The following is a 41,510-nucleotide window of genomic DNA, read 5'->3' on the forward strand; positions in this document are numbered from 1 at the left end:
CATCAACTTGTTGCAAATTTTTGGCAAAGCAAAGTTTTTGATAGTGCACTTGTGAAAGAAAGCCTTTCATTACCATTTCCCCAAAAAACTGCTGTAATAAATCATAATATCCATCCTCATTATATAAAATGCAAGGATTCGGATTATCACCAACACGAGCCCAAGAATAAGCTTCTGAAATTTCTTCAAGCGTTCCAGCTCCACCAGGTAAAGCTAAGCAAACATCAGCAGCAGCCATCATTTTTTGTTTACGGATAGCCATATTTTCAACAATCGTCAGCTCCGTTAGCTTTTGAGAAGCAGCTCCTCGCCGATAAAGATTTTCAGGCATGTAGCCATAAGCTTTGCCGCCATCAGTCAAAACGGTTTTAGCCAAGACGCCCATTAAACCAACACCACCACCGCCAAAAACCAAATCATAATTATTTTTTACTAGCCAGTGGCCAATTTTTATCGCAATTCGCTGGTAAGTTGAATTACCAACTGAAGCTCCACAATAAACAGCAACTTTTTTCATTCAATAATCACCTTGATTTTGTAATAGTAACTATCATTTATTGTAGCAAGTTAGAGTTTTAAAACAAAGTATAATCTTAATTTTGTCGAGTCAAGGCATGTTTATTTTGCGAAAGCTGTAACTAGTCTTTAATGCATGCTTCAATATATCTTTAATTAGTAACAAATTTTAGCTACTGTTTTGAGATTAGTGTAAAATTGCTTGGCCAACGTTGCTTGCCAAAATTGCGAAATACGAAAGAAAATTTATATTCTGTTCGAATGTTAGCAACAACATTTTCCAAGAATTCCAAGCGATAAAACGTAATTCGCCGTAAGGGAATTGAATGCGGCAGTTTGAGCGGACGGTAAATATTAAAAAAGAAATTATAAGAATGTGCAAAAATATCATTAACAACTAAAATTTCATATCGAGCTTTAATATACGGTGTGAAATATAATTTCAAGCGTTGTTTAATGATTTGAGCTTCAAAATCACTATTATTCAAATGAGTTGCCTCCATTATGGCCTCCCACTAAACCAATTCGCTGACGGAAAGTTCCCCCATGCCCCAGACTGTTAGCATACATGATGGCACTGGTACCAAAACGGTCACGAATTTGATCAATTACTTGATTAAACATCACTTTTTTAATTTGTTTTTCAGGCGGTGTAAATAAGCTAAGCTGATCACCAGTTTTAGGTGATAATTGGCTTAAGCCTATTCTAATCTGACGGAGAGGTTCATACTGCCAATAACGACGAAAAATGAAAAGCAGCTGACGATTGATTTCAAAAGTGTCATCAGTAGCCGAGACTTTAAGTTCATGAGCAAAACCCGGATGATCAGTTTTAGCTGTTAGTGAGAAACCAATTCCTAAATGGAGACAACTAGTTACTAGGTGGCGATGACGCAAGCGGGAAGCCACCTGCTGGCCGATTTCTCGAATCACAATTTCAATTTCTGCTTGATCAGTATAGTCACGTGGTAAAACCTGGGAATTTTCTAAACTATGATGTTTAATAGGCAAACTTTCTTGTAGTTGACTGCGATCAATTCCCCAAGCTAGGGCAAAGAGTTGAGTGCCAATAATTCCAAACTCTTTTTGCAACTCAAATGGATCAGCTAAAGCTAAACTTTTGATTTGATGAATTCCTAAATGATTCAAACGTGCTGCTGTTTGTTTCCCAATACTCCAAACTGAGGTTAAATCAGTGATTGGCCAAACATGCTTGGTGAAAGTTTGATAAGTTAATGTGCCAATCAGTTCAGGTGAATGCTTAGCAAATAAATCCAAGGCCAGTTTAGCCTGGAGAGGATTTTCTCCAATGCCGACGGTTGTATAAAGGCCTAATTGTTGGCGAACAGCTAATTGAATGCAACGAGCAGCTTGTTGCGGGGTTTGACCAAAAAGCTGCCAAGAATGAGTCATATCTAAAATTGACTCGTCAATTGAGTAAGGGTAAATATCATTTTCAGCAGCAAAATGCGTGAAGATTTGGTTAATTGCTAAGCTTTTTCGAATGTATAGATTCATTCTTGGCGGAACAATTAGTAATCGTTGATCGTGTGGCAAATCACGCCAGCGATCAACGTTACGAATGCCAAAGAGCTTTTTAGCTTGGGGGGAGGTTGCTAAGACTAATCCGCCGTTAGTATTAGCTTGCTCAGACATAACAACTAAAATTGATTGTAGAGGGTTTAGACCACGTTCGATGCTTTCAACACTGGCATAAAATGATTTATTGTCAATTAAGAAAAAAATTCCATGTGGTTCGTCTGTATAGTTCATCATATTCACCTCGCAATGTGATGCTTTAATTAAATTATACAAACATGTGTTCGCTTTTTCAAGCGGTGACAATTTAAATACTGCAAGAAACTGTCCAAAAAAGTTATAATAAAAGAAGATTTGTAACTTATAAACATATAATATGAGGGGGATTAATCATGAGAGCAATTGCAATGACGAAACCAGGAGATATTGAAGTTTTGCAGACTATATCGCTTGCTCGACCAATACCAAAAGCCAAACAAGTTTTGCTACAAAATTTGGCAATTGCCATTGAACCTTATGATTGTCATGTTCGGTCAGGGAAAATTAAAGTCAATAATCCACTGCCGTTAGTTTTGGGTTCATCGTTGGCCGGAAGAATTCATGCAGTTGGTGAGAAGGTAACAGACTTAAAAGTCGGCCAGCGAGTAGCTGCTAGTCCGCATTTTCGGAGTTATGCAGAATATACAGCGGTCGGTCGTTCGCAGATTGCACTTATTCCAGATAATGTAACTGACATTCAAGCTGCCGCAGTTGCTCTTAGTGGACAAACTGCTTGGCAATTGGCCGAAGAGATTTTAGGAAGCTCGTTATCGGTCGGAGCTTTATTGATCAATGGAGCCAGCGGCAACGTAGGACAAATCTTAATTCAGTTGTTAGCAGATCATTTTTCAAAGATCTATGTAACAACTGGCTCAACTTCAGCCGCTAAGCTAAAACGGCAATTTCCACAAGTTGAAATTGTCAATTCAACAACTCGGCTTAGTCCAATAGTCGCAATTATTGATTTAGTTGGCAATCAAGCAGTTTCGAATTACCTTAAATATTTAACAAGCAACGGATTACTGTGGTCAACAGTTAAGCAATATTCAGATAGACGTTGTAATTTATTTTCAATGAAATCAAATGGTCAGAGTTTAGAAAAATTGTTGACTGCCGTTGCACAAAGTCAAGTTAAGGTTCAAATTGCGCGCGTTGCACCATTTAATTTAAAAAATTTGCGGCATTTTCAAATTTTGCAGCATCAATTTGGGAAATTGGTGCTTAAATTTTAGCGAAATAAAAGTGACAGCGAATGATTCATTAAAAAAACCAAGTAAAAATTTTTTGCTTTCAAAATAGTTTTATTGCTAGATGCAATTTTCTCTTTAGCAATAATTTGCAAATAGAAAAAATTCGAAAGAAGGAACTCATTATGGCTTATGAAGTAAGATCTATCCTAAAACAGGTCGGTTATCAGGTCCGGTCTCAAACTGGGGAGTATACTGTTTTAGCAGATGAACCAGTGCGGGCTGGGGGGACAGCAGCTGCGCCAAATCCAGTGCAATATTTATTAGTGGCACTCAATAGTTGTTTAGCAATTACAGCTGAGAGCATTGCCAAAAATCATCCAGAAATTAAGTTAGAGAAGTTTGAGATCGTCACGACAGGAAAGGTCAAACGATTTGCCGATAAGACTTCCAAAATTGCAGCAATCAACGTCCATTTTAATTTGCACACAGTTTTGGCTCCTAAAGAAGTGAAAACTTTTATCAATTCAGTAATTAAGTACTGTACAATCCATTCATCATTAGATCCGGATATTCAATTTAATTTTGAAATTGAATATCTTTAAAAATCATTGCCAGCTTATATTGTTTTAACGTAAATAATATTAATTGCGATAATTTTATAAAATAAGATTTTTAAAGAATTAGCTAGTTTTGTCTTAAACTGAAGCATGGTTTTGTTATGGTTTTTTTAAGTTTCATGGTAGACTGTACTTAAACTGTTTAGATGCTGCTAAACTTATTTAAGTAGTTAGGCAATTTCAAAGGAGTTTATTAAATATGGGAGATATTTTAACTGTTACCAATTTGAATAAATCTTTCGGGAAAAAACATGTGCTCAAAAATGTTTCTTTCAATGTTCAACCCGGGGAAGTAGTTGGTTAGTAGGGCCAAATGGCGCAGGGAAAACAACGATTATGAAAGCAATTTTAGGCCTATTTTCATGGGAAAGCGGTCAAGTCGTGATTCAAGGCCAGCCAGTAACTATGACTAGCCATCGAGTGTTAGATGAAGTTGGAGCCTTGATCGAATATCCAGGATTATATCCATTTTTGACTGGCTATCAACATCTGGAACTTTTTGCCAATGATGGTCCACAAAAACAAGCACGAATACAACAAATCATTGAAACATTAAAAATTGATAGTTACATCAATCAAAAAGCTAAGAATTATTCATTAGGAATGAAGCAAAAGCTGGGGATTGCCTTAGCTTTGTTGAATGACCCGCAATTAGTAATTTTGGATGAACCGATGAATGGATTAGATCCACAAGCAACTAAAGATTTGCGTGATTTGATCATTTCACAAGCTAAAAAGGGCACGACCTTTTTGATTTCCAGCCATATTTTGAGTGAATTAGAAAAAATTGTTGATGAAGTAGTAGTGCTTGATCAAGGTAAAATTATCAAACAAGCAAAAATGGCTGATTTGTCAATTGCCGGTCAAAAATTCATTCTTTTAAAAACTGATGATAATGTCAAAGCTGCTGAAGCTTTACAAGCGGCTGGTTATCAGCTAGAAGTAATTAAAGATCAACTAAAAATTGAACAGAGTGAATCCAATGAATTGGCTAAATTAATTAAGCTTTTAAGCGCTCAACAAATTAATTTGGTTGATGTAGCTCATCAGCAAAATGACTTGGAAACATCATTATTGAATATTTTAGGCAAACATGAACAAGATTCACAAGTAAAGGAGTAAATTTGATGATTACATTAGTCAAACAGGAGATTTATAAACTACTTCATAAAAAAAGTACATTGATTTTAACCGTGATCCAGTTAATTATTATGATTGGCACAGCTATTTTAATCAAAAGCAAATCAAATTTATTTGATCCTACATCTGCGATTCTAGATGGCTTTGGTGGATTGATGTGGAGTTTGTTTGTTTTAATTGCTGCGGCCGCTTCAATTATTGCCATGGAATTTCAACATGGTACAATTAAAGAATTATTATATCGGCGTTATTATCGAGGACAAATTTTAATTAGTAAATGGTTAACGATTTTTTTGTATTCGTTATACTATTACGTAATGACTTTCGTGGTCGCTTTGCTTTTAAAAATTGCTTTATTTAATTCCGCTTTTAAATTTACGGCGATTTATGCTAACAATATGTCGTATTTGAAGATCATGTTCTTAGGCTTTTTAGGAAGCTTTTTGACACTTTGGCTCCTTTTGAGCTTGGTATTTCTCTTAGCTAATATTTTCAAGAGCAACGGAGCTGCAATTACAGTTGGAATCGTCGGTTATTTTGCCACTAATTTGATTTCAGGTGTTATGTTCTTACTGATGAATAAATGGGAATGGTTGAAATGGAACCCATTTAACATGATGAATTTATCAACACAATTGTTGGAGCCAACTGCTAAAACTATGACTTTACTTTCAACTCAACAGATGGTCATTGGAAACTTGGTATATTTAGTAATTTTTCTAGCATTAGGCTATTTTGTTTTCCAGCGCCGGAATGTTTAACAGGTGTTGAAACATTATTTCAAAATTAAATTTTCATTATGTGAAAGGTTTGCTAGACTGAAAAAATTTTCTCAGTCTTCTTTTTTAAGGCGGTACTATGAAAAAATTTGTTACCATAATTATAGCAGTAACAGCTTTTATTATTTTAGGCGTACTGATCAGTAGACGACAGTTACTAATTATTCAAAATGATTTAATGATCAGTAATTTTTTTAGAAACATGGTCAATAGTCATTTGACGGTTTTCTTTGTTGTAATTGCCAAGATTTTTAATCCAATTTTGGTAATTATTTATAGTTGGGGATTTTTCTATATTTTAAGAAAAGATAATTTTTATCCATTTAAATCTTTTTGCTGGACAGTCATTGGAGGCTATGTTTTCATGAAATTAATCAAGTTGATCTTTCACCGATCACGGCCCGCTGATCCTTTAAAAACAGTTGCTGGTTATAGTTTTCCGAGTGCTCATACTTTTGAAATTATGATTGTAGCCTTAATGCTGATTTATTGGCTGGAGCATAGTCAGATAAGACTTTACAGACTTTTTGAGTTATTGGCAGTTCTAACGGTTTTTTTGGTCATTTTATCACGCTTATATTTACAGGCGCATTATTTTTCCGATATTCTGGGTGGAATTTTACTGGCAATCGCTTGGTTTGCAATTAATTTAAGTGTTTTTCCACCCAATATACTGAGAAGAGATATTTAAACAAACAATTTCAAATAATTTTATCAGCTGTGATGTCTTGCAAAAAAGTAAAATTTAGTAGACAATTAAATTTAACTTGTAATTTGGAGGAACTTAATTTGTCTTCAATTCAGAAATTGTATTCGATTTTGATTATCATTGCGTTAAGCTTGATGGTAATTATTTTTTTAGGGCTTTCTTGGGGTTTCCCGTTACAAATGGTGATTTTTGGAGATATTGCTTGTTTTGGATTTGCGTTTATTATGACGATTATTTTATTGATTTCAACATTTACTGATGATCATAAATAAATTTATTATTTGATAGGAGGAAGGCTTTCGTGAAGGTTAGTAAATGGATCAAGTTTCTGGGTGCTAATGATTCGCTGTATACCCTATTGCTGATGGCAATAGCAGGAATCGTTATCTGGATCTTTTACAAGATAAAATTTATTTTTGATCCAATAATGGTAATCTTAAGCGATCTGCTTCCCCCACTAATTTTAGGGATCGTCTTATATTATTTATTAAATCCATTAGTTGATCGTTTAGGAAAATATTTGACACGCAAATGGACAGTAACGGTTATTTATTGTGTGATCTTAGGCATCCTGGCTTTATTGGGAGTTGAAATTGTCCTCATGGTTCAAAATCAGATGGAGGACTTTTTACGACAGTTTCCTAAAATGATTAGTGAGTTTCAAAAGAAGAGTGAGATTTTTATATCAAACTTGCCTTTTTCAAGGGAAATCAGCCAATCAATTGATTCAATCAACATTTCTGGTTCCAAGATCAATAACTACATCGAACAATATTTGCAGCAAGGAATTAATAGCTTTAGCAGTTTCTTTTCAACGATTTCGACAATTTTAATTACAGTTTTTACCGGCCCAATTATTGCTTTTTTCTTATTAAAAGATAAAGAAAAATTTTTAAAATATGTTAAAAGTCTGATGCCTCCAGTTTTTCGTGATGATTTTCAAGAGATTGGCAAAATAGCTGATCAACAAATTGGTGGTTACTTAAAGGGACAAATTGTTGCTTCTTTGATTTTAGGGATTATTTACTTTCCGACGTTTTTACTGATTGGTTTAAATTATTCTGGTGTTGTTGCTTTAGCAGCTGGCATTTTCAGCATTATCCCTTATATAGGTTCATTTATAGCGTTTTTACCAGGAATTATTATTGCATTTCAGATGTCGACGTGGATGGTTGTTAAATTTGTCATCGTTTGGTTTGTGGTTCAATTTTTACATGGTCAATTCATTGTTCCGCGTGTCATGGGCGATAATCTTCAGTTGCACCCGGTAACTGTGTTGTTGGTTTTGTTAGTCATGGGGGATCTTTTGGGGATCGTCGGAGTTATTTTTGGCATTCCATTTTATTGTTTGTTAAAGGTGATGGTAATTTACTTATTTCGACGGTTTAAACGACGCTATAATCGATTTTTCGGAGAAAGTGGTCATTATGAAGAAACCGATTTTAGTAAGGATAAATATTTGAAGAAGTGATTTTAAGTTGGAAAGAAGCGTAGATTAGTTGAAGAACCAAGGTAAACTAATTATTGATCAAGAAAAATTAAAGGAACTTAATTTAAAAGACGGGACACAATTAAAAATTGATTTTAGTCCTAATCATCCAGCCAATTTAGCGGTTATTCGAAAATATTTTTTTACCGATAGTTCAACTTGGCGGTGGTTTTTATTACCTTCATTAATCATGTCCTTGTTGTTTAGTGGCTATTTTTATAGTAAACATAAATACTTAATTGCTTTGTCAGGTATTAATTCAATTGCCAGTTGGACGATTATTGTTGGAACGGGCTGTGGCTCTGTGTTATTTTGTGTACTTTATTTGAAAAATCGCCAGCAAATTCAGCAATGGTTAGGAAAGAAACTTTATTGGCGGAGCCTATTAACGATTAACATTTCATTTGCAGTTATTTTGGGAATTGCTTTATTAGCTTTTTTTTGGTTATTAGGAATAATTTTTAAAGGTACCTCTTTTGATCTTGGGACTGCTTCATTTATTTTTCTGCTATTTAATATTGTGACGAACTTTGCGATGTTTTACGCAGTTGAAACGCTTTCGCCAGATTCAATTTTCAAGCTGCTGATTACGGTAATTATTAGTGGTGCTTTGGTTTCAATGATTACTAATAGTAATAAGCATTGGTGGCTATACAATATAAGCTATTTGGGAACAAAATATGCTAGTAATAGCTGGCAATTTAATTTGACTTTGATTGTGTCAAGCTTGTTGTTTTTGGCGCTAACAGATTTCTTATTTTCTTCTTTAGAGGAGAGATACCCCCATGATCATCGTTTACTAGTTTTGCGAATTCTTTTGACACTATTTGCTGTCAGTTTGGGCGGGGTAGGAATTTTTGCTAATAACGCTGGTTTGTTACATCGTCTACATACAGATGCCGCCGCTTTAATGATTCGAGTGCTGATTATTATTGTTCTGTCAGTTAATTTTCTACTGCCTGAGAGTCCCAAGCGTTTTCGTCAACTTTCTTACATAACGGCTGGAATATTAGTTATTAGTACACTTCTCTTTCAAGTGGTCGGTTATTTATCATTAACGGCTTATGAACTGATTGATTTTATTTTAGTTTTTGGTTGGCTGATTTTATTGCTGCAACAATTGCAACAACTGACTGGAACAACTGATAATTCATTACAAGTTAGAGTATTCAGTCGTAAATACTAGATTTGTGCTGCTAAATGCGCATAATGTTTGTATAATAAGGCAAATTTAGAACGATAGTCTTTTTTCCACGGTTTGTCACGTCCGCAAAAGTGCAAAAAAACTGTATGCTTAATTACCCAGTCGAGGTCCCAATCTCCTGAACTGATCATTTCATAAATCAATGATTTTCTAGCGTCATAATTATAAATTTGATCAGGAATTGAATAAATCTTACTTGCATATAAAGAATTTAAAATATCTTGATCTGGCAACAACAGAGTAGCACTATTTTTTTCAACAAATTTTTCTAGCTCATTAGATTTGATTTCTTGACGAGCTTTAGGAACGTTGATCAGTAATACTCCTGAATTGTAATATTCTTCTGCTTCATACATCTTCAAGCGAACTTTGTTGACAACATTAGTAAAATTAGTTAATTGAGAATGACTCGCGGCAGCATAGAGATAATCATCAATCTCAAGCTGAAACAGCTTGCTTAGATCGTTAATACATAAAATATCAGCATCTAAATAAATTATTTTTTCAACTTCTTTGGGTAAGTAATTTTGAGCTAACAAACGATAATAGATTGTTTCTGGATAACGTTTTGTTTTAGGTGCATGGTGAAATTTTTCTTTGTTGATCATTAGCCAACTACATTTGATACCCAAAAGGTTGCAAAATTGTTGAATTTCATTTTTATTTTGTTGATGCATTTTTTTTTGCAAAATGAAAATATGAAATTCTTTATCTGGGGTATTTAATTTAATTGAAAATAGAAGTGTTTTTAATTGTTTAGCGAATCGATCGTCAATTGAAAAAAGTAAATTAATTGTTTCCATGACTACCTCCCCAATTTTGAATTATTTACTTTAATTTTAGCATAGAATGGGGCGCAAAAATGCTACTTTTAAATTTAGCTTTACCTAACTTAATTTTTAGGCAGAATTATGATAAACTAAACTTAAAAGGAGGAAATAATAAATGACGCTTAAAGAATTAGATGAAATTGATTGCCGGATTGATGATATCAAAAGTGTGTTATTGGAAAAAAGTGAATATCTTAGTCCAGGGGATTTAGTAAATATTCTAAATGCTTTAAAGGAAGATTTGCGGACTGTCGGTGTAAATAAATAAATTAATATCTAGATGCCTAGATGCAGCGGCATGTAAATGTTAATTTGTGGATTTAGATTTGGTACAGATCACACAGATTTATAGAATATTAAAAAAACAGTGGGAGAAAATTTTTCCCGCTGTTTTTTTATAATTGGTATAGTTGAAGCTAACAGTATTATAATATATACCAATTGTTGAAATGATTTTGTAATAAAGTGTTGACATGTTTATATTAAAGGACTATATTACAATAGAAGTCTAATTAAAATGTACTTTTGATATAGACCAATTATAGAATGATTTTAGAATACTAATAATTTTGAAAGGTTGGTATTGGTTTTATGTGTGGAATAGTTGGAGTTACCGGCAATCAAAATGCGGTTCAAATTCTATTAACTGGATTAAAACGGTTGGAGTATCGTGGATATGATTCAGCTGGAATTTATGTTAATGCTCAGGATGGTAAGGAGTATTTAGTCAAAGAAAAGGGACAAATTAGTGATCTTGAAGCCGAAATTACGCCAGAAGTCCATGGCTCAACTGGGATTGGTCATACACGCTGGGCAACTCATGGAGAACCTAGCAAAGCTAATGCTCATCCTCATGTTTCTGCTGATGGAAGATATTATCTTGTTCATAATGGCGTTATTAGCAATTTTGCTCAATTGAAAGCCGAATACTTAAGTGATGTTGAATTCAAGAGTGAAACGGACACTGAAGTTGTTGTGCAATTGGTTGCCAAATTTGCTCAGACTGGTCTGACGACTAAAGCAGCTTTTAAAAAAACTTTGAACTTAATTGATGAAAGTTCATCATATTCATTCCTGTTGATGGATAACCAAAAACCAGATACGTTGTACGTTGCTAAGAATAAGAGTCCATTATTGTTGGGAATTGCTGATGGTTTTAATGTTGTCTGTAGTGATGCAGTTGCGATGCTTAATTACACACATGATTTTATTGAATTGTTAGATGGGGAAATTGTGATTGTCAAACCAGACAGCATTGCAATTGAAGATGCTACAGGAAATAAAATTGAACGTCAGTCATTTCATGTAGCAACTGATGCTTCAGCGGCTGAAAAGGGCGCTTATCCATATTACATGTTAAAAGAAATTGACGAGCAGCCAGCAGTTATGCGTAAATTAATTGAGCATTATGTAGCCCATGATGGTTCAGTCAAAATTGATACCCAGATATTACAAAGCTTACAGCAAGCAGATCGCATTTACATCGTAGCTGCTGGTACCAGTTATCATGCTGGCTTAGTTGGCAAAGAATTATTTGAGAAAATTGCTCAAATTCCGACTGAAGTTCACTTGGCATCTGAGTTTGGTTACAATCCGCCACTGCTATCGAAGAAGCCATTCTTTATTTTATTATCCCAAAGTGGTGAAACAGCCGATAGCCGCCAAGTATTGACGCAAATTAACGCTCATCATTATCCAAGTTTAACAATTACTAATGTTGAAAACTCTACGCTTTCTCGTGAAGCAACATATACACTCTTACTTTACGCCGGACCAGAAATTGCGGTAGCCTCGACCAAAGCTTATACTGCTCAAATTGCGGTTGAAGCTTTGGTAGCAAAAGCTTTAGGTGAGCTTCGCGGCTTCACTACAGCACGGAATTTTGCTGTGGCAAAGGAACTAACCACTGTTGCAAATGGAATGCAAGCTTTAGTTGATGGTAAAAAGAAAATTGAAAAGATTGCCGCTGAAATTTTAAAAACAACTCGCAATGCTTTCTACATCGGCAGAGCAATTGATTATGATATTGTTCAAGAAGCTGCTTTAAAATTAAAAGAAGTTTCTTATATTCAAACTGAAGGCTTTGCTTCTGGCGAATTGAAACATGGGACAATTGCTTTGATCGAAGAAGGAACGCCGGTCGTTGCTGTAATCACTGATGCTAATACTGCTAAACATACTCGCAGCAATGCTCAGGAAGTTATTGCCCGAGGAGCAAGGGTTATCTATATTGCTAGCCATTCTTTAGCTGCTGTTGGTGATCAAATTATTTTACCAGATGTTCATCCATTATTGACGCCACTGGTTGCGATTGTTCCTTGTCAATTACTGGCATATTATGCAAGCTTACAGCGAGGATATGATGTCGACAAACCACGAAACTTAGCTAAAAGTGTAACAGTTGAATAATTCTTTAAAACTGGCTTTTATTAGTTGAAAAGCCAGTTTTTTGAACAACTGATTTGTTAAGACCTATTTAAGATGATAAACTTGTTTTAATGATTTTAATTAGTTGTTTAAAAAATGGAGGTTAGTAAATTGACCTTAATTGGTTCCTTAGTCATTATTTTAATTGTCACAACACTTTTTGATCATTTCTTTGCTCGTAATGGCCTTCCAGGCGTTTTAGGCCAGCTAATTGCAGGAATTTTACTTGGACCAGCGGTTTTAAATTGGCTGCAGCCAAATGAATTATTGACAAACTTTGCGGAAATTGGTGTAATTTTGTTAATGTTTATGGCTGGGATCGAAAGTAATCTTAGTCAGTTACGCAAATATTTGCGGCCAGCATTAGCTGTAGCAGTTAGTGGTGTAATTTTGCCAGTGCTGATTATGGGGGGGATCAGTTTTTTATTTGGTTATCATTTTCAAGAAGCACTTTTTATTGGGGTGGTCTTTTCAGCTACATCAGTTAGTATTTCCGTGGTTGTGTTACGAGAATTCAAGCAGTTAGAAAGTCGAGAAGGGGCAACAATTCTAGGGGCAGCAGTTGCTGATGATATTATTGGTGTTTTATTATTAAGCTTAATGATCTCTTTGATTGGTGCCGGTGAAAATGATGCTCATCAAAATGCTAGTAATAGCTTAGCAGCTCAGCTATTATTTCAAGGATTGTTTTTTGTAGGAGTCTACCTTTTGGTTAAATGGGGCGCCCCGGCAATTATGAAATTAAGTCAAAATCTGCTGGTACCGACCAGCCAGACTCTTGCGGCGGTAATTATTTGCTTATCAATGGGCTTCTTAGCTGAAAAAGTTGGTCTTTCAGGAGCAATTGGTGCCTTCTTTGCTGGGATCGCAGTGGGGCAAACACCTGCCCGGCAAGTTGTTGACCAGCATATTGAGCCAATTGGCAATGCAATGTTTATTCCCGTTTTTTTTGTAAACATTGGTTTAGAACTATCATTTAATAATCTTTTAAGTTCGCTTCCTTTTATTTTGATCATGACTTGTTTGGCAATTTTAACTAAATGGTTTGGGGGTGAATTTGGAGCCATGCTAACTGGTTTTGATCGTCTCAGTGGTCGAATTGTTGGAACCGGGATGGTTGCGCGCGGTGAAATGGCACTGATCACTGCCCAAATTGGCTTTGAAGCTCATTTGTTGGCTAGACCATTATATGTTGATTTGATTTTAGTAATTGTTTTAGCAACCTTAATTGCTCCTTTGTTGTTACGTTGGGCGTTACATGAAAAACATCTGCAGAGGGAAGACTAGCTTTAAAAAAATAAATAAATTTTAAAAAAATCTAATTTGACCTTTAACAAATATTCAACTTTGGCTGATATAATTTAATTAAATGGTAAAAAGTTTCTGTAAAGGAGCCAAAAATTATGCGAAAAGGCTTTAATAAGCAAAGCAGTATTGTTTCAGCAAAAATTATTGGATTTAATCGGTCACAAGTGATTTGTAAAACTGAAAATAATGAAATAATAACTATTAAGCAACCTAAAAATGTTCTGAATGATCGTTATTTTACTAAAATCATGCTAGATTTGCTCCAAACAGGTTTATGGATTCCCATCAATCGCAAGTTAAAAAAATTGTTGCGTTATGACTGGTTAGATGAAGGAGTGCAACTATTAACGGATTAAAATTTGAGGCTGGGGAAAATGACTATTTCCCAGTTTTTTTATATTTATAGTTGTAATCATAGAAAGCAGGGCTGAGATGAAAATTCTAGTAACTGGTGATAGCTTAATAGCGCGGCATGAACAACTTGATCAACCAATGATTAATCATTGTCTCCAACAGCAGTTGACATGGCTTGAAATTGTAAACACAGCCATTTCAGGTAGTAATAGTCAGGATCTTTTACAAAATTGGCGTAATTTTTTTCCTAATAATGAATTCTCAGCGGTTTTCTTATTAATTGGAACTAATGATTTGGCACTTCATAAACAACTCCCATTAAAAACATTCAAAACAAATTTATTGCAAATTGTTAAACGGTTGAAGCATTATTATCCAACAGCTAGTTTATGTTTAATAACCCCACCAGCAGTTGATGAAAACAAACAAAAATGGCGTAACAATCAGTTGATTGCTCAATATTCGGAAATAATGCTGCAAATTGCCGCTCAAAATTTAATTAAGGGAATTAATTTACAAGAAGCCATGTTTGCTGAAGAAAGCTTTCCAGCAATAACACAGGGGTGTTTAAATGATGGATTGCATTTTGGACTGGCTGGATATCAGTTACTAGCAAGTTTGATCAAACAGCAGCTTTTAACAACGTCATCATTGATATCGGTAAGCATTGCAAGTTATCGGCCACAAACTGATAATGATTTTCAATTATTATTAGCAGCTGATCCAGATTTAAGTCAGATTAAATACTATGTCGCTAATGGAAATTGCTTTGCTGCTAGAAATCAACAAAATCAATTAGTTGGCATGATTGTTATAAATAAATTGACTAAAAGCCAAGCAGAAATTTTGAATTTATCAGTTATACCATCGCAAAGAAGCCGAGGTATTGGGCGACAATTAATTAAGTATTGATTGATTGGGCGAATGAACATCAGTTGCAACAATTATTTCTAGGGACTGGCTCAACTAGCTACTCAGCGTTAGCATTATATCTGCAATGTGGTTTTCGGTTAAATGCAATCCAGACCGATTATTTTATTAAGCATTACCAACAACCGATTTGGGAAAATGGCTGCTGGTTAAAAGATCGTTTATGGCTAGTTTATGATGTAAAATAAAAAATTTATTTGTGGTGGCAATTCTCAGCACGCTTTTATTAAAATGTTTGAGTAAAGAGATTAGCTGATTCTTTGAAAAGCTGATTAAACTATTATAAAATGAAAACGAAAACATGTTTGCTAAAGGGGCTGAATTCATGAAGAAAATTATTAACGATCCAAAAAATGTCGTAGCTGAAATGGTTGACGGAATGGTAAGGGCTTATCCACAATATGTTCAGCAAATTCCAGAAACTTTTGCGCTTATCCGGAGTAATCAAGATTCAATGAAGGGAAAAGTTGGTGTAGTTAGTGGCGGTGGCAGTGGCCATGAGCCGACACACGCTGGCTTTGTTGGTCAGGGAATGCTAAGTGCGGCAGTTGCTGGCCAAGTTTTTACTTCACCGACACCCGATCAAATTTATCGGGCAATTAAAGCTGTTGATCAAGGAAAAGGCGTCTTTTTGGTAGTTAAGAACTATTCTGGTGACGTAATGAATTTTGATATGGCAAAAGATTTAGCAGAAATGGATGGCATCAAGGTTAAATCAGTAGTTGTTGACGATGATATTGCTGTCGAAAATAGCTTGTATACGCAAGGGCGTCGTGGAGTGGCTGGAACGGTTCTGATGCATAAAATTCTTGGGGCAGCCGCTGATCAGGGAGCTTCTTTAACTGAATTAAAGAAAATTGCTCAAGCAGTTTTACCAAAATTAAAAACAATCGCTGTTGCGCTCTCGGCGGCAACAGTTCCCGAGGTTGGCAAACCTGGTTTTGAATTAGCAGATGATCAGATCGAATATGGTGTCGGAATTCATAGTGAGCCAGGTTACCGGCGTGAAAAAATCAAGCCAGCCAAAGCATTGGCCACCGAATTGCTAACCAAGATCGATCACGAATTGAAACTGGATTCTAATAAACAATATGCCTTACTGGTCAATGGGATGGGTGCCACGCCGCTGATGGAGCAATATATATTTACGCATAATGTTTTAGATCTTTTAGCTGAAGAAAATATAAAGCCGGCATTTGTTAAGGTTGGCAACTTCATGACTTCCCTTGATATGGCCGGTATTTCGATTACTTTATTGGAGTTAGCTGATGCTGCTTGGTTGAAGGCTTTAAATTATCCAGTTGAGACAATTGCATGGTAAAGTTATAGTGCCAAAGCGTTTAAATTTTTTAGGATAAGGAGAATTGAAATGAAATTAACCTTGGAAAAGTATCTAAGCTGGATCAATGAGTTCTCACAAAAAGTTATTGACAAAAAAGATTATCTAAGTGATCTAGACTCAAAAATTGGCGATGGCGATCACGGGAATAACTTAGCCCGCGGAGTAACTGCTGTTCAACAAATGCTAACCGCTAAACAGCCCCAAGATTTAACAGCTGCTTTAAAATTAACGGCAATGGCCTTGATTAGTAAAGTCGGTGGTGCTGCCGGTCCATTATATGGCACGGCTTTTTTGGAAATGGCTAAAACAAGCAGTCAGACGACTGAGCTAGCCGAATTATTGACAGCAGCTACAGCAGGGCTACAGAAAAGAGGTCAAGCTAAGGCTGGCGATAAAACGATGGTTGATGTTTGGCTGCCAGTAACTGCCGCCCTCAAAAATGCTGACTTGACTTCAACAGTAATTGAAAAGGCCGTTGCCAGTACTAAACCTTTAGTAGCTAAAAGAGGGCGCGCTTCTTATCTGGGTGAACGTTCAATTGGACATCTTGATCCAGGAGCCGTTTCAAGTGGTTATTTGTTTGAAGCATTATTGGTTGCGGAGGATGAAAAATGAAATATGGAATCTTAATTGTTTCACACGTTCCAGAAATTGCGGCTGGTGTCCCACGACTTATACAGCAAGTTGCCAAAGATGTGGCTATTACTAGTGCTGGAGGAACCGATGAAAACGAAATTGGGACCAGCTTAGAGAAAATTCAACAGGCAGTTGAACAAAATGCTGGGAGTGAAATTTTGGCGTTTTATGATTTAGGCAGTGCGCGGATGAATTTAGAAATGGCAGCTGAATTAGCAACCAAGAAACTTCGAATTTATGATGTTGCTTTAATTGAGGGGGCCTATGTGGCAGCCTCATTATTGCAAGCCCAAGTAGGTTTACCAGCTATTGAAAAACAGCTAGCACCTTTAAAAATCAAAAACCAGGAATAAAAGAAAACAGCTCTTGAGACAACAGGTTGATTAATGCCTGTTGTTTTCTTGTCCTTGACAGTTGTCAGCCATTAACGCTAAATTATAGGTAGAGGTAGAAAAAATGAATAAGAAGAATCTGCTTTATTTTTTGGCGGCAGTTTTGTTAATAATTGGTTTGGTATTAGTTTTTAATCAACAGCTGACTTCGATGATGGTCAGCCAAATGACTAGTCAAGCTTTAAAAAAACCAATTAGGAAAACTCAGCCCTCAAAAGGGAAATTTAATTTTAAAAAAATTAAGTCTGCTAGTCCGCTTGCAGTTGCCAAGACGAAATTCTCACAAAGTTCAGCTAGTTCGATTGGCCGGATTGCTATTCCAGCTGTTAAGTTAAAATTGCCGATTTTTTATGGAATTACCAATGACAATCTCTTGCGGGGAGCAGGAACTTTAAAAGCTGATCAAAAAATGGGCCAGGGAAATTATGCTTTAGCCGGACATCATATGAACGATCCTAATATCTTATTTTCACCGTTAGCTAAGGCCAAAGTGGGTGAACTGGTTTATTTAACCGATGGGCAGAAGGTCTATCAATATCGCTTGACTCTTAGAAAAACAATTAGCAAATATCAGATTAACGTTATCAATGACGTTCCTGGGCAAAAACTGCTGACCTTGATCACTTGTGATCCAATTAAGGGAGTTGCCCATACACCTTTACGAATTTTTCTGCAAGGAAAACTGATAGCCACTCAAAACGCGACTGCCGCAAACCTGAAAGTTTTTGAATAGTTAGTGAATTGATAGTTGGTGAAAGCTGGTTTTTTCGTGGAAACTGAAATTTATGTTGTAAGTCATAAAAGAATTCTACTGCCTAATAATGATTTGTATTATCCAATTCAAGTTGGACCAAAAAATGAACGATTTCCTGGTTTTTTGCAAGATGATCAAGGCCAAAATATTGCCAATAAAAATCTGCACTATTGTGAATTGACTGCGCAGTATTGGGCTTGGAAAAATCGGCAAGCCCAAATTCAGGGAATCGTTCATTATCGACGATTTTTTGCCAATCATTTTGGTAAAAATAAAGTAATCAAAAATCAATCTTTTGACCAGATCATTACTAATCATTTCATCAATCAATTATTAACAAACCATCAAATGATTTTGCCACCAACTAGTCATTTCTTTGAACGCAATCTTTGGGCACATTATCGTTTCCAACATCAGCTTGTCGGTTTAAGTACCACTAAAAGGATTATTCAACAGGAATTCCCAACCTATTGGCCAGCCTTTGAGCAAGTCATGTTTCATCAGCGGCAAGCGCATATGTACAATATGCTGATTACTTATCATAAAATTTTTAATAACTATAGTCGATGGCTTTTTTCAGTATTAGAAAAAGTTGAAAAACAAGTTGATATTAGTAATTTTTCAGCTTATGAACAGCGAATCTTTGGATTTTTAAGTGAATTTTTATTAAATGTTTGGATCAAACGGAATCAAATTGATTTTGTTGAAGTACCACTAATTTTAACCGAACCGCGCAATTATCTAACCGAGGCTTGTCAATTTGTTGCCAGAAAATGCAAACTTTCTAGTAATAATATAAAGCAAAGATTCGTGCATTTTTGAAAGTTTCAAAAAAAGCCTTGCAAAAGTTCTATGTTCGTTATAGTATATAGTTATTGAAGGATTGTTACCGCTATCATTAGTGGGCAAGACCTGGACAAGATTGAAATAACAGTCGAATGATTGGTATTTTGGTGTTGTGCAGGTCTTTTTATTTGAATTTGTTGTGGACTGGGGAAGTGATCAATGAAAATCATTAAAGTGTTTAATAACAATGTTTTGTTAGCCGAGAAAAATGGTCATCAATTAATTTTAGTTGGTAAGGGAATCGGTTTTCAGCAAAAATCTGGTATGCCAGTTGATCGTCAAAAAATTGAACAGGTTTTTGCCCCGACTGAAAATAAGTGGTTCAATCTTTTTAATGATTTGTTGAATGACGTGTCGCCTGAATATCTTGAATTAGCTGCGCAAATTATTCAGTTAGCTGAAAAAAAATTACATGTCAAATTTAATGAGTATCTGCTGATTTCTTTAATGGATCATTTACATTTTGCAATTGTTCGCTGCCGCCAAGGAATTGAGATTCATAATGAGATTTTGTGGGAAATAAAGCATTATTATCCGGCGGAATTTCAGTTGGGGCAAGCATCACTGAACTTGGTTAAGCAACGTTTTAGAGTGCAACTTCCTGAAGATGAAGCTGGATTTATTGCATTAAAATTTGTTGAAAGTAATTTAGACCATCCTAAGGATTATGATGATACGTTAAAGCTAACCAAAATTATTGCTGATATTATTCAAATCGTTCAATTTCAGTTGCAAGTTATTTTAGATCCTGATTCGATCAGTTACCGGCGCTTTTTAGTCCATTTACGCTTTTTAGCTGAACGGATTACTGATTCAAGCAAGTACGTAGAACAAAAAGATGATGATAAGTTTCTTTTTGATCATATCAAGCAAAAGTATCCAACTGCTTATGCTGGTACGCAGAAGGTCGTGGCTTTTGTGTCAACTTCATTGCACCGTCAGTTATCACTAAACGAGCAAATTTATTTAACGATCCATATTCAAAGAATTTTAAATGATCTGACGAAATAATTATTTTGAGGTTGTAACTATTAAATTAGGCAAAACTCAGTAAAAGCATGAATTCTCTTTAGAATTTGAATTGACTTTTGACTGAGTTTTTATTTTACAAAAAATTATGAGGTGAGGAAAAATGAATTACGAAGAGATTGCTGCAAAAATCTTAAAGAATATTGGTGGTAAAGAAAATATTAATACTGCTTGGCATTGCGCAACACGTCTAAGATTCAAGTTGCTTGATGAAAACAAGGCCAAGACTGAAACAATTGAAAACATTCCAGGAGTTATTACGGTAGTTAAATCTGCCGGTCAGTATCAAATTGTAATTGGAAATTCAGTCGGTAAAGTTTTTGATTCATTAGCTGATCAAGCTGGTTTGGAAAATAAAGAAAATCAAGCAGCTTCAACAAATGAAAAGAAGGATTCACTGGTAAATCGTTTCATTGCCTTTATTTCGGGAACTTTTACACCATTTCTTGGAGCAATGGCTGGAGCAGGTATCTTGAAAGGTTTATTGGCCTTGTTAGTTGCTTTAGGTTGGTTAAAAACGACGAGCGGCACTTATGAAATCTGGTATGCAGCTGGCGATGCACTATTTAATTTCTTGCCAATTTTCTTAGCTTTTACGGCGGCTAAACGTCTAAGAGTTAATCAATTTGTTGCAGTTGCTTTAGCAGCGGCCTTAGTTTATCCAACCTTGGTTACAGTTGCTACTAAATCGCAGACTTTACATTTCTTAGGAGTACCAGTTGTTCCAACAACCTATACATCGTCGGTAATTCCCATTCTATTAGCTGTTTGGGTTTTATCATATTTGCAACCGATCTTAGATAGAATTTTTCCTGATGCCATTCGTAATATTTTTACTCCTTTGTTTTCTTTGATTATTATGGTTCCGTTAACCTTGATCGTTGTTGGACCAATTGGCTCGGGAATTAGTAATTTGTTAGCCAATGCTGTCAGCGGGGTCTATAATTTTGCACCAATCATCGCTGGTATAATTATGGGAGCATTTTGGCAAGTATTTGTTATTTTTGGTGTTCATTGGACTTTTGTACCGGTGATGATGAACAATATTGCTAAAATGGGTTATGATCCCTTACTGCCAATTTTAGCAGCTGCAGTTTTATCGCAAGCCGGAGCGGCTTTGGGTGTTTTCCTTAAAACTAAAGATGAAAAGCAAAAAACGCTGGCTGGTTCAGGCGTTGTTACCGGTATTTTTGGAATTACTGAACCAATTATTTATGGGATTACCTTGAAAATGAAGCGGCCCTTTGTTTGTGCCGTAATCGCTGGTGGTTTAGGTGGTGCAATTATCGGTGCTTTCAAGGCTAAAGCCAGTTCGTTCACTTTACCGAGCTTATTAGCTTTACCAACCTATTTAGGAAAGGGGTTTATCGGTGTCATTATCGGAATCAGCGTTGCTTTTGTACTGGCTGCAATTTTGACATATTTCTTTGGTTTTGAAAAGTCAAGTAGTCAAGCAACCGTTAGCGATCAAAATTTATCGCAAACTGGTGAACTTGTTACGGCACCGGTCACCGGGACAATCATCCCTTTAACTAGTGTTCATGATCAAGTTTTTGCTTCTGAGGCAATGGGTAAAGGAATTGCGATCGTTCCAACCGATGGAACTTTGAAATCTCCAGTAGCTGGAACAGTCAGTGCGGTTTATCCAACTGGTCATGCGATTGGTCTGATTTCTGATTCAGGAATCGAAGTTCTGTTACACATTGGAATTGATACAGTGAAATTAAATGGTAAATATTTTAAAACATTAGTAAAAAAAGAACAACATGTAACCGTAAATCAGGAATTAATTAAATTTGATTTAGAAAAAATTAAACAGGCCGGTTATGATCCAACTATTATGTTGGTAATCACCAATAGTAAGCAATATCAAATTACTGCAACTCAGGAAACTGTTGCAAAGAATAATTGGCTGTTGCAATTAGACACAAAGCATGACCATTAAAGAGAAGCTTTGTAACTCATAAACACATAATACGAGGAGGAGTTTTGATGTATCAAGAAAATTATCCGCAAAATTTCCCAACAGGATTTCTTTGGGGTGGAGCAACTGCTGCTAATCAAGTTGAAGGGGCTTGGAACTTGGACGGCAAAGGATTAACAACTGCTGAGGTCGTCAAAAAGGCAACCAATCGAAAAAAAATGTCAATGGATGCGGTCGATCAAGTAACTCTGCACCAGGCCATTAATGATCATACAACGATGCTTTATCCTAAAAGACGCGGTGTAGATTTTTACCATCACTATGCTGAAGATATTAAGTTGTTTGCCGAAATGGGTTTTAAAGTTTATCGTTTTTCGATCGCTTGGGCGAGGATTTTACCCCATGGGGATGATAAACAACCTAATCAAGCAGGTTTGGACTTTTATGATCGTGTACTGACTGAATTAGAAAAATATCAAATTCAGCCATTAATCACTTTATCGCATTATGAAATGCCATTAGATTTGACTCTCAAATATAATGGCTGGTCAGATCGTCGTACAATTGCGGCGTTTAATCATTATACCCAGATTGTTTTTGAACATTTTGGACAAAGAGTTAAATATTGGCTGACTTTTAATGAAATTAATACCGGAACGTGGGGCTTCCATGCCACCGGAGCAATTGATCAGGGCTTATCAAAACAACAACAACTGCAATTGCGGTATCAGTCTTTGCATCATCAGCTTGTGGCCAGCGCTTTGGCTACTAAACAACTACATGAGCTGTATCCAACAGATAAAATTGGTTGTATGTTGGCTAGAATGCAAACCTATCCTGCTAGTCCAAAGCCGGAAGATGTTCGTGCCGCCCAGTTAGCAGATCAAAAAAATTTATTTTTTTCTGATGTTCAAGTTCGTGGTGAATATCCAGCTTTTATGAATCGCTATTTTGCTGAAAATAAGTTAATAATCAAAATGGGAACTGATGATCAAGCAATTTTAGCAAATAATCCAGTTGACTTTATTAGCTTTAGCTACTACATGACAACTGTAACAAAAGCTGACCAAGATGGTACTGCAGTTGGCAATATGGCAACTGGTGGTCGCAATCCTTACTTGAAAGAATCCGCCTGGGGTTGGCAAATTGATCCAATTGGTTTGCGGATAACTTTAAATGAGCTGTGGGATCGTTATCAAAAACCGTTATTTGTAGTTGAAAATGGATTAGGAGCCCAAGATAAACTGGTTAATGATCAAATTCATGACAGCTATCGAATTAGCTATCTGCGTCAGCATATTATTCAGATGAAAGAAGCAATCAAAGATGGTGTCAAGCTGCTAGGATACACTATGTGGGGACCCATTGATTTAATCAGTTTTTCAACTTCTGAAATGTCAAAACGCTATGGTTTGATTTACGTTGATCAAGATGATCTAGGGAGAGGAACTTTAACAAGAATTCGTAAGGATTCATTTTACTGGTATCAAAAAGTTATCGCAACTAATGGAACTGATTTGAGTGATAATCAGTAAAAAGTAATTAAATCGGGGAAATGGCACGTTTAGAGTGTTATTTCCCCGATTTTGTTGATAAAAAATCAAAATTTATTTGACAACTAGAACATCACAAGCGGAATTTCTAACTACATAACTCGTATGCGATCCAACAACTACTTTTTCAATACTATTCATGCCAGTTTGTCCAATGACAATCAAATCAATTTGATGTTCTTTCGGATAGGTATCTGATAATACTTCTTTAACATTGCCAATCAAAACCTCAGCTTTGACTTCAACACCTTTTTCTTTGGCTGCATCTTGGTATGGCTTGATCTTTTCTTTGGCCTGATCAGCAACATCTTGATAAAATTCGGCACCAACGCCAAATGAAACATCCATACTGCGATCACGATTGACAACCCACAAAAGACTTACTTTAGCACTTAAGACTTTAGCTAAATTGCAACCAACTTCAAATGCCTGTTTGGCTTGTTTTGAACCATCAATTCCAATTAAAATATTCTTATACATAACCAAGACTCCTTTCAATGTGAACAGTCATTTATTACAATTTAATTATAACATAAATGTTGACATTCCAGCGATCACTCTTCTTTGTTATTTTTAAAAATTTTCATTGATAACTTTTGATAACAACCTGCTTGACAAATCTAATTTTAAAGTTTTAATTTAAGGTTAAGATCAGAAAGGGAAGGGTTTAAAATGAAAATTGCTCTAATTGCTCATGACCGCAAGAAAAAAACCATGATTTTATTGGCAACTGCTTATAAGCAAATTCTAGCTCAAAATGAACTATTTGCTACCGGGACAACTGGCAAAAAAGTTATGGCAGCAACTGGTTTGTCAATTCATTGTTTTAATTCTGGACCTTACGGTGGGGATCAGCAGATTGGTGCTTTAGTTTCAGAAGATCAAATGGATTTGATTATTTTTTTGCGTGATCCATTGGAAGCGCAACCGCATGAACCAGATATCAATGCTTTGATTAGATTAGCTGATGTTCATGAAATACCAATTGCTACTAACATCAGCACAGCAGAGGTGTTACTGCGTGGCTTGCAAGCCGGGATGTTTGACTATCGCCGTTGGAGTCATAAAAATCCAACAATTTAACAGCATAAGCTTTGATCCTAAGTTCTTAAAATATTGGTTTCATCAACAGCAGTTGGGAAAAGTGAATCGATTTTTCTAACTGCTGTTTGATTTTCTTAATGAAAGCTTTTGAGTTTTGGAGAAATTAAGTGCTAAAATAGGTTTTGCAAAATGAAGGGTGGAGAAATGATGTATTTATTAGCGATGGGATTATTGATTGGAATCGGGGCGCCACTGCAAACAGCAATTAATTCACAGTTGAGAAAAGCAGTTTCCTCCTCATTGGTTTCTTCAATGATTTCATTTTCAATTGGAACAATTTTTTTAACCTTGATTTTATTAATCTTACGGCAAGACTTATTGATTCCAGCAAATTTGATCAGAGTACAACCATGGTGGATCTGGTTAGGTGGGTTTTTAGGAGTTATTTATTTAACTGGAAATATTATCTTATTTCCTTATTTAGGAAGCGTCCAAACGGTGATCATGCCAGTAGTTGGGCAACTGATTATGAGCATGTTGATTGACAATTTTGGCTGGTTTGAAGCTACTAAGCATCCACTGACTTTGATTCGATTAATTGGAGCACTTTTAGTTGCTATCGGAGTAATCATGGCGGTTGCCATTAAAAGCTGGCTGGATCAGCATAAAAATCAGCTTGATTCACCAGCTTTAAAATCGACTAAAAAATTGCCTTGGCAGCTGTTAGGGATTGGTACGGGGATGCTAAGTGCTATGCAAACAGCCATTAATGGTCATCTAGGGGTTATTTTACATTCGGCGCCGAAAGCTGCCTTAATTTCATTTTTAATTGGAACAATGACACTTTGGCTGATTGTCTGGGTGAAAGAGCATCGTGTTCATTTAAATCAGCAAATCATAAGCAATTATCCATGGTGGATTTGGCTAGGCGGAATTTTGGGAGCTTTGTTTGTTTTGGGTAATGCTTATTTAGCACCGGTTATTGGTACCGGGTTAACCGTTGTGGCTGTTTTAATTGGTATGATTTCTGGCAGTTTATTGGTTGATCAATTTGGCTGGCTGCGAGCTCCAAAAATTCCAGTTGTTCCAGTACAGCTATTAGGAATCATCGTAATGCTTTTAGGTGTTGGATTGATTAAATTGTTTTAAAAAGTTAAACAAGGCAGCTTGAAAGTCTTCAATCTGCCCAGTAAGGTCGTGAGATCATGCGAATTTTAAAAAAATATGGCTGTTTGATTTTGTTGTTTGTTTTTTTGCGTGAGATTAGTCTGCCATTTTTTATGAATTTTTTTAGTGACAATGGTAGCCATGATGCAGTTCTTTTAAGTCAGTTAGGGCAAAATGGAATGCCAATGCAGATCGCTTTTAAACGGTGGGAAATAATTGATGGTAGCTTATTTATTTTTTCAGCTCCATATTTTTTTGAACGATTTAAAAATGAATTTAAATTTTCTGGTTGGTTATTTGGTAGCTTGATTGCAATTTACGGAATAGGCGATTGCCTGATGACTGCTCTTTTCAATTACGGTTCTGATTATTTTGCTAACTGGCATAGTTTGCTTCATGCTTTGGGTTCTGGGATCGGGAGTGGAGCTTTGTTAGCAATCAATCTTTGTTTATTAATTCTGGCTTGGCAAAAGGATCAAAACCTTTGGGCAAAATTACTAGGTATTTGTCTTTTAGGTGGCATCTTGGGCGGATTTTTATTAGAAACTGATTGGATTACCAATAAAACAGCGATCAGTGTATTACAATGTTTGTTTTTAGACATTCTTTATCTACCATCATTTTTGATCGCACTTCAAGATTCTAAGAACCTCTTTATTAAAAACTAGATCTGTTCAAGATACTTTTGTTGCAATAATTTAGTTAATTTGCCCGGTTGTCCATTTCCAACTAATTTTCCATCAATTGAAATGACTGGAATGATTTCTTCAATTGAGTTAGTCAAAAAGCATTCCTCAATTTGATTAAGGGCACTAACAGGAACGGCCATTTCTTTAACTGGCAGCTGGTCTTGATGAATGATTCGAAGCAGCTGCAGTTTAGTGATTCCCGGTAAAACTAGCGGTCCATCTTGATGGGTATACAAGCAGCCGTTGATCACAAACCAAAGATTAGAGGCGGAGGCTTCAGTAAAATAACCATCCCTAACTAAAAGGGCATCGTCAAAACCGCGTTGGACTGCTTCATCAAGTGATAATAAATTCCCCAGCAAACTCAAAGATTTAATATCGCAGTGCAACCAGCGCTGGTCCTTGACTAAGCAAGCAGTTTTGCCTTGCTGCTGCAGTGTGACCGGTCGTGAAAATGGCGTAACGTTTGCTGTCAAAACTGGTTGTGGTTTGGCTGGAAAGAGATGATTTCGTGGAGCGATGCCGCGAGTGACTTGAAGATAAACATCTCCTTCGCTTAGCTTTTCAATTTCAACTAATTTCCTTAATCTTCGCAATAATTCCAAACGAGAGAAGGGCAGGTCGAGCCGAATCTTTTTGGCACAGCGTTCCAGGCGGTCAAAATGCTCGTTATACATGAAGAGCTTTCCGTTGTAAAGTCTGATTGCCTCGTACAATCCATCTCCAAATTGATACCCACGATCTTCAATGTCAATTTTGACTGTTGAACGTTCAACGATCTGATTATTCCATAAAATGTGCATGAACGTTACCTCCTCGTATTATATGTTTATAAATTACAATTAAAAAAAGCTTTGTCTTTAAAACATCGCATAACAATCCTAGCGGCAATTTTTAGTTAATTATAACATTTTGACCTTATTTAATCTTTTTGGTGACAATTGTAATCCCGTTAAATAAATTGTATAATAAATTTGAAATATTTGCGGGAGGTGAGTTTGAGAATGATGTGGCGTTTTTGTTCCAATTATGGTTTTATGGGCGGCAATTTTTGGCTGCCAATCGTTGCTTTATTAGTACTGGTTGTCATTTTCAGCAGTTTAGTTTTTGCTTTGACTAGCAAGACTAGTTCAGCCAAAAAAATTCTTGATGAAAAGTATGCGAATGGTGAAATTGATTGGGAAACTTATCAAACACGTCGTCATAATCTGAGAAATTGAAAGTTATTCCTAAGAAAAAACTTTTTTTATTAAGAAAATACTTGACTTTTAATTAAAAAAATATTAAATTAAGAGCAACAACTAAGACGGGGGTCTTCGTAGATGAAAAAGCAGTGGAAATTTAATCAAGTAATTGAATTTGCCCTACTACTATGACTGAGGACTCTGACAGATATGTCGAGTCCTATTTGGCGTTAGTAGAATGGGGCTCGAAAGACAAAACGTCTCATTCTACCTGAATGGGGCGTTTTTATTTTAACAATTTTTAAATCCATAGGGGGAATTTAATATGAGTAAAATGATTCAATTTTTTGATACAACTTTGCGTGATGGTGAACAGACAATTGGTGTTAATTTTTCAATTGAAGATAAAATTATGTTGGCGCAAAAAATCGCTGATTGGGGGGCTGATGTAATTGAAGCTGGTTTTCCAGTTGCTTCAGAAAATGATTTTAATGCCGTGCGGCGAATTGGCCAAGAAGTAACTAATTGCAATGTGATTGGGCTGGCACGCTGTGTTAAAAAAGATATTGATGCAGTAATCAAGGCTTTGACCGATGCTCCACATGGTCAAATTCACGTTTTTATTGCAACAAGTCCAATTCATCGTGAGTCAAAACTGCATATGACTCAAGAACAGGTTATTGAAAAGATTCAAGCGTGTGTTAGTTATGCCCGACAGCATTTTGACCATGTTGAATTTTCTCCAGAAGACGCAACTCGGACTGAATGGAACTTTCTGGTCAAAGCTGTGCGAACGGCAATTGCTGCGGGTGCTGAGGTAATTAATATTCCTGATACCACCGGTTATACTAACCCAGATGAATTTGGAGCCTTGTTCGATTATCTGAAGAAAAACATTCCAGAATTTGATCGAGTGACGTTTTCAGTTCATTGTCACAATGATTTGGGGATGGCAACGGCCAATGCTTTAGAGTCAATCCGGCACGGTGCAACTCGAATTGAAGGAACAATTAATGGAATTGGTGAAAGAGCTGGTAATACAGCCTTGGAAGAAGTAGCTGCTGCAATGTATGTTCGGCATGACTTTTATCAAGCGGAAAATCACGTTGATTTGAAAAAAACTTATGAATTAGCTAAATTGGTCAGTCAAAAAGCTAAAATGCCACTGCCACATAATAAACCAATCACTGGGACAAATGTTTTTTCACACGAATCAGGAATTCATCAAGATGGCTTTTTGAAGAATCATGCAACTTATGAAATTTTGACGCCGCAAAGTGTCGGGGTTGCCCATTCATCGATTCCGTTAGGCAAATTGTCAGGCTCACACGCAGTTGCAGTTAAATTGGCAGAAATCGGTTACCAAGTGACTAAGGCTGACATGAAATAAATCTTTCCAATTTTTAAACACGTTGCAGACAATCAATCGATCGTGAGAGAAGATGACTTGCGAGAGATCATGCAGCAATTTGAAGCAATGAAACAAAAGAATTAAGCACTAGTAACTTAAAAATGGACCATTAAATTCAGTTTTGCGCTGAAATTTAATGATCCATTTTTATTTTGTTAAGAACTATTTACTGAGCTGTTTAAGACCTGGCAAATTGATCATGACAAGCAAACTCAGAATGTATAAGGCTGATAATGATCCCATGGTAACTGTCAAATTGAAGCGATCCATTAAAAAGCCAATTGCAACAGACGAAAAGCCACCAATTGCTCGACCAACATTCATAATCAGATTGTTAGCTGTTGACCTGATTTGTGCAGGGTAAAGTTGACTGATCACTGCACCATAGCCCCCAAACATTCCGTTGGAAAAAAAGCCAATCAAGCAGCCCGCTAGGATCAAAGTCAGCGAGTTGTGGGCTGCTAAGATTACAAACATCGAACTAGCTGAGCCAAGCAAAAAGACTGCAAATGAAAGCCGTGGACCAGCTGCATCCATTAGGTATCCAAATACCAGCATCCCGATGCTCATCCCAATGATCGTAGCAATCATCCACAATGATGAACTGGCGATACTTAAACCTTGCTGTTGTTGAACGATAGACGGCAACCAATTCATTAAGCCAAAATATCCAGCAATTTGGACGATGGTCATTATCATTAGTCCTAAAGTCTGGCCAAATAGTTGCCGGGTTTTAAATAATTGCCCAAAAGTCGCTGTTTGATTTTGTTGCTGAGCAATTTGTTTTGCTTGCAAGAATTCCTGGCTTTCAGTCAAATGACGCCGAATAAAATAAGTCAGTAAGACCGGAATAATTCCCAATAAAAATAAAGTATTCCAGCCAAACTTTGGAATAATAGCAGCCGCCAGTAACGCAGCAATGATTGCACCAACTTGCCCACCAATAGCTGCAACTGAAGTCATTCTCCCAACGTGATCCTGCTGAAAATTTTCAGCAATCAAAGCCATGCCAACTCCATATTCTCCGCCTGCACCAATGCCAGCCAAGAAACGCATCGTGTAGATCATTGGTAAGCTGTGGGCAAAATACATTAAGCCAGTAGCAAACGCAAAAATAAAAATAGTGTAGGAAAATGTTTTGACTCGACCAATGCGATCACCTAACAATCCGAAAGCCGCACCGCCAACCAGCATTCCGATATTAGTAATTGAGCCGATCCAACCAGCAGCCATTCCTGATAAATGTAAAGAAGCAATTATTGAAGTCAATGAAAATGACAAAAACATGATATCCATGTTTTCTAAAGAAAAACCAGCAGCCGTTGAAGCAATAACCCATTTTTGCGAGTTGCTGAATGACTTCTGGTTAGTTGATTTGATTTGTTCCATATTTAAAAAACCTCCAAAATTGATGCTCACGGGCATCATTTATTTTGCTGCACTATTAATTATTATTTCATTAAAAAGTAGTAATTACAAGACTAAAAATAACTTTTGCAGGGAAATTTGTTTTTCATCTGGTTTTATTGTAGACTGAAAACGCTGATTAATTAAACGGAGTATGTTTTCCCTAAACCTCCACAAAAAAACAAAAGGAGCTTTTTTAATGCAAAAATTTAATAGTTTTACCTCACGTACACCCCAAGAATTTGGGAATGTTTCCCAACTTGGCAACAAGCAGACCAAGTATCCCCAAGATTATGACCCTTCAGTTTTAGAAACCTTCGTTAATAAACATCCTGATCATGATTATTTGGTATCTTTTGACGCTTATGAATTTACTAGTCTTTGTCCAAAAACAGGCCAGCCTGATTTTGCCAAGGTCTATCTTTCATATATTCCAACGCAAAAAATGGTTGAAAGCAAAAGCTTGAAACTTTACCTTTTCGGTTTTCGCAATCATGGTGATTTTCATGAGGATTGCATGAATATCATCCTCAATGATCTAAACCGCTTAATGGATCCCAAATATATTGAAGTTTTTGGCTTATTTACTCCTCGTGGCGGAATTTCAATTTATCCCTTTGTCAATCGGGTTAACCCTAAATATGAAACGGATGAACTGAAACAGTTAGCGTTTCATAGAAAATTACAATTCCTAAATCAATTGCCGACATATAAAAATGCAGTCAGGTAGGTGAAATGATGAAACAAGTAATCTTGCTTTCGGGTGGTTTAGATTCGGCCGTTTGCTTAGCTCAAGCAGTTAAAGCTCAAGGTAAGGAAAATGTGATTGCGCTGTCATTTGCCTATGGTCAAAAACACCAATTGGAGCTGCAAACTGCGCAACAAGTTGCCCAGTTTTATAAAGTTGAACATTTAATTGCTAAGATTGATCCACAAATTTTTTCTGGGTCTTCATCAACCTTGCTACAAGGAAACGGTCAGATCGCGCAACTTAGTTATCAGGCAATCATGCAAAAGAATGGTTCGGGAATCGTTGATACCTATGTTCCTTTTAGAAATGGCTTAATGATTTCTCAAGCAGCGGCCCTCGCGTATAGTCGGCGATGTTCAAGAATCGTCTATGGAGCTCATGTTGATGATGCCGCTGGCAATGCTTATCCGGATTGTTCGCCAAGTTTCTACCATGCGATGAACCAGGCTATTGTGTTAGGGACTGACAACCAAGTTCACTTAGCAGCGCCATTAATTACACGTAATAAGGCAGGAGTTGTTCAATTTGGTCAACAACTAAAAGTACCTTTTGAGCTAACTCGTTCGTGTTATGAAGGCCAACAGTTTTCATGTGGAAAATGTGCAACTTGTCGTGATCGAATCAAAGCTTTTAAAATCAACGGCTTAAAAGATCCCATCAAGTATGAAATTAAAATTGATTGGGAACATTAAATTTTTGGGGTGGAAAAAATGAATCATAAAAAATTGAAACTTGTAGTATTGAACGGCTTAATTGCTGCCTGTTATGTAGTCATTACTGCCTTGTTCTCCAGCTTTTCTTTTGGGGTGATCCAAGTTCGAATTTCAACTGTTTTGTACCAATTGGTAGCCTATAATAAGCACTTATATTGGGGAATGGTTCTAGGAGTTGTAATTGCTAATTTACTTTTTAGTCCATTTGGTTTATTAGATATTTTGGTTGGAGTCGGGGTTACTGGAGGTGGTTTAGCAGTTGCCATTTTGATAAATCAGCGCATTAATCGCCGCTTAGTTAAATCAGTTGTTATTGGCATAAGCGTTTCTTTGGCAATGATTTTTGTTGCAATTGAATTAGTAACAATTTCGAAGGTTCCTTTTGTCATTACTTATGTATATTTAGTAGTTGGCCAACTAATTGCACAAGTTGTTGGGTTAGTAGTGTTTTCTTTGATTGATCGTAAATTGAACTTGCAAAAGTTGCTGAGCTGTTGATCGCCAAAAAGCTTAAATTCTTTCGAGCGCTGGGAAAATCAGTTTTCCAGCGCTTTAATCTAAAATGAATTACTTATTCGGTGGAATATGATATGCTAAAGATATTAAAGCAGGTGAGGCAGCATGAAAAAAAACAGAAAAGTTATTTTGGGATTAGTCTTCTTAAATTGGCTTTTACAGACTTTATTGGTACTACTTTTTAAACAGCAATTATTAACGCCGTTGCCACAACACTTTGGCTTGAATGGTCAACCAGATGGGTGGTTTACTACCGGTACCTCATTAGCAAATGCATTAGGACTTCTGTTAATTTTAAATTTTACGGGAATGATTTTTGTTAATCTAAAATTCTTTGGTCAAAATCGCTGGGCTGTTTTAAATACAGCAGTGGGAAAACTTTGTTTAAATTGGTTCATTAGTTGGTTTATTGTTACTTGCTGGTTAGTGGAATTTAGTTTTTTTACGTTTGGTGTTGGTTGGTCAGCTGATCTGCAGCTAATTTTTGATTTAATAATGCTGGTTGGTTTATTGATTAGAATTAGTCACAAAAAACATAACGAAGCGCGGTGATTGGCTTGCGGAATCAAACGACAGTAATTAAACTTGAGCGTCATCTCTACAATCTGATTTTAAATCCAGCAACGCGCAAGTGGGAACGCGAACAATTATTGATTGCTAAAAATCAATTGAAAAATAATTCACAACAAGTTTGGGAAAATTTAGAGTTGAATTTACGACCATTAGCGATTAGAAATAACTTGACTCCAGACATGACCGATTTTTATGCTGAATTGACTGGTCAATCAGTTAATTCAGCAAGGAAACTTATTCAGCGCCATTATCAACTGGATCAGCCTGAGCAACAACGGGCAATTTTTGCAGGTGGCTGTTTTTGGTGCATGGTCGAACCATTTGAATTAAAACCGGGAGTTGTTGCGGTAATTGCTGGTTATACAGGCGGTCAGACTGCTAACCCAACTTATGAGCAGGTCAGCAGTCAAACTAGTGGACATGTTGAAGCAGTGGAAATTATTTTTGATCAGCGTAATTTAAGTTATCGCTCTTTGTTGAATTGCTACTGGCAATTGATCGATCCAACTGATGCTCAGGGACAAATCAACGATCGCGGGCAAAATTACCGGGCACAGATTTTTTATCTTAGTCCCCAGCAAAAGTTATTAGCCGAACAAAGTAAACGTGCCATCAGCCGTGATTACCGAAAACCAATCGTGGTTCCGATCTTACCAGCAGGTGATTTTTATCCGGCTGAAAACTTTCATCAGCAATTTTATCGGAAATATCCTCGACGTTATCGTCAGCTGAAAGTTGAGCGCAAAGTTTTCCTGTATGGTAAAAGATGGATTGAAAGACTAACAAAATGAGAAGGTCGCAGAGGTTTATTCTCCAATCTTCTCATTTTGTTATTTATAGTTAAGAAATCAAGCCTCATGGGCAGTACTTTGAGCCATCAAACTATCCAAGGATAAAATTCCCTTTTCATTGACTAATTTATATTTAGCCAATAGCTCCCGGGCATTGACTTCTTCTTCAACTTGTTCATCGATGAAGTACTTCAAAAATGACTGGGTTTCATAATCGTGTTCTTTTTCTGCCAGCTGATAGATTTTTCGAATGCATTGACTGATATATTGTTCGTGTCCAAGACCTTTTTCCATAACTTCCTTAGCCGAAGCGTATTTTTGCGAAGTATGTTCAATCGGGGTCAAAGTAACCGGCCGGGCTAGGTCATGCAAAAAATTGATGAATTTCCAACCATGGCCAATTTCTTCATTTGCTTGATCTTTATACCAACTTGAAAAGCCATGTAATGACCGCTCTTCAAAGAAATTATAAAAAATCCAAATAAATATAAGCTGACTGGAACTCTTTATTGATTTGTGAATTTAATAATTGATAAACATCTGCTTGCATTATTTGATCTCCTTTCATGCTTATGATAACACAAGTTCAACTTTAAATTAATAAAAAAACTTCGTTGTAGTACGAAATATGGTAACTTGGATGATAGAGAACCAAATATGTACTTGGGGGAAATTTGAATGAAAAGAAACCTGCTGCAACTGGGAATTGGCTTTTGTTTAGGCGTGATTTTTTTATTTTCTTCACCGGTTTTAGCTGATCCGGCTTATAACATTGATCGTTATCAAGTCAAGGTTGCTTTACAAAGTGATGGGTCTGCAATTCTAACGCAAAAAATCAAATATGATTTTCTTGATGAAGCTCACGGTGTTTACTATCATCAAGCACTTAACGACCAGCAAAAACTTAATGACATTTCAGTTGCGGTTAAGCAAAATGGTCAGACAACCCAATTAGCTGCAAAAAGTTCTGGTGCCAACGATACATATCAAACGACGATGCGTAGCAAGCTAGTGCGCTTAAAAGTTTTTCATGCCGTCGATTCTGGACCGGCTACTTTTATTTATCGCTACCGTATAAATCACGTGGTCACTAACTGGCGCGATACAGCAGAGATGAACTGGAAAATTATTGGCAGTAAGTGGGATGTTGCTTTGCACCACGTCCGGATCGTAATTGTTTTGCCACAAAAAAATGTCCGTCAATTGCAGGCTTGGACGCATAACCAGACGAATGGTTCGACTCAAGTTGACCGCCGGCAAGGAAAAGTTGTAATCACGACGGCTCAAAATCCTGCTAATAGTTTTATTGAAAGCCGCTTATTGTTTCCTTCCAAGGTAACGGCTGACAACCCGCTTGTTAAAAAGCAAAAACGTAAGCAACAGGTTCAGCAACAAGAAGCTAAGTGGGCGCAAGAAGCTAATTTGCAGCGAAAGCAAGCTCGCCGTGCGAAACAATTGCGTTTATCTTTGATTTGGGGAATTGTCGCGGTTTTATTTGCAGTTAGTTTGCTTTTCTTTGTGGCTGATCAACCGGTCAAAGTCAAATGGCCAAGACACGGTCAAAGCTTGCCGCATTCATTTGCATTGCCCAGTCAGCCTGCTGCCGTTGTGCAAGCAATCTTAACTAATGCTCGTCCAGATACTAAAGCATTGGGAGCAGCTTTACTCGAATTGGCTGCCAAAAAACAAATTCACTTGCTAACTAAGAAACAAAAGAAGCGTTTTGGTCACAGCCAAACGGATTTGCAAGTTGACTTGCTGGATCCAGCAATTTTAAATGTTCCAATTTGGCAGGCACTGTTTGCTGTTGCCGGCAATGGCAAATCATTTACTTTTAGCGGATTAAAAAAGGTTGGAATTCAAATCAAAAAAGCAAAAAGCTTAATCGGGCCTTTATCAAATGGTAAAAACAAGTACAGCAGCAGGCTCAACAGCAACATTATCTTGATGCCCAAATTAAACAGGCTTTAAAATATCATTTGTTGCTAACGCTTTTGATAATTGGGGTCACCTTGGTCGGCAGTGCTGTGATTGGCAACCCAATCGGCTGGTTGATCGGAGGTACCCTTAGCTTGTTGCAGTTATTGATTCATAGATGGTTTCGGCAGACACACTGTCCCTATACTGTCAGTGGAACGCAGCTGGTTGAACAACTGCGCGGCTTCAAGAAAATGCTAAAGGATATTGGCCGATTTGATTTAAAACAAGTTGGTGAATTGGTCCTATGGGAAAATGTCATGTCCTATGCGGTTGCTTTTGGGATTGCCCCGCAAGTTGCTCAAGTCTTGGCCGCCTCTTTTGATGAACAGACTTTGACCAATGATGTTTTTCTTTATTATCCACTTTTCATTAATAATCCAGATTTTGATTTTGGGACAACTTTTTCTAATAGTTTCTCTACTGGTAGCATGGTTAGTTCAAATGGTAGCTCTGGTGGCTTTAGTGGAGGTAACTCCGGCGGTTTTGGCGGTGGCTCTGGTGGTGGAGCATTTTAAAATAATTGACTTTTCAAAATATGCAATGTATATTTTACTTATGGAATATATATATTGCACTGAGCTAATTCTAGGTGGAGGATTTGAATGTTAAATCGGGTCAAACTTTTTCGAATTGAAAAAAATCTTTCTCAGAAAAAATTAGCCGAATTAGTTGGCGTGACGCGCCAAACGATTGGGCTAATTGAAAAGGGTCAATATAATCCGACTTTGCATCTCTGCTTACAAATCTGTTACCAACTGGATAAAACTCTCGATCAAGTTTTTTGGATCGATCAATCGGAGGCACGAAAAGTTGAAAAAAGTTAATGATGAACGTTTAAAAATCAAACAGCTAAGAAATATTAAACTGGCTTTTATCTTTGAAAATGGTCTGATCTTGCTTTATTTGGCAATTCAAGCTTGGCAAAGTCGACAAGTCTTTAAATCGGTCTTAACATGGAGTAATCCACTTTGGGTAGTTTTTATTTTGACAATGATTGTCTTCGAAATTTTGGATCAAAATGTGACTGCTGCAATTGCTGATCGGCCAAAACTTTCCTCCCAAAAACTGTTAAGCTTATTAAGCGGACAATTAGTAATTTATAGCTTTTTATGGGCTTGGCTGTTTAATTTTCAACCGCTCGGATTGGCGCTAATTTGTGGTGGAGGAATTGCTTTGGTAGTAACTGGGATTTTGGCTTATAATAATCATTATCGCAGTAAATAATTGAAAAGAGGGATTGCTTTGGTAAAAGTTGCAGTGATTGCTGACGTTCATGGAAACTATACTGCTTTACAGGCAGTTTTAGCAGATGCCAAAAAACAGCAAGTTGATGAATATTTAGTTTTAGGTGATATTACCAATCGCGGTCCGGCCCCACGCGAATGCGTTGCCGCACTGCAAGCAGTCAAGCCACTTGCTTGGGTGATTGGTAACCATGAGCAAGTTTATCAAAGCCTATTAAATCATTCATTTATTAATTTTCAAAACAATGATAAAGCGATCATGGCTGTGGTAACTTCCGCTTTTGATCGACAACAACTTGGCAGCCAAACTTTTCGCTGGCTAGCTGAGCGGCCACTTTGTCAAACCATAAAAATTGGTGGTGTGAAGCTTCAAGTGTTTCATGCAACGCCCCAAAGCTGTCGTGGTCATTTAACCGTTCCAACTGCTCCGCAAGCAAACTTTGATGCTTTATTGGCTAATTCAACGGCCCAAATTGCTCTATATGGTCATACGCATCAAAAGTTATTGCGGCAAACCACTGATGGCCGTTACATAATTAATCCAGGCAGCGTTGGCCAGTCAGTTTCATCGCAAGCCAACCTGGCGGCGGCACAAGCTGCTTATGCAATTCTAACTTTTGAAAACAAGCAATTAAAAGATTGTAATTTTAAAAATCTTGACTATGATCCAGCTGCTGAAACCTCACTGGCCGAAAAACGCCAGCTGCCATTTCAACGATTGTATACTTTTTTGTTAGCGACGGGGACCTTTACTTTTACCTCAGCAAATGTTCACAAAGAAAATCAAGCCCATGACTATCCGCAGCTGGCCGAGCAGTTAATTGAAAAAGATCTTTGGTAAAGGTTTTATGGAAATAGTTAAAAAAATCGTTCAAGACAAAATTTTATGGACAGCGGCAGCTATTGCAAGCTTAAGTTTAATAATCAGTCGGCCGCAAGCCAGTGATCTTGACTGGCAAACTATTTTTTCATTGGCTGCTTTAATGGCTGTCATCCAAGTTTTTGAAAAGCTGAACTTGTTATCAAATGGTGCGGCTTATTTAATTTCGCGTGCAAGTAACCAGCGCACGCTGATGCAATTGTTATTGGTACTGACGTTTATTGGTTCAATGTTTTTGACAAACGATGTCAGCATTTTAACGATCGTGCCGTTGTTTGCGATTATTGCTAAACAACTAGAAATTAAACCAGTTTTACCAGTTGTTTTGATCAATTTGGCAGCTAATTTAGGCAGCCTCGTCACACCGATTGGTAATCCGCAGAACTTGTTTTTACTAAAATATTATCAGTTGACTTTGCTTGATTTTGTTAAATTAGCTGGACCAATTACGCTTTTCAGTTTATTGTTACTTGGAAGTTGGTCATGCAAATTTGCGAAAACGTCAGTGTCAGCACCGCAAATATTTAAATCCAAGCTACCAGGGGTAAAACTATGGCTAACAGTTATTCTGACTGTGCCAATTTTATTAGGAATTTTAGGTTTGCTGTCAAGCTGGGTAATGCTGCTTTTGGCTTTGATCTTGCTCATAGTTATTGATTATCGCTTGTTAGCCAAGATTGATTACGGACTCTTATTGACATTTATTTGCTTTTTCATTGCTGTCGGTGATCTTAGCCGCGCCGAATTAGTTAGGCGGTCTTTAGACGCACTGTTAAATTCATCAGTGGCAGTTTACTTGACTAGCCTAGGTATTAGTCAACTGATCAGCAATGTACCAGCTGCAATCCTGCTAGCACCATTTAGCCACGCTGTTCAGGCTTTATTTTTGGGAGTTAACCTAGGTGGCTTAGGAACGCTGATTGCTTCGTTGGCTAATTTGCTAGCCTATAAGCAATATTTGTTAAATTTCAAAAAAAAATCAGATAATTATTTATTGATTTTTACTAAAATTAATTTGATCAGCCTAGCATTTTTAGGAATCATCGGTTATTTTTTGATTAAGTAACTAGAAATCGAAATGAGGTAAAAGATTTGCGAAAAAATCCGTTTTTGACGACTGTTGCAATTTGGCTGGGATTAATGGCCGTTTTTGTTTTACTACACTTTTTTTATTTATTAGGACATTTTACGGGAGCAAATCGCGTTTTAGTCACAGATCCACTCCTGTTGCTCTTGCTGTGGGGTCTCAATCATTACCTTTTAAAATTTAAAATCAACTTTAACTTGCAGCTTAAATTTCGTCAAATCTGCCAAATCAATAGTTTGCCGTTAATTTTAGCGTTTTTCTTTATCATTGCAATCATTTCTCAACAAACTTATACCGCAGCGCATTTTATTGACTCGCTTTGGTTAGCTCTAGCTGCTGCACTTTTTGAAGAATTCTTTTTTCGCGGCATCTTGTTAAATAATTTTTTGGCTAAAAGTGCAAATACTTACCGAAATTATTTAATGGCCGTTTTCTTGAGCAGCTTTTTGTTCGGCTTGACCCATCTCGTAAATCTGGCTGCTCAATCTTGGTCGGCAACTTTGCTTCAAATGGCGAATGCTTTTGTTTTAGGCATCATGTTGGCTGCTTTATACTTGCGAACTGGCAAATTAGGTTGGCCAATTTTTTTACCACTTTATTTTAGATTTTACTGGGATTTTGCTTAATGGAATTGTTACCAAAACGCCAACCGCTCAATCATTGAGGGGGAGTTTAGTAATCTTATTGCTTTATTTGCTGACAGGGATTTTTTTGTTGCGGAAAAAGCTGTTTAGCAGCTGGCAAAGATGATTTTTACCAAATATTATGATTTGCTTGGCCATTATTATGGTAAGTTGAATCTATTAGCAAATGAAGTAGGTGAAATTAATTTTGAAAAATAAAATGCTGGCAGGGACTTTTTGGATGTCGTTCGGCAGTATTTTTTCACGGGTGTTGGGCGTACTCTATTTAATTCCTTGGCTGCTAATGTTTGGCAGTCAATCAAATCAGTATGCTGCTCAGGCGTTATTTAATTCGGCTTACAATGCTTATGCGTTATTTTTAGCGCTTGGGACTTCGGGTTTCCCGACAGCTATTTCACGCAAGATTGCGATTTATAATTCAGAAAACCGCTTTTATGATAGTCGCCATCTTTTTAAGGCTGCGCTAGTTTTTATGACTATTTCGGGTTTAATCTGCGGAGGCTTGTTTTATTTTTTTGCACCTTTGATTGCTGCTCATTCACCAGTTTCCGATACGCAAGCAGCTAGTTTAACAATTCGTGCTTTGGTTCCTGCACTAGTAATTTTACCAGTGATGAGTGTAATTCGAGGCTGGTTTCAAGGCAACCAAGATTTAAAACCGTTTGGAATCTCACAATTATTTGAACAATTGGCACGAATTGTTTTTATTATGCTAATGACTTACTTGTCATTTAATTTATTACACTTGTCACTGGCCGTGGCTGTTGCTTGGAGTACTTTTGCGGCTTTTGTTGGGGCTGTTGTGAGTTTAATTTATTTGTGGCGTTATTATCAGCAAAAAAGATCATTTTACCAACAGCAGTTACAAGTAAGTCGGCCGGCTGGCAATTTAAAAATCAAACAGCTTTTTTGGCAAATTATTCAAGAAGCTTTGCCATTTGTCTATGTTGGCTCAGGTATTACGTTAGGACAGTTGATTGATCAGTTTACTTTTAAATCAATTATGCAGCACAGCACCAGTTTTGATTTAACCAAGATTCAAAATTTGTTTACTTTGTTTTCCGCTAATCCAACTAAAATTACCACTGTCATTATTTCACTAGCGATTGCCATGTCTGGAACGACACTGCCGCTTTTAGCCAGTGCCCAAACAGATCATCAAAAGGCTGCCGCCGTGATTCAAGATAATTTTCGAATGCTGTTTGGTCTCTTAGCACCAATAACAATTATCCTGGCACTTTTAGCTGGTCAGATCAATACGATTTTTTTCGGCTATAATGCTCACGGTGGCTGGTTATTATTCTGGTCGATTTTGATGACCTTTATTCAAGCGGTCTTTACCGATGTCTTTACAATGGTCCAGTCCTTAGGCAAACATCGGCTGGCGGTTATTTTATTAACAATTACGTTGATTTTAAAGCTGATTTTGCAGTATCCATTAGTTTACTTCTTCCATGATTATGGGGCCTTGCTGGCGACGGCGCTTGCGTTTGCAGTGACAATGGGCTATTGTTTGCAATATTTAATGAATTACAGCCAGATACAAAGGTTCAGCCAATTTGCCGACTTGGGTCTTTTGACCAAAGTAAATCTGCTATTTGCTTTGGCAGTCACTCTTTTATTGGCAGCACTCAAATGGTTGCCGCTTGGAGTAGGACGTTTGGACTGCTTAATCTTCTCAATAATTTTTGGAGTTCCAGCACTTCTGCTTTATCTCGGTTTAGCTTATTGGTACGGTCTGCCACAAATTGTTTTAAAACTCAATTGGAAGAAAAAAAGTTACAAGCATTTTTGATTTTGCCTTGACAAGATGAAGATTTTAGGTCGACAATGAAGTTGCTTATTTTTAATAAATAAATTTTGTAAGACTTATTAATGACCC

Annotated in this window: 47 protein-coding genes and 1 pseudogene; 40 read left to right on the forward strand and 8 right to left on the reverse strand. The window is 36.7% G+C overall.

The window, feature by feature from the left end:
- From ON15_RS02305 to ON15_RS02315, 3 genes are all read right to left on the reverse strand, one after another.
- Window positions 1-517, reverse strand: a 517-nt coding sequence (locus tag ON15_RS02305; protein ID WP_010579864.1) for an LOG family protein, incomplete at its 3' end; no start/stop codon positions are given.
- Window positions 518-689: 172 nt separating this feature from the next.
- On the reverse strand, window positions 690-1,019 hold the full coding sequence (locus ON15_RS02310; protein ID WP_026049442.1) for a hypothetical protein: 330 nt from the start codon (window positions 1,017-1,019) through the stop codon (window positions 690-692).
- The gene (locus ON15_RS02315; RefSeq protein WP_010579866.1) at window positions 997-2,289 is read right to left on the reverse strand and encodes a Y-family DNA polymerase; all 1,293 of its coding nucleotides are present in this window, start codon (window positions 2,287-2,289) and stop codon (window positions 997-999) included. Before ON15_RS02315 ends, ON15_RS02310 begins: the two co-directional genes overlap by 23 nt.
- Window positions 2,290-2,447: 158 nt before the next feature.
- On the opposite strand from ON15_RS02315, the gene ON15_RS02320 reads away from it, so the two are divergent.
- The 8 genes and pseudogenes from ON15_RS02320 (at window position 2,448) to ON15_RS02355 (ending at window position 9,204) form a co-directional block, all read left to right on the forward strand.
- Window positions 2,448-3,326 (forward strand): NADP-dependent oxidoreductase, encoded by an 879-nt coding sequence (locus ON15_RS02320; protein WP_010579867.1) that lies wholly within the window; start codon window positions 2,448-2,450, stop codon window positions 3,324-3,326.
- A 140-nt stretch (window positions 3,327-3,466) separates the two neighbouring features.
- Window positions 3,467-3,886 (forward strand): OsmC family protein, encoded by a 420-nt coding sequence (locus ON15_RS02325; protein WP_010579868.1) that lies wholly within the window; start codon window positions 3,467-3,469, stop codon window positions 3,884-3,886.
- Window positions 3,887-4,100: 214 nt separating this feature from the next.
- A pseudogene (locus ON15_RS02330) lies at window positions 4,101-5,023 on the forward strand (ABC transporter ATP-binding protein).
- A 5-nt stretch (window positions 5,024-5,028) separates the two neighbouring features.
- Complete coding sequence (locus ON15_RS02335) at window positions 5,029-5,802, forward strand: ABC transporter permease (RefSeq protein WP_010579871.1); 774 nt, start codon at window positions 5,029-5,031, stop codon at window positions 5,800-5,802.
- Between the two features lie 97 nt (window positions 5,803-5,899).
- Window positions 5,900-6,511: a phosphatase PAP2 family protein gene (locus ON15_RS11185; protein ID WP_010579872.1), complete on the forward strand. Its 612-nt coding sequence runs from the start codon at window positions 5,900-5,902 to the stop codon at window positions 6,509-6,511.
- A gap of 98 nt (window positions 6,512-6,609) precedes the next feature.
- Window positions 6,610-6,801, forward strand: a complete 192-nt coding sequence (locus ON15_RS02345; RefSeq protein WP_010579873.1) for a hypothetical protein — start codon at window positions 6,610-6,612, stop codon at window positions 6,799-6,801.
- Between the two features lie 29 nt (window positions 6,802-6,830).
- Window positions 6,831-8,000, forward strand: a complete 1,170-nt coding sequence (locus ON15_RS02350; protein WP_010579874.1) for an AI-2E family transporter — start codon at window positions 6,831-6,833, stop codon at window positions 7,998-8,000.
- Between the two features lie 28 nt (window positions 8,001-8,028).
- Window positions 8,029-9,204 (forward strand): DUF998 domain-containing protein, encoded by a 1,176-nt coding sequence (locus ON15_RS02355; RefSeq protein ID WP_010579875.1) that lies wholly within the window; start codon window positions 8,029-8,031, stop codon window positions 9,202-9,204.
- Here the strand turns inward: ON15_RS02355 and ON15_RS02360 are convergent.
- Window positions 9,201-10,025, reverse strand: a complete 825-nt coding sequence (locus ON15_RS02360; protein ID WP_010579876.1) for a glycosyltransferase family 8 protein — start codon at window positions 10,023-10,025, stop codon at window positions 9,201-9,203. The two genes, ON15_RS02355 and ON15_RS02360, sit on opposite strands and share 4 nt — an antisense overlap.
- A 142-nt stretch (window positions 10,026-10,167) precedes the next feature.
- On the opposite strand from ON15_RS02360, the gene ON15_RS11705 reads away from it, so the two are divergent.
- From ON15_RS11705 to ON15_RS02425, 14 genes are all read left to right on the forward strand, one after another.
- Window positions 10,168-10,320, forward strand: coding sequence for a hypothetical protein (locus ON15_RS11705; protein ID WP_156397516.1), 153 nt, complete (start codon window positions 10,168-10,170; stop codon window positions 10,318-10,320).
- 323 nt (window positions 10,321-10,643) lie between these two features.
- Entirely contained in the window at window positions 10,644-12,461 is a 1,818-nt protein-coding gene (gene glmS, locus ON15_RS02365; RefSeq protein ID WP_010579877.1) for a glutamine--fructose-6-phosphate transaminase (isomerizing), read from the forward strand.
- A gap of 129 nt (window positions 12,462-12,590) precedes the next feature.
- Window positions 12,591-13,766 carry a cation:proton antiporter gene (locus ON15_RS02370; protein WP_010579878.1) on the forward strand — a complete coding sequence of 392 codons (1,176 nt, stop codon included), beginning with the start codon at window positions 12,591-12,593 and terminating at the stop codon, window positions 13,764-13,766.
- A gap of 116 nt (window positions 13,767-13,882) precedes the next feature.
- A complete protein-coding gene (locus ON15_RS02375; RefSeq protein ID WP_010579879.1) occupies window positions 13,883-14,143 on the forward strand; it encodes a hypothetical protein in 261 nt (86 codons plus the stop codon).
- A gap of 76 nt (window positions 14,144-14,219) precedes the next feature.
- Window positions 14,220-15,053, forward strand: a complete 834-nt coding sequence (locus tag ON15_RS02380) for a GNAT family N-acetyltransferase (RefSeq protein ID WP_010579880.1) — start codon at window positions 14,220-14,222, stop codon at window positions 15,051-15,053.
- A complete protein-coding gene (locus ON15_RS02385; RefSeq protein WP_010579881.1) occupies window positions 15,050-15,259 on the forward strand; it encodes an N-acetyltransferase in 210 nt (69 codons plus the stop codon). Before ON15_RS02380 ends, ON15_RS02385 begins: the two co-directional genes overlap by 4 nt.
- 137 nt (window positions 15,260-15,396) lie before the next feature.
- On the forward strand, window positions 15,397-16,392 hold the full coding sequence (gene dhaK, locus ON15_RS02390; protein WP_010579882.1) for a dihydroxyacetone kinase subunit DhaK: 996 nt from the start codon (window positions 15,397-15,399) through the stop codon (window positions 16,390-16,392).
- Between the two features lie 48 nt (window positions 16,393-16,440).
- Entirely contained in the window at window positions 16,441-17,028 is a 588-nt protein-coding gene (gene dhaL / locus ON15_RS02395) for a dihydroxyacetone kinase subunit DhaL (RefSeq protein WP_010579883.1), read from the forward strand.
- Window positions 17,025-17,402 (forward strand): dihydroxyacetone kinase phosphoryl donor subunit DhaM, encoded by a 378-nt coding sequence (dhaM, locus tag ON15_RS02400; RefSeq protein ID WP_010579884.1) that lies wholly within the window; start codon window positions 17,025-17,027, stop codon window positions 17,400-17,402. The genes dhaL and dhaM overlap by 4 nt, the downstream gene beginning before the upstream one ends.
- A gap of 103 nt (window positions 17,403-17,505) precedes the next feature.
- Entirely contained in the window at window positions 17,506-18,174 is a 669-nt protein-coding gene (locus tag ON15_RS02405; protein WP_010579885.1) for a class A sortase, read from the forward strand.
- Between the two features lie 36 nt (window positions 18,175-18,210).
- Window positions 18,211-19,017, forward strand: coding sequence for a DUF4422 domain-containing protein (locus tag ON15_RS02410; protein WP_010579886.1), 807 nt, complete (start codon window positions 18,211-18,213; stop codon window positions 19,015-19,017).
- A 183-nt stretch (window positions 19,018-19,200) separates the two neighbouring features.
- Entirely contained in the window at window positions 19,201-20,052 is an 852-nt protein-coding gene (gene licT / locus ON15_RS02415; protein ID WP_010579887.1) for a BglG family transcription antiterminator LicT, read from the forward strand.
- 121 nt (window positions 20,053-20,173) lie between these two features.
- A complete protein-coding gene (locus ON15_RS02420; protein ID WP_010579888.1) occupies window positions 20,174-22,015 on the forward strand; it encodes a beta-glucoside-specific PTS transporter subunit IIABC in 1,842 nt (613 codons plus the stop codon).
- A gap of 47 nt (window positions 22,016-22,062) precedes the next feature.
- On the forward strand, window positions 22,063-23,529 hold the full coding sequence (locus ON15_RS02425) for a glycoside hydrolase family 1 protein (protein WP_010579889.1): 1,467 nt from the start codon (window positions 22,063-22,065) through the stop codon (window positions 23,527-23,529).
- A 72-nt stretch (window positions 23,530-23,601) separates the two neighbouring features.
- Here the strand turns inward: ON15_RS02425 and ON15_RS02430 are convergent, their stop codons facing one another.
- Entirely contained in the window at window positions 23,602-24,027 is a 426-nt protein-coding gene (locus ON15_RS02430; RefSeq protein ID WP_010579890.1) for a universal stress protein, read from the reverse strand.
- Between the two features lie 192 nt (window positions 24,028-24,219).
- Between ON15_RS02430 and ON15_RS02435 the strand changes: the two genes are divergently transcribed.
- The 3 genes from ON15_RS02435 (at window position 24,220) to ON15_RS02445 (ending at window position 26,426) form a co-directional block, all read left to right on the forward strand.
- Entirely contained in the window at window positions 24,220-24,630 is a 411-nt protein-coding gene (locus ON15_RS02435) for a methylglyoxal synthase (RefSeq protein WP_010579891.1), read from the forward strand.
- A gap of 168 nt (window positions 24,631-24,798) precedes the next feature.
- Window positions 24,799-25,740 (forward strand): DMT family transporter, encoded by a 942-nt coding sequence (locus ON15_RS02440; protein WP_010579892.1) that lies wholly within the window; start codon window positions 24,799-24,801, stop codon window positions 25,738-25,740.
- 56 nt (window positions 25,741-25,796) lie between these two features.
- The gene (locus tag ON15_RS02445) at window positions 25,797-26,426 is read left to right on the forward strand and encodes a DUF998 domain-containing protein (protein WP_010579893.1); all 630 of its coding nucleotides are present in this window, start codon (window positions 25,797-25,799) and stop codon (window positions 26,424-26,426) included.
- On the opposite strand, the gene dat is transcribed toward ON15_RS02445, so the two are convergent.
- Complete coding sequence (gene dat / locus ON15_RS02450) at window positions 26,423-27,250, reverse strand: D-amino-acid transaminase (RefSeq protein ID WP_010579894.1); 828 nt, start codon at window positions 27,248-27,250, stop codon at window positions 26,423-26,425. The genes ON15_RS02445 and dat overlap by 4 nt on opposite strands.
- A gap of 201 nt (window positions 27,251-27,451) precedes the next feature.
- Between dat and ON15_RS02455 the strand changes: the two genes are divergently transcribed.
- Window positions 27,452-27,667: an SHOCT domain-containing protein gene (locus tag ON15_RS02455; protein ID WP_010579895.1), complete on the forward strand. Its 216-nt coding sequence runs from the start codon at window positions 27,452-27,454 to the stop codon at window positions 27,665-27,667.
- 289 nt (window positions 27,668-27,956) lie between these two features.
- Entirely contained in the window at window positions 27,957-29,021 is a 1,065-nt protein-coding gene (locus ON15_RS02460) for a 2-isopropylmalate synthase (protein ID WP_010579896.1), read from the forward strand.
- A gap of 183 nt (window positions 29,022-29,204) precedes the next feature.
- Here the strand turns inward: ON15_RS02460 and ON15_RS02465 are convergent, their stop codons facing one another.
- A complete protein-coding gene (locus ON15_RS02465; protein WP_010579897.1) occupies window positions 29,205-30,431 on the reverse strand; it encodes an MFS transporter in 1,227 nt (408 codons plus the stop codon).
- 217 nt (window positions 30,432-30,648) lie between these two features.
- Here ON15_RS02465 and queF point away from each other — a divergent pair, with 217 nt between their 5' ends.
- The 5 genes from queF (at window position 30,649) to msrA (ending at window position 33,793) form a co-directional block, all read left to right on the forward strand.
- Window positions 30,649-31,179, forward strand: coding sequence for a preQ(1) synthase (gene queF, locus ON15_RS02470; RefSeq protein ID WP_010579898.1), 531 nt, complete (start codon window positions 30,649-30,651; stop codon window positions 31,177-31,179).
- 8 nt (window positions 31,180-31,187) lie between these two features.
- Window positions 31,188-31,892, forward strand: coding sequence for a 7-cyano-7-deazaguanine synthase QueC (gene queC / locus ON15_RS02475; protein WP_010579899.1), 705 nt, complete (start codon window positions 31,188-31,190; stop codon window positions 31,890-31,892).
- 18 nt (window positions 31,893-31,910) lie between these two features.
- A complete protein-coding gene (locus ON15_RS02480; RefSeq protein WP_010579900.1) occupies window positions 31,911-32,411 on the forward strand; it encodes a QueT transporter family protein in 501 nt (166 codons plus the stop codon).
- A 123-nt stretch (window positions 32,412-32,534) separates the two neighbouring features.
- The gene (locus tag ON15_RS02485; RefSeq protein ID WP_010579901.1) at window positions 32,535-32,981 is read left to right on the forward strand and encodes a hypothetical protein; all 447 of its coding nucleotides are present in this window, start codon (window positions 32,535-32,537) and stop codon (window positions 32,979-32,981) included.
- Window positions 32,978-33,793 (forward strand): peptide-methionine (S)-S-oxide reductase MsrA, encoded by an 816-nt coding sequence (msrA, locus tag ON15_RS02490; RefSeq protein ID WP_010579902.1) that lies wholly within the window; start codon window positions 32,978-32,980, stop codon window positions 33,791-33,793. The genes ON15_RS02485 and msrA overlap by 4 nt, the downstream gene beginning before the upstream one ends.
- 57 nt (window positions 33,794-33,850) lie before the next feature.
- Here msrA and ON15_RS11190 read toward each other — a convergent pair whose 3' ends face one another.
- On the reverse strand, window positions 33,851-34,315 hold the full coding sequence (locus ON15_RS11190; RefSeq protein WP_081580143.1) for a ferritin: 465 nt from the start codon (window positions 34,313-34,315) through the stop codon (window positions 33,851-33,853).
- Between the two features lie 156 nt (window positions 34,316-34,471).
- Between ON15_RS11190 and ON15_RS02500 the strand changes: the two genes are divergently transcribed.
- From ON15_RS02500 to ON15_RS02535, 8 genes are all read left to right on the forward strand, one after another.
- A complete protein-coding gene (locus ON15_RS02500) occupies window positions 34,472-35,764 on the forward strand; it encodes a DUF2207 domain-containing protein (protein ID WP_026049447.1) in 1,293 nt (430 codons plus the stop codon).
- Entirely contained in the window at window positions 35,749-36,288 is a 540-nt protein-coding gene (locus ON15_RS12155; RefSeq protein ID WP_081580144.1) for a DUF2207 family protein, read from the forward strand. Before ON15_RS02500 ends, ON15_RS12155 begins: the two co-directional genes overlap by 16 nt.
- 87 nt (window positions 36,289-36,375) lie before the next feature.
- On the forward strand, window positions 36,376-36,597 hold the full coding sequence (locus tag ON15_RS02510) for a helix-turn-helix transcriptional regulator (protein WP_010579905.1): 222 nt from the start codon (window positions 36,376-36,378) through the stop codon (window positions 36,595-36,597).
- Window positions 36,584-36,997 carry a hypothetical protein gene (locus tag ON15_RS02515; protein WP_010579906.1) on the forward strand — a complete coding sequence of 138 codons (414 nt, stop codon included), beginning with the start codon at window positions 36,584-36,586 and terminating at the stop codon, window positions 36,995-36,997. The genes ON15_RS02510 and ON15_RS02515 overlap by 14 nt, the downstream gene beginning before the upstream one ends.
- 18 nt (window positions 36,998-37,015) lie before the next feature.
- Window positions 37,016-37,858 (forward strand): metallophosphoesterase family protein, encoded by an 843-nt coding sequence (locus ON15_RS02520; RefSeq protein WP_010579907.1) that lies wholly within the window; start codon window positions 37,016-37,018, stop codon window positions 37,856-37,858.
- A complete protein-coding gene (locus tag ON15_RS02525) occupies window positions 37,839-38,963 on the forward strand; it encodes an SLC13 family permease (RefSeq protein ID WP_010579908.1) in 1,125 nt (374 codons plus the stop codon). Before ON15_RS02520 ends, ON15_RS02525 begins: the two co-directional genes overlap by 20 nt.
- 26 nt (window positions 38,964-38,989) lie before the next feature.
- Window positions 38,990-39,610 carry a CPBP family intramembrane glutamic endopeptidase gene (locus tag ON15_RS02530; RefSeq protein ID WP_010579909.1) on the forward strand — a complete coding sequence of 207 codons (621 nt, stop codon included), beginning with the start codon at window positions 38,990-38,992 and terminating at the stop codon, window positions 39,608-39,610.
- 205 nt (window positions 39,611-39,815) lie between these two features.
- On the forward strand, window positions 39,816-41,423 hold the full coding sequence (locus ON15_RS02535; protein ID WP_010579910.1) for a putative polysaccharide biosynthesis protein: 1,608 nt from the start codon (window positions 39,816-39,818) through the stop codon (window positions 41,421-41,423).
- Window positions 41,424-41,510: the final 87 nt, after the last annotated feature.

Source organism: Liquorilactobacillus vini DSM 20605 (assembly GCF_000255495.1).
Lineage (GTDB): Bacteria > Bacillota > Bacilli > Lactobacillales > Lactobacillaceae > Liquorilactobacillus > Liquorilactobacillus vini.

Coding starts and splice junctions, on each gene's coding strand:
- ON15_RS02310 (WP_026049442.1), bottom strand. CDS start 1,019: ATGGAGGCAACTCATTTGAATAATAGTGATTTTGAAGCTCAAATCATT.
- ON15_RS02315 (WP_010579866.1), bottom strand. CDS start 2,289: ATGAACTATACAGACGAACCACATGGAATTTTTTTCTTAATTGACAAT.
- ON15_RS02320 (WP_010579867.1), top strand. CDS start 2,448: ATGAGAGCAATTGCAATGACGAAACCAGGAGATATTGAAGTTTTGCAG.
- ON15_RS02325 (WP_010579868.1), top strand. CDS start 3,467: ATGGCTTATGAAGTAAGATCTATCCTAAAACAGGTCGGTTATCAGGTC.
- ON15_RS02335 (WP_010579871.1), top strand. CDS start 5,029: ATGATTACATTAGTCAAACAGGAGATTTATAAACTACTTCATAAAAAA.
- ON15_RS11185 (WP_010579872.1), top strand. CDS start 5,900: ATGAAAAAATTTGTTACCATAATTATAGCAGTAACAGCTTTTATTATT.
- ON15_RS02360 (WP_010579876.1), bottom strand. CDS start 10,025: ATGGAAACAATTAATTTACTTTTTTCAATTGACGATCGATTCGCTAAA.
- ON15_RS11705 (WP_156397516.1), top strand. CDS start 10,168: ATGACGCTTAAAGAATTAGATGAAATTGATTGCCGGATTGATGATATC.
- glmS (WP_010579877.1), top strand. CDS start 10,644: ATGTGTGGAATAGTTGGAGTTACCGGCAATCAAAATGCGGTTCAAATT.
- ON15_RS02375 (WP_010579879.1), top strand. CDS start 13,883: ATGCGAAAAGGCTTTAATAAGCAAAGCAGTATTGTTTCAGCAAAAATT.
- ON15_RS02380 (WP_010579880.1), top strand. CDS start 14,220: ATGAAAATTCTAGTAACTGGTGATAGCTTAATAGCGCGGCATGAACAA.
- dhaK (WP_010579882.1), top strand. CDS start 15,397: ATGAAGAAAATTATTAACGATCCAAAAAATGTCGTAGCTGAAATGGTT.
- dhaL (WP_010579883.1), top strand. CDS start 16,441: ATGAAATTAACCTTGGAAAAGTATCTAAGCTGGATCAATGAGTTCTCA.
- dhaM (WP_010579884.1), top strand. CDS start 17,025: ATGAAATATGGAATCTTAATTGTTTCACACGTTCCAGAAATTGCGGCT.
- ON15_RS02405 (WP_010579885.1), top strand. CDS start 17,506: ATGAATAAGAAGAATCTGCTTTATTTTTTGGCGGCAGTTTTGTTAATA.
- licT (WP_010579887.1), top strand. CDS start 19,201: ATGAAAATCATTAAAGTGTTTAATAACAATGTTTTGTTAGCCGAGAAA.
- ON15_RS02420 (WP_010579888.1), top strand. CDS start 20,174: ATGAATTACGAAGAGATTGCTGCAAAAATCTTAAAGAATATTGGTGGT.
- ON15_RS02425 (WP_010579889.1), top strand. CDS start 22,063: ATGTATCAAGAAAATTATCCGCAAAATTTCCCAACAGGATTTCTTTGG.
- ON15_RS02430 (WP_010579890.1), bottom strand. CDS start 24,027: ATGTATAAGAATATTTTAATTGGAATTGATGGTTCAAAACAAGCCAAA.
- ON15_RS02435 (WP_010579891.1), top strand. CDS start 24,220: ATGAAAATTGCTCTAATTGCTCATGACCGCAAGAAAAAAACCATGATT.
- ON15_RS02440 (WP_010579892.1), top strand. CDS start 24,799: ATGTATTTATTAGCGATGGGATTATTGATTGGAATCGGGGCGCCACTG.
- ON15_RS02445 (WP_010579893.1), top strand. CDS start 25,797: ATGCGAATTTTAAAAAAATATGGCTGTTTGATTTTGTTGTTTGTTTTT.
- dat (WP_010579894.1), bottom strand. CDS start 27,250: ATGCACATTTTATGGAATAATCAGATCGTTGAACGTTCAACAGTCAAA.
- ON15_RS02455 (WP_010579895.1), top strand. CDS start 27,452: ATGATGTGGCGTTTTTGTTCCAATTATGGTTTTATGGGCGGCAATTTT.
- ON15_RS02460 (WP_010579896.1), top strand. CDS start 27,957: ATGAGTAAAATGATTCAATTTTTTGATACAACTTTGCGTGATGGTGAA.
- ON15_RS02465 (WP_010579897.1), bottom strand. CDS start 30,431: ATGGAACAAATCAAATCAACTAACCAGAAGTCATTCAGCAACTCGCAA.
- queF (WP_010579898.1), top strand. CDS start 30,649: ATGCAAAAATTTAATAGTTTTACCTCACGTACACCCCAAGAATTTGGG.
- queC (WP_010579899.1), top strand. CDS start 31,188: ATGAAACAAGTAATCTTGCTTTCGGGTGGTTTAGATTCGGCCGTTTGC.
- ON15_RS02480 (WP_010579900.1), top strand. CDS start 31,911: ATGAATCATAAAAAATTGAAACTTGTAGTATTGAACGGCTTAATTGCT.
- ON15_RS02485 (WP_010579901.1), top strand. CDS start 32,535: ATGAAAAAAAACAGAAAAGTTATTTTGGGATTAGTCTTCTTAAATTGG.
- ON15_RS02500 (WP_026049447.1), top strand. CDS start 34,472: ATGAAAAGAAACCTGCTGCAACTGGGAATTGGCTTTTGTTTAGGCGTG.
- ON15_RS02510 (WP_010579905.1), top strand. CDS start 36,376: ATGTTAAATCGGGTCAAACTTTTTCGAATTGAAAAAAATCTTTCTCAG.